The 52,638-nt window shown below is 67.3% G+C and carries 59 protein-coding genes and 1 pseudogene (1 of these 60 only partly in view); 23 read left to right on the forward strand and 37 right to left on the reverse strand.

Translation table 11 applies throughout. The features are described from left to right. From G7B69_RS08325 to G7B69_RS08340, 4 genes and pseudogenes are all read right to left on the reverse strand, one after another. Positions 1–310 (reverse strand): annotated as a pseudogene (locus tag G7B69_RS08325) (hypothetical protein); the annotation flags it as partial. Positions 311–367: 57 nt separating this feature from the next. Further along, entirely contained in the window at positions 368–1,450 is a 1,083-nt protein-coding gene (locus G7B69_RS08330; RefSeq protein WP_166178126.1) for an alpha/beta hydrolase, read from the reverse strand. Beyond that, complete coding sequence (locus G7B69_RS08335) at positions 1,450–2,694, reverse strand: FAD-dependent oxidoreductase (RefSeq protein ID WP_166178128.1); 1,245 nt, start codon at positions 2,692–2,694, stop codon at positions 1,450–1,452. Before G7B69_RS08335 ends, G7B69_RS08330 begins: the two co-directional genes overlap by 1 nt. Positions 2,695–2,751: 57 nt before the next feature. Next, the gene (locus G7B69_RS08340) at positions 2,752–3,234 is read right to left on the reverse strand and encodes a DUF4142 domain-containing protein (protein ID WP_166178130.1); all 483 of its coding nucleotides are present in this window, start codon (positions 3,232–3,234) and stop codon (positions 2,752–2,754) included. Positions 3,235–3,506: 272 nt separating this feature from the next. Between G7B69_RS08340 and G7B69_RS08345 the strand changes: the two genes are divergently transcribed. Continuing rightward, the gene (locus G7B69_RS08345; RefSeq protein ID WP_166178132.1) at positions 3,507–3,722 is read left to right on the forward strand and encodes a hypothetical protein; all 216 of its coding nucleotides are present in this window, start codon (positions 3,507–3,509) and stop codon (positions 3,720–3,722) included. Here the strand turns inward: G7B69_RS08345 and G7B69_RS08350 are convergent. Then, the gene (locus G7B69_RS08350; RefSeq protein WP_166178134.1) at positions 3,668–3,907 is read right to left on the reverse strand and encodes a hypothetical protein; all 240 of its coding nucleotides are present in this window, start codon (positions 3,905–3,907) and stop codon (positions 3,668–3,670) included. The genes G7B69_RS08345 and G7B69_RS08350 overlap by 55 nt on opposite strands. A 507-nt stretch (positions 3,908–4,414) precedes the next feature. Here G7B69_RS08350 and G7B69_RS08355 point away from each other — a divergent pair. Then, positions 4,415–4,609 (forward strand): hypothetical protein, encoded by a 195-nt coding sequence (locus tag G7B69_RS08355; RefSeq protein WP_166178136.1) that lies wholly within the window; start codon positions 4,415–4,417, stop codon positions 4,607–4,609. 12 nt (positions 4,610–4,621) lie between these two features. Here the strand turns inward: G7B69_RS08355 and G7B69_RS08360 are convergent, their stop codons facing one another. Together G7B69_RS08360 and G7B69_RS08365 are read right to left on the reverse strand one after the other, a co-directional pair. Then, entirely contained in the window at positions 4,622–5,044 is a 423-nt protein-coding gene (locus G7B69_RS08360; protein ID WP_166178138.1) for a nuclear transport factor 2 family protein, read from the reverse strand. A gap of 80 nt (positions 5,045–5,124) precedes the next feature. Continuing rightward, complete coding sequence (locus G7B69_RS08365; protein WP_166178140.1) at positions 5,125–5,418, reverse strand: hypothetical protein; 294 nt, start codon at positions 5,416–5,418, stop codon at positions 5,125–5,127. A 183-nt stretch (positions 5,419–5,601) separates the two neighbouring features. Here G7B69_RS08365 and G7B69_RS08370 point away from each other — a divergent pair, with 183 nt between their 5' ends. Together G7B69_RS08370 and G7B69_RS08375 are read left to right on the forward strand one after the other, a co-directional pair. Beyond that, positions 5,602–6,057, forward strand: a complete 456-nt coding sequence (locus G7B69_RS08370) for a hypothetical protein (RefSeq protein ID WP_166178142.1) — start codon at positions 5,602–5,604, stop codon at positions 6,055–6,057. 61 nt (positions 6,058–6,118) lie between these two features. After that, complete coding sequence (locus G7B69_RS08375) at positions 6,119–6,703, forward strand: thermonuclease family protein (protein WP_243415087.1); 585 nt, start codon at positions 6,119–6,121, stop codon at positions 6,701–6,703. Here the strand turns inward: G7B69_RS08375 and G7B69_RS08380 are convergent. The 3 genes from G7B69_RS08380 to G7B69_RS08390 form a co-directional block, all read right to left on the reverse strand. Beyond that, positions 6,700–7,011, reverse strand: a complete 312-nt coding sequence (locus tag G7B69_RS08380) for an excalibur calcium-binding domain-containing protein (RefSeq protein WP_166178144.1) — start codon at positions 7,009–7,011, stop codon at positions 6,700–6,702. The two genes, G7B69_RS08375 and G7B69_RS08380, sit on opposite strands and share 4 nt — an antisense overlap. Positions 7,012–7,198: 187 nt before the next feature. After that, complete coding sequence (locus tag G7B69_RS08385) at positions 7,199–7,441, reverse strand: DUF7662 domain-containing protein (protein WP_166178146.1); 243 nt, start codon at positions 7,439–7,441, stop codon at positions 7,199–7,201. 315 nt (positions 7,442–7,756) lie between these two features. Continuing rightward, a complete protein-coding gene (locus G7B69_RS08390; protein WP_166178149.1) occupies positions 7,757–8,827 on the reverse strand; it encodes a ribonucleotide-diphosphate reductase subunit beta in 1,071 nt (356 codons plus the stop codon). Between the two features lie 295 nt (positions 8,828–9,122). On the opposite strand from G7B69_RS08390, the gene G7B69_RS08395 reads away from it, so the two are divergent. Then, a complete protein-coding gene (locus tag G7B69_RS08395; RefSeq protein ID WP_166178151.1) occupies positions 9,123–9,359 on the forward strand; it encodes a hypothetical protein in 237 nt (78 codons plus the stop codon). A 2-nt stretch (positions 9,360–9,361) separates the two neighbouring features. Continuing rightward, positions 9,362–9,613: a hypothetical protein gene (locus G7B69_RS08400; RefSeq protein WP_166178153.1), complete on the forward strand. Its 252-nt coding sequence runs from the start codon at positions 9,362–9,364 to the stop codon at positions 9,611–9,613. 3 nt (positions 9,614–9,616) lie between these two features. On the opposite strand, the gene G7B69_RS08405 is transcribed toward G7B69_RS08400, so the two are convergent. The 3 genes from G7B69_RS08405 to G7B69_RS08415 all read right to left on the reverse strand — a co-directional run bounded on the left by G7B69_RS08405 (position 9,617) and on the right by G7B69_RS08415 (position 10,867). Next, positions 9,617–9,925 carry a hypothetical protein gene (locus G7B69_RS08405; protein ID WP_166178155.1) on the reverse strand — a complete coding sequence of 103 codons (309 nt, stop codon included), beginning with the start codon at positions 9,923–9,925 and terminating at the stop codon, positions 9,617–9,619. Positions 9,926–10,038: 113 nt separating this feature from the next. Next, complete coding sequence (locus tag G7B69_RS08410) at positions 10,039–10,548, reverse strand: hypothetical protein (protein WP_166178157.1); 510 nt, start codon at positions 10,546–10,548, stop codon at positions 10,039–10,041. A gap of 25 nt (positions 10,549–10,573) precedes the next feature. After that, positions 10,574–10,867: a hypothetical protein gene (locus G7B69_RS08415; RefSeq protein WP_166178159.1), complete on the reverse strand. Its 294-nt coding sequence runs from the start codon at positions 10,865–10,867 to the stop codon at positions 10,574–10,576. Between the two features lie 99 nt (positions 10,868–10,966). Between G7B69_RS08415 and G7B69_RS08420 the strand changes: the two genes are divergently transcribed. Then, positions 10,967–11,233 (forward strand): DUF2171 domain-containing protein, encoded by a 267-nt coding sequence (locus G7B69_RS08420; protein WP_166178161.1) that lies wholly within the window; start codon positions 10,967–10,969, stop codon positions 11,231–11,233. 15 nt (positions 11,234–11,248) lie between these two features. Here G7B69_RS08420 and G7B69_RS08425 read toward each other — a convergent pair whose 3' ends face one another. The 3 genes from G7B69_RS08425 to G7B69_RS08435 form a co-directional block, all read right to left on the reverse strand. Continuing rightward, positions 11,249–13,288 (reverse strand): ribonucleoside-diphosphate reductase subunit alpha, encoded by a 2,040-nt coding sequence (locus tag G7B69_RS08425; protein WP_166178163.1) that lies wholly within the window; start codon positions 13,286–13,288, stop codon positions 11,249–11,251. A gap of 511 nt (positions 13,289–13,799) precedes the next feature. Next, positions 13,800–14,483 (reverse strand): Fe2+-dependent dioxygenase, encoded by a 684-nt coding sequence (locus G7B69_RS08430; protein WP_166178165.1) that lies wholly within the window; start codon positions 14,481–14,483, stop codon positions 13,800–13,802. A gap of 8 nt (positions 14,484–14,491) precedes the next feature. After that, a complete protein-coding gene (locus G7B69_RS08435; RefSeq protein WP_166178167.1) occupies positions 14,492–16,765 on the reverse strand; it encodes a TonB-dependent receptor in 2,274 nt (757 codons plus the stop codon). Positions 16,766–16,896: 131 nt separating this feature from the next. Here G7B69_RS08435 and G7B69_RS08440 point away from each other — a divergent pair, with 131 nt between their 5' ends. Continuing rightward, the gene (locus G7B69_RS08440) at positions 16,897–17,514 is read left to right on the forward strand and encodes a LuxR C-terminal-related transcriptional regulator (RefSeq protein WP_166178169.1); all 618 of its coding nucleotides are present in this window, start codon (positions 16,897–16,899) and stop codon (positions 17,512–17,514) included. On the opposite strand, the gene G7B69_RS08445 is transcribed toward G7B69_RS08440, so the two are convergent. Continuing rightward, complete coding sequence (locus G7B69_RS08445; protein WP_166178171.1) at positions 17,511–18,206, reverse strand: VIT1/CCC1 transporter family protein; 696 nt, start codon at positions 18,204–18,206, stop codon at positions 17,511–17,513. The two genes, G7B69_RS08440 and G7B69_RS08445, sit on opposite strands and share 4 nt — an antisense overlap. A gap of 77 nt (positions 18,207–18,283) precedes the next feature. Beyond that, the gene (gene nadB / locus G7B69_RS08450; RefSeq protein WP_166178173.1) at positions 18,284–19,873 is read right to left on the reverse strand and encodes an L-aspartate oxidase; all 1,590 of its coding nucleotides are present in this window, start codon (positions 19,871–19,873) and stop codon (positions 18,284–18,286) included. A gap of 61 nt (positions 19,874–19,934) precedes the next feature. Between nadB and G7B69_RS08455 the strand changes: the two genes are divergently transcribed. Beyond that, complete coding sequence (locus tag G7B69_RS08455; protein ID WP_166178175.1) at positions 19,935–20,846, forward strand: CE1 family esterase; 912 nt, start codon at positions 19,935–19,937, stop codon at positions 20,844–20,846. 137 nt (positions 20,847–20,983) lie between these two features. Beyond that, a complete protein-coding gene (locus G7B69_RS08460; protein WP_166178177.1) occupies positions 20,984–21,721 on the forward strand; it encodes a Crp/Fnr family transcriptional regulator in 738 nt (245 codons plus the stop codon). Positions 21,722–21,725: 4 nt separating this feature from the next. Here the strand turns inward: G7B69_RS08460 and G7B69_RS08465 are convergent, their stop codons facing one another. After that, positions 21,726–22,676 carry an ABC transporter ATP-binding protein gene (locus G7B69_RS08465; protein WP_166178179.1) on the reverse strand — a complete coding sequence of 317 codons (951 nt, stop codon included), beginning with the start codon at positions 22,674–22,676 and terminating at the stop codon, positions 21,726–21,728. A gap of 125 nt (positions 22,677–22,801) precedes the next feature. Here G7B69_RS08465 and G7B69_RS08470 point away from each other — a divergent pair, with 125 nt between their 5' ends. The 5 genes from G7B69_RS08470 to G7B69_RS08490 all read left to right on the forward strand — a co-directional run bounded on the left by G7B69_RS08470 (position 22,802) and on the right by G7B69_RS08490 (position 25,178). Next, entirely contained in the window at positions 22,802–23,413 is a 612-nt protein-coding gene (locus tag G7B69_RS08470; protein ID WP_166178181.1) for a DUF4402 domain-containing protein, read from the forward strand. Between the two features lie 52 nt (positions 23,414–23,465). Continuing rightward, entirely contained in the window at positions 23,466–23,741 is a 276-nt protein-coding gene (locus G7B69_RS08475; RefSeq protein WP_166178183.1) for a zinc-finger domain-containing protein, read from the forward strand. Positions 23,742–23,808: 67 nt separating this feature from the next. Continuing rightward, the gene (locus G7B69_RS08480; RefSeq protein WP_166178185.1) at positions 23,809–24,213 is read left to right on the forward strand and encodes a hypothetical protein; all 405 of its coding nucleotides are present in this window, start codon (positions 23,809–23,811) and stop codon (positions 24,211–24,213) included. 1 nt (position 24,214) lies between these two features. Further along, positions 24,215–24,769 carry a DUF924 family protein gene (locus tag G7B69_RS08485; RefSeq protein ID WP_166178187.1) on the forward strand — a complete coding sequence of 185 codons (555 nt, stop codon included), beginning with the start codon at positions 24,215–24,217 and terminating at the stop codon, positions 24,767–24,769. 184 nt (positions 24,770–24,953) lie between these two features. Further along, positions 24,954–25,178: a hypothetical protein gene (locus G7B69_RS08490; protein WP_166178189.1), complete on the forward strand. Its 225-nt coding sequence runs from the start codon at positions 24,954–24,956 to the stop codon at positions 25,176–25,178. Positions 25,179–25,249: 71 nt separating this feature from the next. Here the strand turns inward: G7B69_RS08490 and G7B69_RS08495 are convergent, their stop codons facing one another. Genes G7B69_RS08495 through G7B69_RS08505 form a run of 3 tightly spaced genes read right to left on the reverse strand, consistent with a single transcriptional unit; the run spans position 25,250 to position 26,610 of the window. After that, positions 25,250–25,462, reverse strand: a complete 213-nt coding sequence (locus G7B69_RS08495; RefSeq protein ID WP_166178191.1) for a hypothetical protein — start codon at positions 25,460–25,462, stop codon at positions 25,250–25,252. Positions 25,463–25,473: 11 nt separating this feature from the next. Then, positions 25,474–26,088 carry a hypothetical protein gene (locus tag G7B69_RS08500; protein ID WP_166178193.1) on the reverse strand — a complete coding sequence of 205 codons (615 nt, stop codon included), beginning with the start codon at positions 26,086–26,088 and terminating at the stop codon, positions 25,474–25,476. Between the two features lie 60 nt (positions 26,089–26,148). Further along, positions 26,149–26,610 (reverse strand): GNAT family N-acetyltransferase, encoded by a 462-nt coding sequence (locus G7B69_RS08505; RefSeq protein WP_166178195.1) that lies wholly within the window; start codon positions 26,608–26,610, stop codon positions 26,149–26,151. 97 nt (positions 26,611–26,707) lie between these two features. On the opposite strand from G7B69_RS08505, the gene G7B69_RS08510 reads away from it, so the two are divergent. Continuing rightward, a complete protein-coding gene (locus tag G7B69_RS08510; RefSeq protein ID WP_166178197.1) occupies positions 26,708–27,748 on the forward strand; it encodes a DoxX family membrane protein in 1,041 nt (346 codons plus the stop codon). A 53-nt stretch (positions 27,749–27,801) separates the two neighbouring features. Here the strand turns inward: G7B69_RS08510 and G7B69_RS08515 are convergent, their stop codons facing one another. From G7B69_RS08515 to G7B69_RS08525, 3 genes are read right to left on the reverse strand one after another with little or no spacing between them, the layout of a single operon-like run. Then, the gene (locus G7B69_RS08515) at positions 27,802–29,337 is read right to left on the reverse strand and encodes a thioredoxin family protein (RefSeq protein ID WP_166178199.1); all 1,536 of its coding nucleotides are present in this window, start codon (positions 29,335–29,337) and stop codon (positions 27,802–27,804) included. Next, positions 29,334–30,908, reverse strand: coding sequence for a glutamine-hydrolyzing GMP synthase (guaA, locus tag G7B69_RS08520; protein WP_166178201.1), 1,575 nt, complete (start codon positions 30,906–30,908; stop codon positions 29,334–29,336). Before guaA ends, G7B69_RS08515 begins: the two co-directional genes overlap by 4 nt. Before the next feature lie 52 nt (positions 30,909–30,960). Then, positions 30,961–32,403: a sulfatase family protein gene (locus tag G7B69_RS08525; RefSeq protein WP_166178203.1), complete on the reverse strand. Its 1,443-nt coding sequence runs from the start codon at positions 32,401–32,403 to the stop codon at positions 30,961–30,963. A 151-nt stretch (positions 32,404–32,554) separates the two neighbouring features. Between G7B69_RS08525 and G7B69_RS08530 the strand changes: the two genes are divergently transcribed. After that, on the forward strand, positions 32,555–32,713 hold the full coding sequence (locus G7B69_RS08530) for a hypothetical protein (protein WP_166178205.1): 159 nt from the start codon (positions 32,555–32,557) through the stop codon (positions 32,711–32,713). A gap of 216 nt (positions 32,714–32,929) precedes the next feature. Here G7B69_RS08530 and G7B69_RS08535 read toward each other — a convergent pair whose 3' ends face one another. The 3 genes from G7B69_RS08535 to G7B69_RS08545 all read right to left on the reverse strand — a co-directional run bounded on the left by G7B69_RS08535 (position 32,930) and on the right by G7B69_RS08545 (position 35,485). After that, a complete protein-coding gene (locus G7B69_RS08535) occupies positions 32,930–33,421 on the reverse strand; it encodes a DUF421 domain-containing protein (RefSeq protein WP_166178207.1) in 492 nt (163 codons plus the stop codon). Continuing rightward, positions 33,421–33,927, reverse strand: a complete 507-nt coding sequence (locus G7B69_RS08540) for a hypothetical protein (protein ID WP_166178209.1) — start codon at positions 33,925–33,927, stop codon at positions 33,421–33,423. The genes G7B69_RS08535 and G7B69_RS08540 overlap by 1 nt, the downstream gene beginning before the upstream one ends. A gap of 136 nt (positions 33,928–34,063) precedes the next feature. Beyond that, positions 34,064–35,485, reverse strand: a complete 1,422-nt coding sequence (locus G7B69_RS08545; RefSeq protein ID WP_166178211.1) for a M20/M25/M40 family metallo-hydrolase — start codon at positions 35,483–35,485, stop codon at positions 34,064–34,066. Between the two features lie 104 nt (positions 35,486–35,589). Between G7B69_RS08545 and gyrB the strand changes: the two genes are divergently transcribed. Then, positions 35,590–38,094, forward strand: a complete 2,505-nt coding sequence (gyrB, locus tag G7B69_RS08550; RefSeq protein WP_166178213.1) for a DNA topoisomerase (ATP-hydrolyzing) subunit B — start codon at positions 35,590–35,592, stop codon at positions 38,092–38,094. Here gyrB and G7B69_RS08555 read toward each other — a convergent pair. The 4 genes from G7B69_RS08555 to G7B69_RS08570 all read right to left on the reverse strand — a co-directional run bounded on the left by G7B69_RS08555 (position 38,091) and on the right by G7B69_RS08570 (position 42,470). Then, positions 38,091–39,437 (reverse strand): MFS transporter, encoded by a 1,347-nt coding sequence (locus G7B69_RS08555; RefSeq protein WP_166178215.1) that lies wholly within the window; start codon positions 39,435–39,437, stop codon positions 38,091–38,093. The genes gyrB and G7B69_RS08555 overlap by 4 nt on opposite strands. Before the next feature lie 76 nt (positions 39,438–39,513). Beyond that, the gene (gene trxB / locus G7B69_RS08560; RefSeq protein ID WP_166178217.1) at positions 39,514–40,488 is read right to left on the reverse strand and encodes a thioredoxin-disulfide reductase; all 975 of its coding nucleotides are present in this window, start codon (positions 40,486–40,488) and stop codon (positions 39,514–39,516) included. An 18-nt stretch (positions 40,489–40,506) separates the two neighbouring features. Continuing rightward, a complete protein-coding gene (locus G7B69_RS17040) occupies positions 40,507–40,986 on the reverse strand; it encodes a barstar family protein (RefSeq protein WP_423717891.1) in 480 nt (159 codons plus the stop codon). Beyond that, a complete protein-coding gene (locus G7B69_RS08570) occupies positions 40,869–42,470 on the reverse strand; it encodes a carboxyl transferase domain-containing protein (protein WP_166178221.1) in 1,602 nt (533 codons plus the stop codon). Before G7B69_RS08570 ends, G7B69_RS17040 begins: the two co-directional genes overlap by 118 nt. A gap of 62 nt (positions 42,471–42,532) precedes the next feature. Here G7B69_RS08570 and G7B69_RS08575 point away from each other — a divergent pair, with 62 nt between their 5' ends. The 3 genes from G7B69_RS08575 to G7B69_RS08585 all read left to right on the forward strand — a co-directional run bounded on the left by G7B69_RS08575 (position 42,533) and on the right by G7B69_RS08585 (position 44,816). Then, positions 42,533–43,282, forward strand: coding sequence for a hypothetical protein (locus G7B69_RS08575; protein WP_166178223.1), 750 nt, complete (start codon positions 42,533–42,535; stop codon positions 43,280–43,282). Positions 43,283–43,356: 74 nt separating this feature from the next. After that, positions 43,357–43,989 (forward strand): DUF1326 domain-containing protein, encoded by a 633-nt coding sequence (locus G7B69_RS08580; RefSeq protein ID WP_166178225.1) that lies wholly within the window; start codon positions 43,357–43,359, stop codon positions 43,987–43,989. Beyond that, the gene (locus G7B69_RS08585; RefSeq protein WP_166178227.1) at positions 43,989–44,816 is read left to right on the forward strand and encodes a DUF2182 domain-containing protein; all 828 of its coding nucleotides are present in this window, start codon (positions 43,989–43,991) and stop codon (positions 44,814–44,816) included. Before G7B69_RS08580 ends, G7B69_RS08585 begins: the two co-directional genes overlap by 1 nt. A 3-nt stretch (positions 44,817–44,819) precedes the next feature. Here the strand turns inward: G7B69_RS08585 and G7B69_RS08590 are convergent, their stop codons facing one another. Continuing rightward, on the reverse strand, positions 44,820–45,887 hold the full coding sequence (locus G7B69_RS08590; protein ID WP_166178229.1) for an alpha/beta hydrolase: 1,068 nt from the start codon (positions 45,885–45,887) through the stop codon (positions 44,820–44,822). Between the two features lie 28 nt (positions 45,888–45,915). Further along, a complete protein-coding gene (locus G7B69_RS08595) occupies positions 45,916–47,076 on the reverse strand; it encodes an isovaleryl-CoA dehydrogenase (RefSeq protein WP_166178231.1) in 1,161 nt (386 codons plus the stop codon). A gap of 217 nt (positions 47,077–47,293) precedes the next feature. On the opposite strand from G7B69_RS08595, the gene G7B69_RS08600 reads away from it, so the two are divergent. Continuing rightward, the gene (locus tag G7B69_RS08600) at positions 47,294–48,721 is read left to right on the forward strand and encodes a sensor histidine kinase (RefSeq protein WP_166178233.1); all 1,428 of its coding nucleotides are present in this window, start codon (positions 47,294–47,296) and stop codon (positions 48,719–48,721) included. Between the two features lie 9 nt (positions 48,722–48,730). Here G7B69_RS08600 and G7B69_RS08605 read toward each other — a convergent pair whose 3' ends face one another. Genes G7B69_RS08605 through lgt form a run of 3 tightly spaced genes read right to left on the reverse strand, consistent with a single transcriptional unit; the run spans position 48,731 to position 51,988 of the window. Continuing rightward, on the reverse strand, positions 48,731–49,990 hold the full coding sequence (locus tag G7B69_RS08605; protein WP_243415088.1) for an MFS transporter: 1,260 nt from the start codon (positions 49,988–49,990) through the stop codon (positions 48,731–48,733). A gap of 1 nt (position 49,991) precedes the next feature. After that, positions 49,992–51,041, reverse strand: a complete 1,050-nt coding sequence (locus G7B69_RS08610; RefSeq protein WP_166178235.1) for a class I SAM-dependent methyltransferase — start codon at positions 51,039–51,041, stop codon at positions 49,992–49,994. Then, complete coding sequence (gene lgt / locus G7B69_RS08615; protein ID WP_166178237.1) at positions 51,038–51,988, reverse strand: prolipoprotein diacylglyceryl transferase; 951 nt, start codon at positions 51,986–51,988, stop codon at positions 51,038–51,040. Before lgt ends, G7B69_RS08610 begins: the two co-directional genes overlap by 4 nt. Positions 51,989–52,091: 103 nt before the next feature. Here lgt and G7B69_RS08620 point away from each other — a divergent pair, with 103 nt between their 5' ends. After that, on the forward strand, positions 52,092–52,638 hold the 5' end (the start) of the coding sequence (locus G7B69_RS08620) for a [protein-PII] uridylyltransferase (RefSeq protein ID WP_166178239.1). 2,210 nt of this gene lie beyond the right edge of the window; only the first 547 of its 2,757 coding nucleotides appear in the window; the start codon lies at positions 52,092–52,094; its stop codon lies off the right edge, out of view.

Genomic DNA, 52,638 nt, shown 5'->3' on the forward strand with positions numbered 1-52,638 from the left:
CTTCCTTGTAGAACTTCGGGTACGGCGGCCCGAACATGAACTTGGCAAACCCCTCGCGCAGATCGATGAACCACGTCCCCGTCACATCGAACGGCGCCTTGGGCCGCGGCTTGGCAATGTTCGCCGGGGCGAGCACGCCGAGCTGACCAGGATGCTTCGGGATCATCTTGTCAAATTGCGCGGGCGGGATCGGCGTCGCCGGGCGGTTGACCGCGGGCTGCGCCGGGAGGTCCCCTTCCGCGGGGTATGCGTCCTGGGCGGCCGCGGGAGCCGCGAGCAAGACGCCTAAGCCTATGAGAATCGAGCGCACCAACCTCTCCTCGGACCTATTTGATACTGTCAATTTGGCTCAATGGCGAGACTTTTCTTACAGGCCGAGCTCGAGCAGCCAGCCCTCGATCACCGCCGCCACCTCGTCGCTGTTGGATTCCAGCTGCAGCGCATGGCCGTTGCCGTGGACGCCCTTGCCCTCCAGCCGCAAGTGCTCGACCCGGCAGCCGGCCTGGGCAAGGAAATCGACCATCGCGTGGTTGTCGGCGGCCATCCAGCTGGCTTCGGCGGTGACGACGACGATCGGCACTTGCGCGAGATTGGGCAGACGCCGCGCCGGCTCCCTCTGCACCTTGCCGGCGACCAGCCCTTCGCCGGGTGATGGCCGCTCCTCCCATTCGAGCGTGTCGCCTTCGCCGAGCGGTGGGTCGTAAGTGAGCGGGGCGTTGGCGATTCCGTAAGGCAAGGGCCCGCTGAGCGCGGTGAACGGCGGGCCGAGCGGCTCGGCGGCGACCAGCGCCTTGACCAGCTCCGGTCGCGCGTCGGCGATCAGCCAGCCGGGCGGGCCGCCCGCGGAATGGGTCAGGACCACCGCCGGGCCGATCAGGTCGAGCAGCTCGGCGCCGGCGCGCTGGGCATCCTTCTGGCTTTGTACCGGGTCGGCAAGCGTCGGGCCGGTGCCGGCGAGGAAGTGGCGGAACGCCGGATCGTCCACCGTCCCGTCGCCCGGCCATTTGTCGTGCAGCGGGGCCTGCGGGTAGTTGTCGGCGAAGTCTTCGGGTCGGGTGAACATCTTCTCGAGGAACACAGTCGGCGGCACCCCGCCCATCTCGCCTTGCACCGCCGGATTGAAAGGCGAGCGGCCGTGCTGCGGGCGGTCGACCACGTAGACCGCCCAGCCGCGACGGACGAACCAGTGGACCCAGCCTTCGCGGCCGTCCGCCGTGCCGAGGAAATCGGTCCCCTGCCCGCCGCCGCCGTGGACCAGCACGAGCGGCCATTCGTGGCTGAGTTCGCGCGGGATCCAGTATTCGACGTATTGCTGCCCGCGCATCACCGGGCCGGCGCTCGGATGCTCGACAATCTCGCCGCCGGTCCACAAGAACCCCTGCGCGGCGAGCTCCAGCGGCCGCCCGGCGCCGGCGGCGTGGAGATCGGCGGGGCGGTAGCTGCGGGCCATCAGTGGATCTGCCCGCGGCGCGCGGCGATATGCGGAACGACCCGCGGGGTCGGATCGGCGTCCTTCCAGCGCGAGTTCGGCCGCAGAACGTCGCCGATGACCTTGTAAGCGAAGAGCATCAGCATCGCGCCCGAGTCCGGGTCCTCCGACAGCGCCTTGATGGCGGCGAGGTCCTTCTGCCGCTGCGCCGGATCGCGTTCCTGCAGCATGCGCTTGTTCTCGGTCGCCGCCGGGCTGACCACGTCCCAGAAGATCTTGCGCCGTTCGTCGGAGAAGCGGTCGAGGATGGACTCGTCTTCCTCGCCGCGCAGCACCGCGCCGAGCACGTCGGCGAGCACCATCCCGGTCCATACGCCCGAGGTCAGTCCGAGCCCGCCGCACGGATTGGTCGCGTGCGCGGCATCACCCGCAAGCAGCACGTGGCCCTTGTGCAGCGTCTCCGCCGCGCGCTGGTGCAGCATGTACGGGCTCGACGAGACGATCTGGTAGTCCTTGCTGCCGCGCATGAACCATTCGTAGCGCTGGTGGATGCGGTCCTCGTAAGCCTCCAGCGGGAGCGAGGAGTCCTCCATGTAAGTGCAGCGCCACAGGCCCTCGCGGTCGAGCTGGGCGATCACCGCCATGTTGACCGGGTCGCAGACGAAGTTCGCCTGCTGGTAGCCGAGCCGGGTGAAGTCGAACTTCACGTTGGTGGCGACGAAGCGCTCGGGCCAGGTGTGGCCCTCGAAAGCGATGCCGGCGAGCTTGCGCACCGTGCTGCGCGCGCCGTCGGCACCGATCAGCCACGTGGCGCGGAACTGCTGCTCGCCTTCCTCGCCGCGGGTGGTGATGGTCACGCCGCCGGGGCCATCCTCCAGCGCGACGACCTCGTGGTTGAACAGCACCTCGACCCCGAGCCTTATCGCATGCTCCATCGCCACCCGGGCGACGTCGTGCTGGCCGGCGTGGAGCTGGTAGTCGTAGGGGATGCCCTCGATCGGCTCCGTGGTGACGACCGAAGAGTAGTTGAACTCGGGCACGTGGGTGCCGAAGGTGCGGTTCTGGAAGCCGATCTCGTTGAGCTCGTCGAGCAGGCCGAGCTCCTCGAGGATGATCAGCGTCGAGGGGAAATAGACCGCGGCGCGCGGGGAATTGACGATCGCCGGCTCCTGCTCGAGCACCGTCACTTTCGCCCCGGTCTGGGCCAGCGCGAGCGCAGTGAGCATTCCCACCGGCCCGGCGCCGACCACGATCACATCCTTCATTTCGGCCCTCTCCTTATGCGGGCCGTCCTATCGGCTCTTTTGGGTCTCGCAAAGTGGTCAGCGCAGCGAGAGCGCCATGCGCAAGTGCTCGCTCAGGCGCGGCAGCGCGTCCTCGGCGAGCTGGCGGGTGAGCGGATCGCCGGTTCGCCGCTGCTCGGCGTACTTGATGAAGGCCTTGCGATGCTGCTTGATCATCGCGGTGAGGAAGGCCTCGTCGAACTCGGGCCCCGAGAGCCGCAGCAGCCGGCGGCGCAAGTGCTGGGCCTCGGCGGTCATCCCGCGCGGGATGCCGATCCGCGAGGCGCGCGCGGCGGCGATCGCCTGCACCCGCGCGGCCGAGTGATCGCGGACCAGCGTGGCCGCGAAGTCGCGCACCGCCGGCGAGACGGCGCGCTGGCTCGCCAGCGTGGCGTTCGCGATCTCGCCGTTGTCGCTCTTGATCGCGTCCATCACGAAGAACGAGGTCCGCTCGGCCAGCGCGGGGGAGGCCGCCGAGAGTGCGGCGGCGAGCGCCAGCGCGGCGGGCACGAGCTTGGGCATGGCGCGACTCCTGAAGGGGAACGGCCATCCAACCCTTTCGCCGCGGCCGCGTTCCGCCGCGGAACTTGCGCCATGTTAAAAGATTCCGCGAACCGAGGGAACCGAGCGGACAGCCCCGCGGTTACCGATTGACCGCGCGGCGACCCCTACCCCCTCCCCCGTCGCCGCGCGGCGACAATCGAAAGACGTCGGACGCGCGGAATTTCGTCACCGCGGCCCGGGGTGCCAAGCGAGCTCGGGGCCGCTCGCGCAACGAGTCGAGTGCCAGGGTGGTGACAAGGAAGCGTAAGGGCGATGCGGACGCCGCTCGCGAAGCGGTCTGCGAACTTCAGGAAAGCCTCGACAGCGCCAGGCGGCTGATCGGGCGAACCCGCTTCCTGCTCGCCGGCGACGCGCTGATCGCCGAGGAAGCGCTGATCACCGCCGCAGAGGCTCAGGCGACCTCGCCGGCCACTTCCGAAACGGTCCAGAACCCCTCCGGCGAATAGCTCAGGCTGGCGAGCGGCACGCCGTCTTCGAGCAAGGTGGCCGGGCGCCCGTCCTTGACGATGCGCTGCGCGGTGACGAACGCGCCTGCGCGGTCCGACGCCTCGAGCTCGACGCTGACCGCGCCGTTCCCGAACGCCAGCGCGTAGCGCCCGGCCAGTCGGCGATCCACCCGACCCATGCTCATGTCCCACTCCATCTTCGTCCCGGGTCGCCTCGGCAGGGCGACCGGTTCGAAGAGTCCTTTATACTCGCAACATGTCGCCCCCGTGAATCATCTCGGTGATCGGTTCCACGCCTCGGCCCGGATTCCGAACGGCTTGCCGCACCACCGCCGGGTGACACTTTTCGGACCCTGTCACCCATGTGTCGCCCGGCAAACCCGCGGAAGTCCTGGGTTTTTGCCCCGGGCGACGGGTGACACTTCTCCAACCCGAAACGCCGCCGAGCGCGCCATGCGCCGATCGGCAAGCGAGCGGCGCGAACGGCGATTCGCCAGCCTGGCCCGGGCCCGTCGACGAGAGTCGCGCGGGACTGTTCCAGACTCGCGGCGTGTAGGAAACGGTTCTTCCGCGCGCCGCGCATTTTGATGGAAAATCCGCCGCGCGGCGCGCCTCCGCATCGGCCCGATCCTGAGGGCAGGACGGCGAACGGCCGCTTGCCGCACCCGGGCGCGATGCGCCAGGGTGGCGCCATGCCCCGCCCCAGGTCCAACGTGATTCCCTTCCGCCCGCGTCCCCGGCGATGGACCAGGCCGGAGGACTACGGCGGCGGCGGGGGCCCGCCGCGCCCGCCCAAAGGCCCCAAGCGCGACTGGACCAGGCTCGCCGCCTGGGCGCTGATCGCGGCGTTGGTGGCGGGGACGGCGGCCTACAGCCTGTGGGGGTGAGCCGGGCGCGCCTCAGCGCTCGGCAAAGGCCTGCTTCGAAGCCGCCATGGCATCGAGCGCGGCGGAGCTGCGCAGCACGACCTGCCAGCCGTGCGGCCCGCCCTCGCGCCACAGGTCGCTGATCCAGTAGCGGCCGGAAAGGTCGTGCTCGCCCCTCTGCGCCACCTGCGTCCACACCGCGTCCATTGCCGCGACGCGCGGCGGGCCGGCGGAAATCTCCCGCACCAGCGGATCGGCGAAAGTGCACGATTGCGCGACGTAGCCGCCGATCGCCACCTCGAGCCAGGTCGCCCGCTCCATCGCCTGCCCGGCGAAGGCCGCGCCGACGAGCGCGTAGTCCGGCGCCATGAACGGCTCGAGCGCCGCGCGGTCCTGCGCGATCCACGCGTCCATCCATTGCTGCGCGAGGGCGGGGATCCGGGTGAGGTCGGCCATCGGCGGAGGGTGGACCGTGGCGGGGCGAAGTCAAGCGGGAGCGCGCGCCCCGGTTCAGGCGCCGCCGCGCCCGTCCGCCGCTACTTCGCGGCCGGAGAGGCCTTCGCCGCCGGCTTGGGGGTCGCCGGCACGTCGGTCATCGTGACGGTCGGCACCGTGACCTTGACGCCGGGTGCGTTGGGGTCGGTGACGATGAACGTGCCGCCGCTCTCGTCCTTGACGTCGACCTTGTCGACCATGCGGGTGTTCGGCGGCGGCGCCGGGGCGGCGAAGAAGCCCGTCGCCCACAAGACCGCCGCGGCGGTGGCCAGCACCACGACGATCACCACGAACAGGGTGCGCGGGTTGTAGGTTCCCCTCGGTTGATCGGCCATCTCGTCTCTCCCATCGGTGCCCGCACCGGCGGGCGTTGAGAAGGCCGATCTCGCCCCAAGAGGGGCGCCGGCGCCATGCGGGAATGTACGAAGGGCGGCGGGACTATTGGCGGTGACCGATCCGGCGGGTTAGAATGCCCCTGCCGCGGCGCGACGCGGGGGGAAAGCACGGAGGGGGGAGCCATGGCCGATGCCGACACGGGCGCGGAGCTCGATGCCCTGATCGCCGATTGCCGGGAAAAGGCCAAGCGCTCGCACGCGATGGGCCGGCGCTATTACTTCTGGGGCTATGCGATCATGCTCGCCTCGCTGGTCGGCAGCATCGGCGCGGGCGTGCTCGCGCTCGCCAGCGGGGTCGACCGCGCGGTGGTCGGGGTCGTCGCGCTGATCCCGGCATTCGCGGCGACCGTGGCCGGGCAATTGCGGCTGGTCGAGAAGTCGAACTGGTTCTACCGCCGCCGGCGCGAGCTGGAGGCGCTCACCCGCCGCGTGACGACCGCCCGCCTGCGCGCGGCGGACCTCGCCACGCTGGAGGCGTGCTACGGCGAGCTCTCCGCCATCGACAAGGCCATGGGCGACCAGTGGGAGGAGAAGCTGGCCTTCGACTTCACCGCGCAGGCGAAGGCGGAGCAAGCGTAAGGGGGGCTGGGCGCTCGCCCTTTAATCGTCTGGTGACCGGCCCGCGCGCACTATGCGCGGCATGGCCCGTCACCGCGGCAATGTCGTTCCCTTTCGCAGGCCGTTCAGGGCGGTGCCGCTGCGCGCGGTCGTCAACCGTCCGCGCCGACCGCGCGGGAAGTTCGGGATTACGGCGATCATGGTCGCGCTGCCGCTGGCGACGTTCACGGCGGTGTTCCTGTTCGGCATTCCCGGCGCAGGCGGGGTCACGCTGCCGGCCCCGCACCGCGCCGCCGCTCACGACAGCGAGACCGCCTATTTCGACCGCTGCAACGGACCGGTGCGAGTGAACTGCGTCGTCGACGGCGACACCTTCTGGTACGGCGGCGAGAAGATCCGCATCGCCGACATCAACGCCCCCGAGGTGAGCGAGCCCGACTGCGCCAGCGAGGCCGCGCTCGGCGCGCGGGCGACCGACCGCCTGCTCGCGCTGCTCAACCAGGGGCCCTTCACGCTCGCGGCCAACAACGACGGCAGCGGGCGCGCCTACGACAAGTATGGCCGCTCGTTGCGCGTCGTCACCCGCGCCGGCGCGAGCCTGGGCGAGACGCTGGTGGACGAAGGGCTGGCGGAGGAGTGGAAGGGGTATCGCGGGAGTTGGTGTTAGCGGCCGTGATAGGGCTCGCAGGCGATGCCGTCACCGTCACCATCGAGCTCGAAGCGATATCCGGGTTCTCCCTCCTCGATGGGCGCTGCGCCAGCCCGCCATGCGGCAGCGCAGTTGGGGTAATAGCTGCTCCGGGTTGCTGGCGACGCGACCGCGACATAGTCCTTCGACCACGGGTTGTCGGCGGACATATGCCGCTCCGGTGCGCCGGCCATCGCCAGGGCCGCCGCATCGCCGAGCAGCCCGAACCGGGCGAGCACCAACGCGCCAACCAGCAGGCCCGCACCGAATTTTAGCACGCGCAACATGCCCGCGATTGTCGCAGGTGAAGGTTAGGATGGAGTGAAGAGGTCTGATGCCAATTCGCCGTACGGATGAATTGGGCAGGATGTCCCGGAGTTCCGGCGCTGCTGCCTCGCCTCCGGCCGGTTTGACCTTTGGCCAGCGTTGCTTCCGACGGCGCGGAGCGGCGGGATTATAGGCGGTGAAAGAAGACTAGAACTTGCGTTGGAAGCGCACTCGCCGTGAGTCCTTCACGAGAAAGGTCTCATATGCTGTGTCGCGCATGGCGGAACGCACAGGACCGGTGCCGTCTACGACATTGGCCCAGTATTGGGGTTGAAGTGCGCTGGCGGGCAGCTTCGCCCCAATCAGGGCCTCGATCTTGTGGAACGACAGCTCGAACTCTCTCAGGGTTTGCTGACGGCAATAGTTGGCAAGGGGATCGAACTTGGCCATCTCGGCTCCACTCAATCCTGTGGGGTCGGCGCGCCAGCATCGCGGAGTGCGCGGGCAAGCTTCTTGTAGAGGTTTGGATGGTATCTTCGCGGACAAGTCGTCCGTCGATGAGGAAATATATGGCGTCTAGCCCACCGTCGCCGCCAGCGCCAACTAACCCCGACCCAAGCTCATCGTATGTGAGAGCCTCCTGCTTTAGGATGTTCTCAGCAGTAAAGAGCTCGAAATAGTTCGCGTCGTCGTAATCCGACGCCTGTTCGCTCTTTCGCTGCTCGATGATAGCATCAAGAAGAACGCGATTGTTGTCCGTGCCCGTCACTCCGCCGCCTGCGTCTCTCCCGCGCCGGCGTCATCTCCAAACAGCCCCGGCCCGTCCGCCTCGCCGACCTCGTTCGCGGCGCTGTCCTTGGCCTTGCGGCGCTGGTCGAAGCTCGACCAGACGTCCTGCCAGTTCCCGCGGGTCGCGGCCTTCGAGTATTCGGTGGCGCGGGTTTCGAAGAAGTTGGCGTGCTCGACGCCGTTGAGCAGCGGGGCAAGCCAGGGGAGCGGGTGGTCGTCGACCATGTAGATGCTCGGCAGGCCGAGCTGGCCCAGCCGCCAGTCGGCGATGTAGCGGATATACTTCTTGATCTCCTTGGCGCTCATCCCCGGGACCGGGCCCTGCTCGAAGGCGAGGTCGATGAAGGCATCCTCCAGCCGCACCGTCTTCTGGCACATGTCGATGATGTCTTCCTTGACCGCCTTGGTCAGGCAGCCGCGTTCCTTGCAGAAGGCGTGGAACAGCTTGGTGATGCCTTCGCAGTGCAGGCTTTCGTCGCGCACGCTCCAGCTGATGATCTGGCCCATGCCCTTCATCTTGTTGAAGCGCGGGAAGTTCATCAGCATGGCGAAGCTGGCGAACAGCTGCAGCCCTTCGGTGAAGCCGCCGAACATCGCCAGGGTGCGGGCGATATCCTCGTCGCTGTCGACGCCGAACTGCTCGAGGTAATCGTGCTTGGCCTTCATCTCCTCGTATTCGAGGAACATGCCGTATTCGCTTTCGGGCATGCCGATGGTGTCGAGCAGGTGGCTGTAGGCGGCGATGTGCACCGTCTCCATGTTGGAGAAGGCGGCGAGCATCATCTTGATCTCGGTCGGCTTGAACACCCGGCCGTACTGCTCGTGGTAGCAGTTCTGCACGTCGATGTCGGCCTGGGTGAAGAAGCGGAAGATCTGGGTGAGCAGGTTGCGCTCGTGGTCCGAAAGCTTCTGCGCCCAGTCGCGGCAATCCTCGCCCAGCGGCACTTCCTCGGGCATCCAGTGGATCTGCTGCTGGCGCTTCCAGAACTCGTAGGCCCACGGGTATTCGAAGGGCTTGTAGGTCTTGCGGGCTTCGAGCAGCGGCATCTGGTGTCTCCGGTCAGCGACAGCCCCTAGATATAGTGCCTAAGGGGCCGAATTCCTAGCAAATTGCGGGCGCCGGCGAGGCTTATTGTGGGGCGTTCGACCGGGCTTGGCTAGCCGAATCGCGCACCCCCAAAGCGCGGCGTCCGAACCTCGCACGCTATGCCCGCGAGGCCCCCGCGCGAAGGGGGGTGAGGGTTCGCGGTTGGGGAAAACCGCCGCCGCGGCGGGCGGCTCGTCGCAAGCGGCGGAACGGCGGCGCGCGGCGGCGGTTGATTCGGCGAAGGAGAACGCAGTGATGCCGCAGGAGATCCCCGAGGAGGCCACCGAAGACCGCGAGGCGCAGGATCACGAGCAGGCCGATATCGAGACCGGCGCCGCCCCGCAGCCCGGGCGCTATCCCGCCGACGACATCGAGAACCGCGAGGGCGACGTGACCCCCGACGCGCCCGACCCGCAGGTCGACTGGAACGAACGCGTCCAGCCCGAGCGGGCGGACGAGGAACCTCAGGAAGACATCGAGAAAGGAGCCTGATCATGGGCGAATACGAACCCGACGATTCGCGCGACGTCACCCTGAGCGATCACCAGGCCCCCGGCGAACCGCCGCGCACCGGCCCGCGCGAGGACGAGGCGCGGGCGATGGCTAGGCCGAAGGAAAAGCAGGGCGGCGCCGATCCCGAACCGCAGGACAAGCCGACCGCGCGCGACGCGCTCGGCAACAAGGCCCCGGGGTTTGCCAGCGATGAAGTGGAAGCCGACGAGGACTCGGTCCCCCTCGGCAAGTAGCGCTCAGCTGTTGCGCTTGTCGACCCAGGCGCGGTAGCGGCGCGACACGTCGAGCAGCAGCAGGATCGGCGTCGACCACAGCCAGGTGAACAGCGCGGTCTCGACGAAATGGCGGCTTTCGGGCAGCCGCGTCGAGCAGGCGAAGATGTCGACGATCGTGTGCGGGGTGCAGCTCGAGGGCCAGTAGGCGTTGCGCAGGAAATAAACCCCGAGCAGGAGCCAGCCGAGCTGCGTGGTGTACAGCGCGAAGTAGCGCGACAGGCCGTGATCGGCCACGCCGTGGTACTTGTTGCCTCGGATGATCGTACCCATGCGGGCTGGTCTATCCGGCAAATGGTTAAGAATTGCCCACCGCGACCCGCGGTTTGCGACGAGCCGTTTTGCGAAAAGCCGTTACGCTTGCGAGACTTGCGCCGCGCCGCGGCTTAGCGGGAGGCGATCTGGCTGCCGCAATGGGTGAGCTCGCGATAGGCCGCGCTGCTGCCGGAGAGGTCGTATCGCCCGACCGTCCGACCGCCGACGCGCACCACGACGTGACCCGCGCTGCCCACCGTCTTGGCCAGTTCGGCGGAGTGCTCGGCGCCCCAGTTGGCGATCACCGCGTCGCTGTCCGCGCCGGCGACGACCGCCGCGTGCTGGTCCTCCCAATCGGTGAGCGGGGCGTCGCCGTCGAAGGTGAGCGCGAGCGCGGCCGCCGGCCGCTCACCCACCCCGCTCGGGCGCGGCAGCGTGGCCATGAAGCCGAGCTCGCCGGTCTTCGGCGACCAGATCAGCCCGATCGACACGTCGTCCTCGAAAGTCGAGATCATCGTGCAGGTCTGCTGGTTCGGAACCACGTCCCAGCTGTTGACCGTGCGCGCGCCGGCCGGAACGGCCATCGCCAGCGTCGCCGCCGCCAGCGCGAAAGAGGTAGTGGTGGGGATCATGCTTGCCATGTGAACCTCCCGGTATGCCCAAACTTCAGGATCTGCCGTGCCGCTTCGAGCCGAACCACGACCCGCCGCCGAGCACCGTTATACCCACGAAATAACCGAAATCGTACCACCCGCCGTTGTTGGGCACCGCGTAGACGGCGATCTTGGGATCGAACAGCGAGCCGATCCATGCCCACGGAAACACGAAGCCGTGCCACAGCCCGAGCAGGAAGCCGGGCGTCTCGGGCGCATGGCTGACCGCGTCGGGTGCCTGCCGCGCGCAGGCGGCAAGCAACAACATCGCCAGAACGACAACGGTGCGCGACAGCCCACGATTCATGCGGCTCTCCTCTCCTCATGTCGTATATCTACTATGCGACATGCACCCATTCGCCGGCTTATGCGTTGCCCAGGCGAACCCTTGAACAGGAGACTACCGATGACTGACGCAAACGCAATCAAAGAGCACATGGAAGTGATCGGCGCCGACGGCGTGCACGTGGGCACGGTCGACCATGTCGACGGCGAGCGGATCAAGCTGACGAAGGCCGACTCGGCCGCGCAGATCGAAGGCGCCGAGGGCCAGCACGCCCAGCACCACCACTACATCTCCCTCGGCCTCGTCGCCGACATCGAAGGCAACCAGGTGCGACTCAGCGCTACCGGCGCCAACGCGGTGATGTTCGAGGAAGAAGAAGCGGGCTGAGCATTCTCGCCTGCCTCACTGGCAGGCGAGACACTCCTCGTAGTCGGTCTGGTCGCCGGCGCTGAGCTCGATCTTCGGCAAGTCGGAGGTGTTGTCGGCCTCGACCCCGCCGGCGAAACCGGCGCGCTGCACGCTCTTGCTGCGCAAGTAGTAGAGCGACTTGATGCCCTTCTCCCATGCCTGGAAGTGGAGCATCGCCAGGTCCCACTTGTCGACGTCGGCGGGGATGAACAGGTTGAGGCTCTGCGCCTGGTCGATGTACGGCGTGCGGTCGCCGGCGAATTCGAGCAGCCAGCGCTGGTCGATCTCGAAGCTCGTCTTGTAGACCGCCTTTTCCTCCGGGCTGAGGAAGTCGAGGTGCTGGACCGAACCGGCCTTCTCGAGGATCGAGTTCCACACCGCGGTCGAATCCTTGCTCTTCGAAGCGAGCAGCTTCTCGAGGTACGGGTTCTTGACCACGAAGCTGCCCGACAGCGTCTTGTGGGTATAGATGTTCGCCGGGATCGGCTCGATGCACGCGCTGGTGCCGCCGCAGATGATGCTGATCGAGGCGGTCGGGGCGATCGCCATCTTGCAGCTGAAGCGCTCCATCACGCCTTGCTCTTCGGCATCGGGGCACGCGCCGCGCTCTTGCGCCAGCACCATCGAGGCTTCGTTGGCCGCAGCGGCGATGTGCTTGAACATCTTCAGGTTCCAGACCTTGGCCATCGGGCTTTCGAAGCCGATGTTCTTGGCCTGAAGGAACGAGTGGAAGCCCATCACGCCCATGCCGACGCTGCGCTCGCGGCTGGCGGAGTACTTGGCGCGGGCCATCTCGTCGGGCGCGCGGTCGATGTAGTCCTGCAGCACGTTGTCGAGGAAGCGCATGACGTCCTCGATGAAGGTCTTGTCGCCGTTCCACTCGTCCCACGTCTCGAGGTTGAGCGATGACAGGCAGCAGACCGCGGTGCGATCGTTGCCGAGGTGGTCGCGGCCCGTCGGCAGGGTAATTTCCGAGCACAGGTTCGAGGTCGAGACCTTGAGCCCGAGGTCGCGGTGATGCTTGGGCATCATCCGGTTCACGGTGTCGGAGAAGACGATGTACGGCTCGCCGGTGGCGAGGCGGGTTTCGACCAGCTTCTGGAACAGGCTGCGCGCGTCGACCGTGGCGCGGACCGAGCCGTCCTTCGGGCTCAGCAGGTTCCATTCGGCGCCGGCGCGGACCGCTTCCATGAACGCGTCGGACACGAGCACGCCGTGGTGCAGGTTGAGCGCCTTGCGGTTGAAGTCTCCGCTGGGCTTGCGGATCTCGAGGAACTCCTCGATCTCCGGGTGGCTGATGTCGAGGTAGCAGGCGGCCGAGCCGCGCCGCAGCGAGCCCTGGCTGATCGCCAGCGTGAGCGAATCCATCACCCGCACGAACGGAATGATGCCGCTGGTCTTGCCGTTGAGGCCGACCGGCTCGCCGATGCCGCGCACGTTGCCCCAGTATGTGCCGATGCCGCCGCCGCGGCTGGCGAGCCAGACGTTCTCGTTCCAGGTGCCGACGATGCCTTCGAGGCTGTCGTCGACCGAGTTGAGGTAGCAGCTGATCGGCAGGCCGCGGCCGGTGCCGCCGTTCGACAGCACCGGGGTCGCCGGCATGAACCACAGGCGGCTGATGTAATCGTAGAGCCGCTGGGCGTGATCCTGGTCGTCGGCGTAGGCATCGGCGACGCGGGCGAACAGGTCCTGGTAGCTTTCGCCCGGCAGCAGGTAGCGGTCGGTCAGCGTGTCCTTGCCGAAATCGGTCAGCAACGCATCGCGCGATGGATCGGTCTCGATCTTGAAACGGCGCGCGTGGACCGATTTCGAATCGCTTTCCGGCTGGGCGGCCTTCAGGGCCGTGGCCATCGCTTCGGCGGCGGCCTGTTCGACCACCAGCCCGTCGGTGCCGTCTTTCCTGTCCATCGTCATTGCCGCCTGTTCGGTCTGCTTCGCCTTCGCGGAGGGCTTGGCCTTGGTGGCGCCGTCTGCGGTCGCCGTGTCTGAGAAGTCGAGGCCCATTGCCGCTTCGTCTCCGCTGCGAAATTCCATGATCGCCCTATCCCCCGATGTCTTCCTGGCGGCCTTCGCGAAAACGCGATGTTCCGCTTGTGTTCGAATCGCAGGATGAACGTGCACCCTAGCAATTCGCATGCCCGAGAAGGGAAAAACTTTTCCCCTCGTTGTCCCCAGCCGATGGTCCACAGGGCTTGTCCGCGACCCGGATTTCACTCTCGCGCGCATCCTTAAGCTCGCTTGAGATATCTAGGTCTTGTGGGTGTTCCCTGCAACTCGACCTAGCCATAGTGATTCAACCGGGATTCGGACGCAAGAGGGTTAAGTGCCGCTTAACGCCAATCGGGGCCGTCCAAGCCGGGTGCCCTAGCCCCCCAATACACCGCGACGCGTGGAGCAAACTCGGCTCGTGCGCAGCGCAAGAGTCAAAATGAGTTGTCCAAAATATTTTTTGTCCCCCGCCGGGTTTGAATCAATCGAATCCGGCGGTGGAATCATCCGTCGCAAATGGCGCGCCACCGGTAACGAATGGGTGTCCGGTAACGAATCAGGCCTCGGCCCAGCGCCTGACCAGGTTGTGATAGAGCGCGGTCAGCCGCAGCACTTCCCGGTCGGCCTTGCCGCGCTCGGCGGTCAGCGCCTGGACGCTCTGGTCGAGATCGTAGAGCATCTCGCGCGCGGCGTGGTCGGCGACCAGCGATTGCAGCCAGAAGAAGCAGCTGACGCGCTCGCCGCGCGTGATCGGGGTCACCCGGTGCAAACTGGTCGAAGGGTACAGCAGCATGTGCCCGGCGGGGAGCTTGTAGCTGAGCGTGCCGAAGCTGCCTTCGATCTCGAGCTCGCCGCCATCGTAGTCGACCGGGTCGGTAAGGAACAGCGTCGCCGAGAGGTCGGTGCGGATGCGCGCGCCGGTGGGCCCATGAAAGCGGATCGCGTTGTCGACGTGGAGGCCGAATTCCTCGCCCTCGCCGTAGCGGTTGAACAGCGGCGGGAACACCGAGTGCGGCAGCGCCGCCGAGAGGAAGGCGGCGTTGCCGGTCAGCGCGGCGGTGACCTCGGCCTGCGCGGCCTGGGTCGCCGCGCCCTGCTCGGGCAACTGACGGTTGCGCTTGACGCTGGCCGCGCCGGCCCCGCTGGTCGCGTTGCCGTCGACCCATTCGGCGGCGAGGATGCTTTCGCGCAAGCTCTGCGCGGCCTGGGGCGACAGCACCTCGGGAATGGTCAGCAGCATCGAAGCTCCTACAACGTCACCGCCACGCTCACGGTCGCCTGGCGGCCCGGCGCGACATAGCTGAACGGCGTGCCCGAGCGATAGATCGCGTCGTAGTAGCGCTTGTCGGTCAGGTTGGTCAGGTTGGCGCGCAGCTCGACGCGGTCGCTCACATGGTAGCGGCCGACGAGGTCGAATTTCCAGTAGCCGGGCAGGCTGTTGCCGTTGGCGTCGAGCGTGCCGCCGAAGATCCGGCTGCGGTACTGCGCCTGCGCGCCGAGCATCAGCTTTTCGGTCACCGCGTAATTGGCGAGCAGCGCGAAGCTGTGCTTCGGCACGTTGGCGAAGCGGCTGCCGATCTTCGTGGGATCGGCGCTGGCGACGATCTTGGCGTCGAGGAAGGTGTAGCCGCCGAACAGCGCGAGGCGGCTGGTCAGGTTGCCGCTGACGCCAAGCTCGAAACCCTGGCTGCGCAGCTTGCCGACGTCGACGTAGACCCCGCCGCCCTGGTTCTCGCGGGCGTCGCTCTTGTCGATGCGGAAGGCCGCCGCGGTCAGCAGAAGGTGGCCGCCGGCCGCCTCCCACTTGGCGCCGAGCTCGTAAGCCTTGTTGTGCTCCGGCTTGAGGTTCTCGGCGCCGATCACGCCGCCGTATTCGGGGCTGGTCGAATCAAGCTGCTCGCCGCTGGGGTTCGCGCTGGTGGCGAAGCTGGCGTAGAGACTCACCGCCTCGGCCGGCTTGTAGAGCAGGCTGGCCTGGTAATTGAGGAAGTCGACATCGGACTTCACGTCGTACGGCGTGCCGCGCGAAACGCCTTGGGCGCGAATGTCGAAAGTGTCGTAGCGCAACCCGAGCAGCAGCTGCCACTTCTCGCCGGACTTGAGCGTGTCGAGCGCGAACAGCGACCAGCTGTCGACGGTGGTCGTCGCCGGTGGCGTGTTCGGGTCGATCGCAACCGGAATCGTGTAGCCGAGCACCGGGTCGGGATCGAACAAGTCGCGGGTGAAGCCGCTCGGGGTGCCGATCGGGTTGCCGTTCTGGTCCTCGACGAAAGCCGGGAAGGCGTAACGGCGATTGGTCACGTCCTCGCTGCTGAGCTCGCCGCCAAGGACGATCGCGTGGCCGACGCCGCCGGTGGCGAGATCGAGATTGAGCGTGGTGATGTTGCCGAGGTACTCGGTCGTCGCGTTGCGCTGCGGACTGCCGGTGTCGACCACCAGCTGGCCGGGGACGAACCCGGCGGCGAGGTCGGCCGGGTTGTTGGTCACCGTGCGCGGGGCGCGCGGGACGCTGACGACGTAGCGATTCGACACTTCGCCGTAGCGCGTCTGGCTGCGCAGCTTGACCGCGTCGGACGGCGCCCACTCGAGCGCCACGGTGCCGATGTCGGCGGCGTTCTTGTTGAAGTCGCGGCCGACCGCGCCGTAGAAGTTGTCGGGATCGACCTTGTACGGCTCGTGCGTGGTCACGTCGAACGGGTGGCCGTAATCGCTCATCCCGTCGCTGCGGAAGTGGTAGTAGTCGGCATCGAGGCTGACCGTCGGCGAGAGCTTCCAGGCCAGCGCCGCCGAGCCGCCCCAGCGCTCGTTGTCGACGAAGTCGCGGCCCGGCGTGTCGCCGGTGTGGTAGAGCCCGTTGACGCGCAGCGCGGCGCCGCCGCCGAGGTCGTAGTTCGCATCGATGGTGCCGCGGACCATGTCCGACGTGCCGCCGGTCAGTTCGCCGACGACGAAATCGGTGCCGGTCTTGGCCTTCTTCGATTCGAGCCCGACCGAGCCGCCGGTGGTGCCGCGGCCCATGAATGCGCTCGACGGACCCTTGACGATCTCGACCTGCTCGACTGCGAAGATCTCGCGGCTGGAGACGCCGGGGTCGCGCTGCCCGTCGATGTAGACGTCGTTCCTCGCTTCGAACCCGCGGATGAAAATGCGATCGCCGAAAGCGTTGCCGCCCTCGCCGGTGCCGAGCGTCACGCCCGGGGTGGTGCGGGCGAGCTCGCGGAAACTGGTCGCGCCCTGGTCCTCGATCACTTCCTTGGGGATCACGGTGATCGACTTGGGCGTGTCGCGCAGCGCTTCCGTGAAGCGCCCGTCGGCCGACTTGTCGACCTTGTACGGCGCTTCCGCGTCGGCGTTGGGATTGCCGTCGGCGGCGTGCTCGCCGTTGACGACGATCTCCGGCCCCTCGGCGACGAGGTCCTCGGCCTGGGCGACGGCGGGGAGGAACGCGCATCCGAGAGCGGAGGCGAGCAGGGCGGTCCTGGCCGGCGCCGGACGCAAGCTGTAGGGGGTGGTTTTCCTCATGGCGGATGCGCTATTGCGAGCTATTCTCAGCAGGTCAACCGCTAATGAGAATACTTCTTACTTAGCTGGCGCGCGTTCCGCGAACGCACGCGGGTAGGGTAATTGCCGGCCGCTTGGGGTAGACCGGCCGCATGGCCAGGAACGGGCCGGGACGGCCGCCGCGCGACGATTTGCTCACCCCCGCCGAATGGGCGGTCGTCGAGTTCGTCCGCCACGGCCTGACCAACCGGCAGATCGCCGCGCGGCGCCGGGTCAGCCTCGACGCGGTCAAGTTCCACGTCGGCAACGCGCTCGGCAAGCTCGGCCTCGCCAGCCGCGCGGAGCTGCGCCGGTGGGACGGCGTGCGCCGCGACAGCGCGCTCAAGCGAAGGGAGGAAATCATGGACACTCAGCTTGGCCGCATCGGCCAGATCGCCCGCACGGTGTCGGACATTGCCGCCTCGGAAGTCTGGTATCGCGAAGTGCTCGGCCTGCCGCACCTGTTCACGTTCGGCGAGATGGCGTTCTTCGATTGCGGCGGTACGCGTCTGTACCTGCAGCAGGGCGCGGCGAAGCCCGAATCGATCCTCTATTTCGAGGTGCCCGACATCCACGCCGCGCATCGCACGCTGAACGACAAGGGCGCCGAGTTCGTCTCCGCCCCGCACATGATCCACCGCCACGCCGACGGCAGCGAGGAATGGATGGCATTCTTCAACGATCCCGACGGGAGGCCGCTGGCGCTGATGGCACGGACGGCCGGAGGCTAAACCACGGTCCCGAAGATCTTCCCGACACCGGCGGTCACGGCCATCGCCACGGCGCCCCAGAAAACGACGCGGCCCACGCCCCTGAGCATCGACGCGCCACCGACGCGAGCGCCCAGCGCGCCGAGCAGGGCGAGGAAGGCGAGCGAGGCGGCGACTACGCCGGCCACGAGCAGGCTCAGAGGCGCGATCCACGCGATGGCCAGCGGCAAAGCGGCCCCGACCGAAAAGGTCGCCGCCGAGGCCATGGCCGCCTGTAGCGGTCGCGCCGTAGTCAGCTCCGACAAGGCCAGCTCGTCGCGCGCATGGGCAGCAAGCGCGTCCTTCGCGGTCAGCTGCTTGGCAACCTCGCGCGCGAGGTCGGGCTCGAGACCCCGCCCGACATAGACCGCGGTCAACTCGTCGAGCTCGAATTCGGGCTGCTCCGCCAGTTCGCGGCGCTCGCGGGCGAGATCGGCGGCCTCGGTGTCGGCCTGCGAGCTGACCGAAACGTACTCGCCCGCAGCCATCGACAGCGCGCCGGCGGCAAGGCCGGCAAACCCCGCCAGCAGGATTTCCGGCTTGCCGACCGCGGCTGCCGCCACCCCGACCACAAGGCTCGAGGTCGAAACGATGCCGTCGTTGGCGCCGAGCACTGCGGCCCGCAGCCAGCCGACGCGGCCGATCTTGTGTGCTTCGACATGCAGCCGGCTCATCGACACCTCCGTTTCGGCCCGTGCTATCGAAGCTGCCAGGTTTCCCGCGCCATTAGCAATTGTCCGGATAGGGCCAGCTAGGGCACCAGCACCGTGTCGCGCGCAACAAGGTCGGTGTTTGGATAGTCGAGGATGAAGTGCAAGCCCCGGCTCTCGTGCCGCTTGAGCGCGCTTTGCACGATCAGGTCGGCGCATTGCAGCAGATTGCGCAATTCGATCAGGTCGGTGGTGACGCGAAAGTGGCCGTAGTAGTCCTCGATCTCGTCCGTGAGCATCCGGATGCGGTGCGCCGCGCGCTCGAGGCGCTTGGTGGTGCGGACGATGCCGACGTAGTTCCACATGAAGCGGCGGATCTCGGTCCAGTTCTGCTTGATGACCACTTCCTCGTCGGAATCGGTCACCCGGCTTTCGTCCCACTCGCGGATCGCCGGCGGATCGTAGAGCCGGTCCCAGCACTCAAGGATGTCGCGCCCCGCCGCCTCGCCGAAAACGAAGCATTCGAGCAGACTGTTCGAGGCGAGGCGGTTGGCGCCGTGGAGTCCGCTCTCGGTGCACTCGCCCGCCGCCCACAAGCCCGGCAAATCGGTGCGCGCGTCGAGGCCCACGAGGATCCCGCCGCAGGTGTAATGCTGCGCCGGGACCACCGGGATCGGTTCCTTCGTCATGTCGATGCCGAGACCGAGCAGCTTCTCGTGGATCGTCGGGAAATGCTCCTTCACGAACTCGGGCGGCATGTGGCTGATGTCGAGATGGACGTAGTCGAGCCCGAAGCGCTTGATCTGGTCGTCGATCGCGCGGGCAACCACGTCGCGCGGGGCGAGCTCGGCGCGCGGGTCGTAGTCGGGCATGAAGCGGTGGCCGGTGACCGGGTGCTTCAATTGCCCGCCCTCGCCGCGCACCGCCTCGGTGATCAGGAAGTTCTTGACCTCGAGATTGTACAGGCAGGTCGGGTGGAACTGCATCATCTCCATGTTGGAGACGCGGGCTCCGGCGCGCCAGGCCATGGCAATGCCGTCGCCGGTCGCTCCGCGCGGCGCGGTGCTGAACTGGTAAACGCGGCCCGCGCCGCCCGAGGCCATGATCGTCGCCCGCGCCCGGTAGACCTGGACCCGGCCGGTAGCGCCGTCGAGCGCGTAGGCGCCCCAGACCCGGCCCGAGCCCGAATAGCGTTCCTCGTTGCGGCCGGTGACGAGGTCGATGCAGCTGTGGTCGGGCAGAAGCGTGATGTTCGGGTTGGCCTCGCAGGCCTTGAGCAGCGCCGCCTGCACCGCCCAGCCGGTCGCGTCGTTGACGTGGACGATGCGCCGGTGGCTGTGCCCGCCCTCGCGCGTGAGGTGCAGGCTCGCGCCATCGGCGTTGAACGGCACACCGAGCTCGACCAGCCGCGCGATCGCCTTGGGCGCTCGCTCGATCACGAACTCCACCGTCTCGCGCCGGTTGAGCCCGGCACCGGCGACCCTCGTATCGCGGATGTGGTCCTCGAAGGTGTCGCCGGCATCGAGCACCGCGGCGATCCCGCCCTGCGCCCAGGCGGTCGAGCCCGAGGTCAGCGGGCCCTTGGCGAGCACCGTGACCGTGCGCTGCTGCGCCAGCGTGAGCGCCGCCGTTAGCCCGGCGGCGCCGGAGCCGATCACCAGGACGTCGGTCGAATGGCTCTGCCGGCTCATCATTTTGCTTGAACACGCAGGCAGCCCGGTGTGCAAGCGGGTTCGCAACGGAGACGGCGCCATGGAAACGAAGAATCTCGCTCGCCTGGGGGCGGTGCTTGTGGCGCTGTTCGCTTTGGCGGCGGCCGGGCCCGCGACCGCCGCCTGTCGCGTCGGCAAGCCTGGCGCGACGCAGGATGTCCTGGTCGGAAACACCGGCCGGACCCTGCTGCTTCATGTGCCGGCGGGGTCAGCGGACGAGCGCCTGCCGCTCGTCCTGCTGTTTCACGGCAGCGGAGGAAGCGCGCGCGCAATCCTCAAGACCTCGGGGCTCGAGCCCGCCGCGGACCGCCACGGCTTCATCCTTGCGGCGGCCGATGCCGGAATACGCGCCGAGGACGGATTCGCCTGGAACATTCCCGGCGTGCCGACGGTGACCGGCCACCTGCCGACAAAGAACGATCCCGACGACGTGGCCTTCGCGCTGGCGACGATCGACTGGCTGGCGGCCCAGGGCTGCGCCGACCCGGCGCGGGTCTATGCCACCGGCCTTTCCGGCGGCGGGCGGATGACATCCTGGCTGGGTTGCGTGGCCGCCGATCGCTTCGCCGCGATCGCCCCGGTCGTGGGGCTGCGCGCGGGCAACCCGCTGGCCGGCGACCCCCGACGGCCCGATCCGGCGACCTGCCAACCGTCGCGCCCGGTGCCGGTGCTCGCCTTTGCCGGCGACAAGGACCAGACCAATCCGATCGAGGGTGGCGGTGCACCGTATTGGCAATATCCGATGTCCGCAGCGCTCGCCCGATGGGCGGCGCTCGACGGATGCACGAAGGGTCCCGTGGCGGTGGCCGTCGCGCCGGGGCGGAACGAGCAACGCTATGGCGCTTGCCGCGAGGGAACCGAGGTCGTCGGCGACGTCCTGTCGGGCGCGGGCCACGTATGGACGGCCGACAACGACGCGCTGTGGGCGTTCTTTGCCCGGCACAGGCGCTGAACCCTCCGCCGGCAGGAAACGCGGCACTACAGGGGATTCGCCTTGCATCTTTGACGCTGTTAAAGAGGCGATTGCAGAGACTTGCGTGAGGCCGGGGGTGGGGCGCGCGCATCACAAGCGGGAATGGGCAGCAAGCGATGGTCGTCACACCGCAAAAGGCGCTGAGCCTGTTCGTCGAACGCGTGTCGCTACGCTCGGCGCTGAGCCCCGAGGAGCGCGAGGCGGTCATGGCCCTGCCGGGACGGGTCGCCCACGTCGGGCCTTGCCACGACATCATCCTGCCGGGGCAGCGCACCGATCATTCGTGCATGATCGTGAGCGGCTTGGGCGGCCGCTTCGATATGATGGCCGACGGGCGCCGCCAGATCGTCGCGTTCTACATCCCTGGCGACATGTGCGACCTGAACTCGGTTCCGGCCCCGACCAGCGGCTGGGGCCTCGAAGCGTTGAGCCGCGCCACCTTGCTGTTCATCCCGCATGCCGCCTTGCGCCGGCTGGTGCTCGACCCTTCGCTGGCGATGGCCTTCTGGCGCGACACGGTCACCGACGGGTCGGTCCTCGCCAAATGGGCCGCCAACCTCGGGCGAAAGCAGGCCATCCCGCGTCTGGCTCACCTGTTCTGCGAGATGGGCATGCGGATGGAACAGGTGGGGCTCGGAACCCGAAACGACTACACCCTGCCATTGACCCAGTCACAGATGGCCGACGCCGTCGGGCTCACCGCAGTCCATCTCAACCGGACGCTCAAGTCGCTGCGCGAGGAAGGCGTCACGTTCAATCGCGGGCACGTTCGGATCGCCAGCTGGAGCAGTCTGGCGGCCCTCGCCGAATTCGATCCGGCTTACCTGCTGCTGCCCGGCCGCCCCGCTCGCTAGACGGTCAGGCGGTCGCGGCCGCGCCGCTGGTCAGCTGGACGAAGACGTCCTCGAGATCGGCTTCGCGGGTAGTCACGTCCTCGATCACAAAGCCCTGGTCGCGCACCAGGCCGAGCACCTGGCCGGCGGTGACCCGGCTCTTGTCGTAAGTCACCTCGATCGTCCGCTCACCGGTCTTCTCGCTCTTGAGGAAGCTCTCGCTGACGGGCGGTGCGGTGACGTCGCGCTCGACGGTGATGGCGACGATCTTCTCGCCCATCATCCCGACCAGCTCGCGCGTCGGCTTGTTGGCGATCAGCTCGCCGTGGTTGATGATCGCGATGCGATCGCACAGCTGCTCGGCTTCCTCGAGGTAGTGCGTGGTCAGCACCACGGTCACGCCTTCGGAATTGAGGTCGCCGACCAGTTCCCACAGCTGCCGGCGCAGCTCGACGTCGACGCCGGCGGTCGGCTCGTCGAGCACCAGGATCGGCGGCGAATGGACCATCGCCTTGGCGATCAGCAGGCGCCGCTTCATGCCCCCCGAGAGGGTGCGCGAATAGGCATCGCGCTTGTCGGACAGGTGCACCGCGCGCAGCAGCTCTTCCGAACGGCGCAAGTGCTTGGCGATGCCGTACATCCCGCCCTGGTTCTCGAGCACCTCGAAGGGCGTGAAGAACGGGTCGAACACGATCTCCTGCGGGACGATGCCGATGTTGAGCTTGGCGTTGCGCATATCGCGGTCGATGTCGTGGCCCCAGATCTCGATTCCACCGCTGGTCTTCATCACCAGCCCGGCCATGATGTTGATCAGCGTCGACTTGCCGGCGCCGTTGGGGCCGAGCAGGCCGAAGATGCCGCCTTGCGGCACGTCGAAGCTGATCCCCTTGAGCGCCAGCTTGGGGGGCGCCTCGCCTTGCCCGGCATATTCCTTGACCAGGTCGCGGATCGAGATGGCGGCGCCGTTATCGCTCATGGCGAGCGCCTTTAGGGCGCTGCGCCAAGGGGGGCAATGGTAGTGAAGGACAGGTGAAACTTACCAGCGCGTTTACCATGCGTGGCAACCATCCGCTCGCGCCTGATAGGCTAGACACCGGTTCGATGGGACCTGGAATCATCCGCTTGCCGCGCCTTGGCGCGTGCAGCGCGCCTTGGCTGCAGGCCGGCGCGTGCGCCCTACTGGCAGCGTTCCTTTTCGTCCCCTCCCACGCTTTCGCGCAACAGGTCGACGGCGACACGGCGACGGCCCGGACCCAGGTCGCCATACTGACGCCCGGCTCGGTGGCCAAGATCTCGGACATGGATTTCGGCTCGATCGCCCAGGCGAATACCGGCGGCACGATCGTGCTCACGCCGCAGAACACCGCCACTTGCACGGCCACCGGGGTGTTGATCCGCACCGGGGCCTGCAAAGCCGCCGCCTTCAGCATCTACGGCAAGAAGAACAAGCGCGTCTTCATCCGCGAGAACAACGGCGGCCAGATCACGCTGAACGGACCGGCGGGCGCGACGATGCAGCTGACGAACCTGACGGTCGGCGTCCTCGGCATGAGCGCAAAGCAGGGCGCGGCCGGTTGGGACTTCGGAAGCTGGCGGGTCGATACCCCCACCGGCATCGCCGAATTCTACGTCGGCGGGACCCTTAACGTTGCCGCCGCGCAGACGCCGGGCGTGTACAACGGCACATTGCTGATCCAGATCCAGTTCAACTAGACCGGGCGAGCCGATATTGCGCATCGCCGCGGGCCGCGATAACGCGGCTGGGATGACCGCAACCACAGACCCCTTCGTTCCCGAGATCACCCCCGTCGATACGCGCTACGTCTGGTGCGACGGCGCGGGCGACATTCGCGGCGGCGAGAACTATCGGCCAGCCGCGCTGGGCCACCCGCGCGTTTACATGGAAATCGACGAGAAGGGTTACGTCGATTGCGGCTATTGCGACCGGCGTTTCGTGCTCAACGGCCCGGCCGGCGAGCATGGCAACCGCGAGATCGGTCCCGGCGACCTGCCGGCACCGGCGGACGGCAGCGTCAACTGACCCTGGCCTTGCCGGGTCAGGCCCGGTTCACTAGCTTTCCCGTACGTCTCGGACAGGAGGTACGACCATGAAAGCTCTTGCGACAATTCTCTCGGGCGCTGCGCTGGCGCTGGCCGCAACTGCGGCGGCCGCCGCCGGCTCGGGCCACAACGACACCGGCGAAGCTCGCCTCGCGCGCATGCTCGAAGGCCGCAGCGCCGGCGCGCCGGTGAGCTGCATCACCACCACGCGCAGCAACAAGATGGAAGTCATCGATGGCGTCGCGGTGGTCTATGACGCGGGCAAGACGATTTACGTGGCCCGCCCGACCGATCCGCGCATGCTCGGCCGCAACGACGCGCTGGTGCTCAGCCGCTTCAGCCCGAGCCGCCTCTGCGTGCAGGAATCGATGAAGACGGTCGACCGCTACGACGGCTTCCAAACCGGCGTGGTGTTCCTCAAGGACTTCGTTCCCTACACCAAGGCCGGCTGAATTGGCCGCTGCCCGGCGCCGCTGGGCGGCGGAGCTGCTGCATTACTGGTTCCACGCCCTGCGCCCCGGCGACTGGTTTCGCGTCAGCGAGAGCGTCGATGAGGAGCTGCGCCGCCGCTTCGCCGCGGATCTTGCGATGCTGCGCACAAGGCCGGCGCACGAATTCCTCGGCGATCCCCAGACGGCCTTCGCGGCGGTGGTGCTGTTTGACCAGGTGCCGCGCAACATCTACCGCGGCAGCGCCGAGGCCTTTGCCGGCGACCGGCTGGCGCGGGCGATCGCTCGCGGCATCGAGCGGCGAGGATGGGATCGCCGCCTGCGCAAGGTCGAGCGCCAGTTCGTCGCCATGCCGCTGATGCATAGCGAGGCGATCGCCGACCAGCTGCGCAGCCTTGCCGCGTTCGCGCGACTCGGACAGCGCTACGGCTTGCCCTACGCGCGCAGCCATTATCGGATGATCGCGCGTTTCGGCCGCTTCCCGCACCGCAACGCGGCGCTCGGCCGGACCTCCACCGCTGCCGAGGGGCGGGCCATCGCCCAGGGATTCCTGTGGTAAAATTGCCGCGCCAGTTTCGCTAATCCGCTTGGCGGGGCGTCACGCTTGACGACGCGGGGCAAATCGCTCACTCATAAGTGCATATAAGGGCACAAAATTTCTCCCCAATGTTGGGGAACTTTCCGGCTCGAACGCGGTTTTTTTCGTTCGTGTCCTCACGTCGATATTTGGCAGGGAGATATCAATGAGAATTGCCAAGACCACGCTCGCTTCGGCAGCAGCGCTCGGATTGATCGCCGCACCGATTTCGGCGCAAGCGGCCCCGGTTCGCGCGTCCACCCCGGTCGACCAGAACGAAGAGATCGCCGGTGGCGGGACCATCCTCTACGTCGCGCTCGCCGCAGCCGCGATCGCGTTGATCATCCTCGTCGCGAGCGACGACGAGAACCAGCTGCCCACCAGCCCGTAGTACTGGTTCCCGCACAACTACAGACGGGGCCGCCGCAAGCGGCCCCGTTTGCGTTTCTGGCGCCTTCGTTGTCATTGTTCGTAGAGGCGGAATTCCAGCGAAACGCGAGTGGTGTCGGGATTGTGATTCCGGCCGAGCCCGTGAATGAGATGTGACGAGAAGACGATCATCTCGCTTTCCGCGGGGCACAAGGTGCTCAGGGCCGTCTGCCCGTTCCAGCTCTTGATGCAGTTCACCGAGTACCGCTGCCCTTCCATCACCGTTCCGGCGCGCGTGCGCAGCACGGCACTTTCCTTCAAGAGATGAGAGCCCGGCGCCACCGGGAGACCGGTTCCCTCGCCGACGCCGCAGATCGGGATCCAGACGTTGACCATCCGCGGGATGCTGCCGAGCTGGTCGAGAGAGCGCCGTGAGCGTCCTTGTGGGCCGGGTTGAAACCGACCGACCCCGGCGGATTGATGCGGGCGATGATCCACTGGTCGGAACTCTCCAGCGGATTGCGATAACCGAGCTTCACCCCCAGCAGCTCGCTCAGTTCGCCGACGATCCTGGCTTCGTCGAAGCCGAAATCCTTCGGAAACAGGCGCCTGGTCTTGCGGATGACCCGGGCATGTAGCGCGTCGTCGACGTACTTGTGGTAATCGCCCAGCCGGAACGCCGACAAATCGGCGTCCGGCGCCAGTTCGGCGATCGAACGCCTGACGACCCGCTCGACATCCTCGCGAACTTCCGCGGAATCGAAGAACCGCGTCGAATCAATGATCGCGTAACCGTCGCGGTACCAGTCCTCCGCCGCCACGAGGTCGTCGAAGCGTTCGGCCAGGCAAACGTCCTCGCCCGCGAAGAACGCCGTCTCCGGGTCGCACTCGACCGAGAACTCCCGGCCATCGATGGTGTAGCTCAACCGCATGATCGAAAATCCCGCGCCGCGTGGTTCATAGCGTCACGCAGCCCGCTTGGCATCCTCACATCAGCGACCGTCTGCTGCCGGCTCGCGCGCGAGACGCACGCTGGTCCGCTCATAACCGAGCCGCTCGTAGAAGCGGTGTGCATCGGTTCGCGCGAGGTTGCTGGTGACTTCGACCAGTTGGCATCCGGCCGCGACAAGCGCTTCCTCCGCCGCGCGCACGAGCCCGGCACCGATGCCGCGGCCGCGCAGCGCGGTGTCGACCACCATCATCGAAATGCGCCCCACTGGTGCCGGGCGATGCAGCACCCGCATCATCGAAGTGCTGAGGCAGCCGACCACTTCGCCGTCAAGCTCGGCGACAAGGACCAGGCGGCCATCCTGCTCCATCTCCGCCAGGCGCCGGGTGATGTCGGCCTCGGCGGCGTCGTAGCCGAGTTGGCCGATCAGGCGTTCGAGCGCGCGGCAATCGGCCGCGCGGGCGCTTCGCACCACGAGTCCTGCCATGCCATCGCTCGCTGCCATCCCCCCTGCGAACAGCATTTACTTTGTTCGCGCAAGGGGCGTAGTCTTTGCCCAAAGAGAGGGTCCGCACGAACGGACGGCCAAGGGGGAGAGCGCCATGAAGTACGCCATCTGGTTCGTGCGGCTAATCTTTGCCGCGTGGATGATCCCGGCGGGGCTCAATCACTTCGTTCCGCTGTTTCCCCAGCCGATGGGCAACCAGCCGCTCAGCACGGAGCTGATCACCGCGCTGCTGGACAGCCACATGTTCGACATGACCAAGGCGGTCGAGTTGCTCGCCGGGCTCGCCGTGCTGACCGGCTTCTACGCCCCGCTGATGGTGGTCGTGTGCATGCCGGTGTCGTTCTGCGTGTGGTACTGGGACGTGCCGCTGCAGGGCTGGAGCTCGGGTTCGGCGATCTACGGCTGGGCCGTGCTGGTGTGCAACCTGGTGCTGTGCCTGTCCTACGTCGAAAGCTACCGCGCCATGCTGGCGCCGCGCACGGCCGCGAAGGGCGCCAACTCAGCTTTCCTCGGCGCCCGGATCGTCTTCGGCGCATGGATGCTGGCGAGCGGAGCGAACATGCTGTTCGGGCCGTTCTACCCGGTTCCGGCCGGCCACGAGCCGCTCGCGGTGCAACTGATGGCCGCGCTCACCCACAGCAAGCTGCTTTACGTGGCCGCGGGGATCGAGCTTGTCACCGGCGCGCTGATCCTCGCCGGGGTGTTCGTCCCCCTGGCCCTGTGCGTGCTGATGCCGGTAACGGTCTGCGCGGCGTTCTGGGCGGTGATTCTCGAGCATGCGCCGCTCGGCATGATCCTCGCGCTCGCAGCGGTCGCGCTCAACGCCTGGCTGATGCTCGGCTATCTCGGCACCTACAAGGGCATGCTGCGGCGCCGCGCGCTGACCCTAGGCGAAAGCCCCACGCCGGGGGCCAACTTCGACACCGCCTACGCAATACCGGTCGGCCCGGTTTCACCATCGCAGTTCGCGGTGGCGCTGGTCCCGCTGCTTGCCGCCGCGGCGTTCTATTACATCTGGGTGTTCGGCGACACCGGCCGCTACGCGCTGCTGATCCTCGCCTATCCGGCGGTCGTGCTGGTGGCGCGGCTGCTGCAAGGCATGGGGCGCGGTCCGATCGCTCCGGAGCCGGCATGACTTAGTTCCGACTCGCCGCCCCTTTGGACAAAATGGCGCGCTGCGTGCGGCGATCAGGCAGTCCATTGGCGGCATGCCGCCGCTTGCGTTCCCTGTTCTCCGCACACCTCGTCCATGCGCGAGCGAAGCCCGGCAAGGACCTGCCCGCCGTTGTGCGCCGCGCTCCACGAGCGGAGCTTGTCGCCCCAGTCGGCGACCTTGACCCGGGTGCGCTGGTAATAGCTGTCCGGGCTCTTGCCGAGCTCGTCGATCACCGCGTTGGCGGCCTTCGTCACCGCCGCCTTGTCGTCCGGCGCGTTGCGCAGCACGGTCCTGGAATAGAGGATCGCCCATTGCACCCGCGTCGCCGGGCCTTGCGAGGCCTCGTAAGCCTTGCGCGCCCATTCGATCGCGCCGGCCTTGTCGCCGTCCTGCTCGGCGAAGTCCGACAGGCTGCTCATGTAGTAATACGGCTGCTCCGAACGTTTGAGCTCGGCCAGCTCGAGTTTCCTCGCGGCGGTGTGATCGCCCGCGTTGAACAGCAGGTAGGCGGCATCGTCGATCACGCCCTGGCGCGTCATCTTGTCCCTGGCGTTGGCGTCGGCCCAGGCGACGCTGTCGCGCACTTTCGCCAGCACGCCCGCCGGAACCTTGCCGCTCGCCCGCGCCAGCTTGACGTCGGCATTGGTCGCATTGAGCCGGTCGGCGATCGACGCGCTCGGATCGGCATATAGCGAATCCGCCGCGGCAATCAGCGCGCGGCTCAGTCCCTCACGGCGTTTGCCGTCGGACAGGGCGGCGACCATCGGCGCGACATCGTAGCTCAGCTCCTGCCGGTTGGCCTTCACTTCGGCCGCATCGGCGAGGATCGGCGGCAGGATCTCGAGCAGCCGCGCCTGCTGCGCCGCCGTCAGCCTGGCCTTGCCGTCCTCCCCCTGCTCGGCGCCGACGACCAGCGCGAGCAGCGCGAACCGCCGCTGCAGCGACGGTTGCGGTGCGGCCGCCGCCAGGCGCTCGAGCAGCGGCACCGCGCTGGCCGGGTCCTTGAAGTGCTTGGGATCGTTACGCCAGTCGAAGTCGGAGAGGATGCGCCAGTCGTCCGTCGCCAGCCTGGCCGGGTCGGCCTTGGCCCTGGCGAGCAGGTCCTCGATCGAAGTCGTGCGCCCGGCGGCGGTGCGCAGCAGGGCGGGCAGCTGCGAGGCCATCGTGGCGCTGGAGACGCGGGTGATCTCGGAACCGTCGGGTCGCAGCACGATCACCGTGGGATACCCGCTGATTCCGAACTGCTCGCCCCAGCGCTGCGCGCCCTTGCTGTCGCCGTCGAGATAGACCGGAACGAAGGCCTGGGTTTCGGCGATGAAGGCTGGGTCCTTGAACAGGGTGGACTTCATCTGGTTGCACGGCGGGCACCACACCGCGCCCCAGTAGAGCAGCGCCGGCTTGCCGCTTTCCTTCGCCTCCGCCAGCGCGTCGGCAACGTCGCCTTCGCGCCAGGCGATCTCTTTCCCGGCAGCCGTCGCGGCGGGTCGTTCGGCTGCGGGCTTGCACCCCGTGGTCGCGAAGGCGAGTGCGAGGGCCATCGCCAGCGTCGCGGGAAGGGTACGGGTCATTCCCACTCGATAGTCCCGGGCGGCTTCGAGGTATAGTCGTAGACCACCCGGTTGATGCCCTTGACCTCGTTGACGATCCGCGTCGCCACGCGGCCGAGAAAGGCGGCGTCGAAGGGGTAGACGTCGGCGGTCATGCCGTCGGTGCTGGTCACCGCGCGCAGGGCGCAGACGCTGTCGTAAGTGCGATAGTCGCCCATCACGCCGACGGTTTTGACCGGGAGCAGCACCGCGAAGGCCTGCCAGATCGCGTCGTAGAGACCGGCGGCCCGAATTTCCTCGAGATAGATCGCGTCGGCCTTGCGCAGAATGTCGCACTTCTCGCGGGTGACCTCGCCGGGAATGCGGATCGCCAGGCCGGGACCGGGGAACGGGTGGCGGCCGACGAAGGCCTCGGGCAGCCCCAGCTCGCGTCCCAGCTCGCGCACTTCGTCCTTGAACAGCTCGCGCAGCGGCTCGACCAGCGCCATGTTCATCCGCTCCGGCAACCCGCCGACGTTGTGGTGGCTCTTGATCGTCACCGACGGGCCGCCGGTGAAGCTGACGCTTTCAATCACGTCGGGATAGAGCGTGCCCTGGGCGAGGAAATCGGCCCCGCCGACCTTGCGCGCCTCTTCCTCGAACACGTCGATGAAGGTCTTGCCGATGAACTTGCGCTTGGCCTCGGGCTCGTCGAGCCCGGCGAGGCCGGAAAGGAACAGGTCCTCGGCGTTCACGTGGACCAGCGGGATGTTGTAGTGGTCGCGGAACAGGCTGACGACCTGCTCGGCCTCGTTGAGGCGCATCAGCCCGTGGTCGACGAACACGCAAGTCAGCTGGCTGCCGATCGCCTCGTGGATCAGCACCGCGGCAACCGCGCTGTCGACCCCGCCCGAGAGTCCGCAGATCACCCGCCCGCTGCCGACTTGGGCGCGGATTTCGTCGATCTTGGTCTTGCGGAACTCGGCCATCGTCCAGTCGCCCGCCAGGCCGCAGACGTGACGGACGAAGTTGGCGATCAGCTTGGCGCCGTCGGGCGTGTGATAGACCTCTGGGTGGAACTGCGTGCCGTAGTACTTGCGCTCGTCGTCGGCGATCAGCGCGAAGGGGGCACCGTCGCTGGTGGCGACGATGCGGAAGCCCGGGGCGAAGCGGGTGACCTTGTCGCCGTGGCTCATCCACACCTGGTGGCGCTCGCCGACCTGCCACAGCCCTTCGAACAGCATGCATGGCTCGGTCACGGTCAGGAACGCACGGCCGAACTCCCCGCCCTCGCCGGTTTCGTGGCCCGGTCGGACCTCACCGCCGAGCTGGTGCGACATGACTTGCTGGCCGTAACAGATGCCGAGGATCGGCAAGCCGCTGTCGAACAGGACTTGCGGCGCGCGCGGCGATCCCTCTTCGGGCACTCCGGCAGGCGAGCCAGAGAGGATGATCCCCTTCGGCCTGAGCCGCCGAAACGCCTCTTCGGCCAGCGTGAACGGGGCGATCTCCGAATAGACCCCCGCCTCGCGCACGCGGCGGGCGATCAGCTGGGTCACCTGGCTGCCGAAATCGACGATCAGGATGGAATCGGGGAGGTGCTGGGGGTCCATGGCGGCGCGATAGTGAGCGGGCGGCGGGCTGTAAAGCGAGCCGCCGGCAGGCCTATGGCCAAGGCCCTCCGTCATCCACCGCCTTGGTGTCGACCTCCGTCAGATTGATGCGATCGGCCCATTCGTCGGCAGCGTTGTCGTAGGTGAAGCTTTGCGGCGACTCGGGCAGCATTCCCGCGTTCCATGCCATCCAGGCGGCGGTCAATTGCCGGTAGACTTCGGGCATCCGGTTCTTGAGATTCGCCCGCTCCATCGGATCGTCGACAACGTTGAACAGGTACGTGTTGCCGCCGATCTTGAGCGCCTTGTAATCGCCCATGCGCACCGCCCGCTGGGCATTGGCCTTGTAGCGCCAGTAGAGCGTGCGCGGCGCCGGCTTCGCCGCGCCGGCCAGCACGGGCAGGAGGTTCAGCCCGTCGCTCGGGAAGCGTGGGTCGGGGCGCGTTCCCGCGACGGCGGTCAGTGTCGGCAGCCAGTCGAGATGAATCGTCGGCTGCTCGCTCACCAGGCCCTGGGGAATCCGCCCGGGCCAGCGCACCACCGAAGGGATGCGGATTCCGCCTTCGAGCAGCTCGGACTTGCGGCCGTTGAACGGCCAGGTGGTCGAGAACCGCTCCCCGCCGTTGTCGCTGGTAAAGACGATCAGGGTGTTTTCCGCCTGCCCGGTCTGCGCCAGCGCCTCGAGCAAGCGGCCCACTTGCCGATCCATTTCCTCCACCATGCGGTTGTAGGTGGCGAGGGTCCCGGATTCGGTGATCCGCTGCCCGTAAGTGAGCCGGGCCGAGGCCTGCTCGTCGTCCGGGGTCTCCCACGGCCAGTGCGGCGCATTGAAATGCAGGCTCATGAACAGCGGCGCCTTGCGGTCTTTTTGCGCGCGGATCACTTCGACGGCGCGCTGGCCGAGCAGCTCGGTAAGGTAGCCGTGGCGCTCGATCGGAACGTCGCCGTCCCACAGGTCGGGCTGCAGCTTGCCCGAGCGGTCGACACCATGCTTGAAGTAATCGAGTGCACCGCCGCGAAAGCCGAAGAAGTGGTCGTAGCCGCTCTGCAAGGGGCCGAACTTCGGCAGCGAGCCGAGATGCCACTTGCCGATCAGCCAGGTTTCGTACCCGGCGGCCTTGAGAATGGAGGGCAGCACCGGCTGCGTGGGCGGCAGGCCGACGTCGTTGCCGGCGAGCGGTTCTTCGAGCCCGATCGGCAAGCGATACTGATAGCGTCCGGTGATGATTCCTACCCGCGACGCCGTGCAAACCGCCGAGGCGGCATAGGCCTGGGTGAAGCGGGCGCCCTCGGCGGCGATCCGGTCTATCGCCGGGGTCCTGATCTGCGGCGCGCCATAGCAGGAAAGGTCGGCTACCCCCATGTCGTCGGCGAGAATGAAGATAATGTTCGGCCGCTCCGGGTCGCCGCCCGGCGCCGCACGCCCGGCGACCGCAGCCGCCGCGGCCAGGCCCGGAGCGAACGCCAGCAGATTCCTCCGTGACAGGGATTTCATGCGCCCTCCGTCCCCGCAGGCCGTCGTTGCCCGCCTGCGCGGTCTAACTCATCCCGGCGGCGTCGGCCAATCGCAAGTGCGAGGCTGCCCCCGACCACCGTCGCCGGCACCCCTGGCAGACGCCGCCGTCCAATAGACCTAGTCCAATTGGATGAGATTCGGCATTTTCGCCAAGGCCCGCTTCTTCAACAGCGGTTTTTCGATCCATCCTGTCACCGGAGACCAGGTGCTGAACGGCGAAACCACCCGTGGGGCGACCGATTCGACGTTCGGCCTAACGGCGGGAGTGCAGATGGAATCCTGGTGGTGAGACCGGGCGAGGGGGTTTCGGCCGAGTAAGGACTCCGAACCGTGGGCTGGTTCCGGCCCCCGGAGAGGTTGCGCAAAACGCAATAGCTTTGGCGGTTTTCTCATTTGTGATGCGCGACATGCAACCCTATCTGCCCGCTTGAGCCGGCTGGCGGACACCTCTCCCCCCACCCCCGTCCCCAGCCGGCACACCCCCTCCATCGCCTCCCACCAGGGATCATGCAGGCCCCTTGTCGGGCTCGTTCGCGGTTCGCTCGGCGCTGCCGCCGGGGTCCTTGCCGATGAAGCTGATCTTGCCGTCGGTTTCGAGGATTCCCCAGGCCACGTCGTCGAGGCGGGCGATCCCGGCGTGGCGCATCTCGCTTTCGACCTCGCTCCGGGTCAGCCGGTTGCGGCGCATCATCTTGGCCAGCAATTCGCCGCCGCGAACGACCACCTGGGGCTCGCCGTCGAGCAGGCGCTCGGCGCGCGGCCAGGTATAGGTCACCCAGTTCAGCACCAGGCTCCAGAAGCCGAAGGTGGCGACGGCGAGAGTTGCGCCGGTGACGCTGTAATCGCTCTGCGTGGCGCCTTGCTGGATGAGGTCGCCCATCACCACCAGCAGGACGACCTCGAACGGGGTCATCTCCGCGATCTCGCGCTTGCCGAGCAGTCGCAGCAGCACGAAAATGACCGCGAACATGAAGGTGGCGCGCAGGACGATGTCCATCAGGGAAGCACCCGCAAGCGCACCGGCCGCACGGCCAGCACCGCATTGTCGTCGAGGATAGCCACCTGTCCGTCGTTTTCACCGACCAGCGACGGATTGACTTGCCCGTCCAGCTTCACCTGCAGCCGCTCGCCGGCCTTCAGCGCGCCGTAGTTCAGCATGACCGTTCCGTTGTCGAACTTCGCCTCGCTCGGGTCGGGAATGATCGAATTGAACGAAAGGTTGCGCAAATAGCTGCCGGAAATCGCGACCACCGGCCTGGCGATCGGGCGTTCGGCATCGACGACGATATCGATTTCCAGGATCATGCCGCTGCGAAGCGTCCGCGGAGCTTCGACGGTCAGCCTGGCGCCGTTGCTTTCGGCAGTGACTTGCGGATCCGCCGTGCCGCCGAAGGCGCCGAGCAACGCGGCCAGCAGCAGAGCGCCGAGAATGGCGATCGGGAGGAAGCCGCGCAGAGCCCCGCCCGAGCCGTCGAAATGGCGGGCGGTGATGCCGTCGGGCAAGCCTGGCTGAACCGCTGGTTTCTGCTTCCCCAATGCCTCCTCGCTTCCCGAGCCCGGTCGCTCGAAGTGCTGTTGAGTCAGCTAGGAAACAGCTCCGATGCCGCCCCGTTCCGCCACGGATTGCGGAGCGGCAGCGCTATTTGGTGTAGAGCTTGACCAGGTCCGTCAGGTAATCGCGCCCGATGAACAGCGAGCGCGCCTCGATCCGTTCGTTGAGGCCGTGCACGCCATTGCCGTCGGGATCGCCCCACGAACCCGGCACGCCGTAAGTCGGGATGCCCACGGCCGACATGTACAGCCCGTCGGTGGCGCCGGTCGACATCGCCGGAATGACGGGGACGCCGGGGAAGTACTTGGCGCTCAGCTTCTCCATCGGGCCGATCACCGCCGGATCGAGCGGCGGCGCCTTGGCGATCGGCTTGTCCTTGCGCGCCAGGTCAATCGTGATCTTCGGATCGGCGATCACCCGCTCCAACTCGGTCTTGATCTCACCCGGCGTGTGGCCGGGGAAGATGCGGCAATTGACGTTGGCCTCGACCCGCTGGGGCAGGGCGTTGACCGCGTGGCCGCCGCTGATCATCGTCCCGACGCAGGTTGTGCGCAGCATCGAATGGAACCACTTGTCGGTGTTGACGACCTTTTCGGCCTCGGCGTCGTTCGGGTTGGCGGCGAGCCGCGCCATCGCCGGGCCGAGCTCGTCCTTCCGCATCGCGCCGGCCTTGGCGAAGAACACACGAGTGGTGTCGTTGAACTCGGTCGGGAACTCGTGGTCGCGGATCTTGAGCAGCGCCTCGGCCATTTCGTACATCGCGTTGTCGCGCACCGGGCCCGAGCTGTGGCCGCCCGGGTTGGTCGAAACGAGCTTGTAGTCCTGGTAGAGCTTCTCGCCGACCTGGATCGACTGGTCGACGATCGTCCCCTTGCCGTCGGTGTCGCCGCCGCCGCCTTCGTTGAGCGCGAACGCAGCGTCGATCAGCTCGCGGCGGTTGTTGGCGAGCCACTGCGCGCCGTTGAACGCGGTGTCGGTCTCCTCGCCGCAAGTCAGCGCCATCTTGATCGTCCGTGCGGGCCTGTATCCTTCGCGAGCGAAGCGGACGAGCATGTCGGCCCAGGTCGCGGCCATCGCCTTGTCGTCCGCCACGCCGCGGCCGTAGAGGTAGCCGCCTTCCTCGATCAGCGTGTAGGGATCGCGCACCCAGTCTTCGCGCTTGGCCGCGACGACGTCGATGTGGGCGAGCAGCAGGATCGGCTTGAGGGTCTTCGAAGTGCCCGGATAGACCGCCACCAGGCCGCCCTCCTTGGGATGGTCGGGCACGGTGAACACCGTCACGTTCTCGCCCGCAATTCCGGCGGCCCTTAGCCTCGCGGAGAGCTGATTGGCAGCTGTGGTGCAGTTGCCGGTCGTGATGCTCGTGTCGGTCTCGACCAGCTCCTGGTACAACTCGCGGAATTGCTGCTGATCGGGCCGCAGCGGGCCCATCGTGCCGGTCGGCACTTGTGCGGCGATGGGCGCGCTCGCGAGCGAAAGGGCGGCTAAGGCCCAGAACCTCTTTGTCATGAATTCCCCCCGGATTGGATGCCTTGAGTTGAGCAGGATTCGGCTGTGGATGGAAGGGGCCTCGAAGGGTTCCGGAATGCCCCCTCAATCCCTATATGATGGTCATGGACGAGACCCCCCCGCAGACCCCCAACGCCAACGCCTACGATGCCGAGAGCATCAAGGTCCTCAAGGGCCTCGACGCCGTTCGCAAGCGGCCCGGCATGTACATCGGCGACACCGACGACGGATCGGGCCTGCACCACATGGTGTTCGAGGTTTCCGACAATGCGATCGACGAGGCGCTCGCCGGGCATTGCGACCTGGTGCTGATCGAACTCAATCCTGACGGCTCGGTCTCTGTCGAGGACAACGGCCGCGGCATCCCGGTCGACATCCACGCCGAGGAAGGTGTTTCCGCGGCCGAGGTCATCATGACCCAGCTCCACGCCGGCGGAAAGTTCGAGAACACCAGCGACGACAACGCCTACAAGGTCTCGGGAGGCCTCCACGGCGTCGGCGTCTCGGTGGTCAACGCGCTGTCCGAATGGCTCGAGCTGACCATCTGGCGCAACGGCCAGGAGCACTGGATGCGCTTCGAGCATGGGGACGCGGTCTCGCCGCTCGAGATCAAGGGCGACGCCGGGCGTGAACGGACCGGCACGCGCGTCACCTTCATGCCCTCGACCGACACTTTCAAGAACGTCACCGAATTCGATTTCGAGAAGCTCGAGCACCGTTACCGCGAGCTCGCCTTCCTCAATTCGGGCGTGCACATCCAGCTGCACGACAAGCGCCATGCCGACGTCGTGTCGCACGACCTCTACTACGAGGGCGGCATCGCCGCCTTCGTGAAGTACCTCGACCGCAACAAGGTGCCGCTGGTGCCCGAGCCGATCTCGGTTTCGGCCGAGCGCGACGGCATCGGCATCGACGTCGCCCTCGAGTGGAACGATTCGTACTACGAGAACGTGCTGTGCTTCACCAACAACATCCCCCAGCGTGACGGTGGCACTCATCTGGCCGCGTTCCGCGCCGCGCTGACCCGCACGCTCAACAACTACGCCGAACGCTCGGGCCTGCTGAAGAAGGAAAAGGTCACCCTGACCGGGGAGGACATGCGCGAAGGGCTGACCGCGATCGTCAGCGTCAAGCTGCCCGATCCCAAGTTCAGCTCGCAGACCAAGGACAAACTGGTCAGCTCGGAAGTCCGCCAACCGCTCGAAAGCCTGATGGGCGACAAGATGAACGAGTGGCTGGAAGAAAACCCGGCCGACGCCAAGTCGATCATCCAGAAGGTGATTGACGCCGCGGCCGCGCGCGAAGCCGCGCGCAAGGCGCGGGAGCTGACCCGCCGCAAGGGCGCGCTCGACATCGCCAGCCTGCCCGGCAAGCTCAGCGACTGCCGCGAGCGCGACCCGGCGCTGTGCGAGCTGTTCCTGGTCGAGGGCGATTCCGCCGGCGGTTCGGCCAAGAGCGGCCGCGACAGCCAGTACCAGGCGATCCTTCCCTTGCGCGGCAAGATCCTCAACGTCGAGCGCGCACGGTTCGACAGGATCATCTCGAGCAAGGAAGTCGGCACGCTGATCCAGGCGATGGGCACCGGCCTGCGCGACGAGTTCAACCTCGAAAAGCTGCGCTACCACAAAATCGTTATCATGACCGACGCCGACGTCGACGGCGCGCACATCCGCACACTGCTGCTGACGTTCTTCCAGCGGCAGATGCCCGACATCATCAAGGCCGGGCACCTGTTCATCGCCCAGCCGCCGCTGTTCAAGGTCAGCAAAGGGCGCAGCGAAGTCTATCTCAAGGACCAGGCGGCGCTCGACCGTTACCTCGTCGAGGCCGGCCTGCAGGGCCGCGTGCTCGAGGCCGCGGGCGGAGCGCGCAGCGGGCCCGATCTCGCCAAGCTGGTCGAGCATGCGCTGCGCCTGCGCAACCTGATCGCCTTCGTTCCGCGGCGTTACGATGCGGCGCTGATCGAGCAGATGGCCATCGCCGGCGCGCTCGACCCGGCGCTCGACCGCAATGGCCGCGAAGCGGCGCTGCAACGCGCTGCCGAACGGCTGGCGATGGGCGACCAGGAGGCGACATGGTCGGCCTCGCTCTCACCCGAAGGAACGATCCGCTTCGACCGCGTGTGGCGCGGGGTCACCGACGCGCACCTGATCGACGCCAACTTCGTCACCAGCGCCGAGGCGCGCAAGCTGCACACGCTCGCCAAGACCCACGCCGAGGTGTTCGTCGCGCCCGCGCGGCTGGTGCGGGCCGCCGCGGCCGAGCCGGAACCCGAGCCGGTCGCCGAAAGCGACGAGGACGGTGAAGCGCAGGCGGCGCCGATCGCGCGAGAGGGCGCAATCACCCGCCCGACCGAACTGCTGGACACGGTGCTCGCCGCCGGCCGCAAGGGCCTCGCCATCGCCCGCTACAAGGGCCTCGGCGAGATGAATGCCGAGCAGCTGTGGGAGACCACGCTCGATCCGGAGAACCGCATCCTCCTGCAGGTCAAGGTCGAGGACGCCGACGTGACCGACGAGATCTTCACCCGGCTGATGGGCGACGTGGTCGAACCGCGCCGCGAGTTCATCCAGGACAACGCCCTCAACGTCGCCAATCTCGATATCTAGGCGGATCGCTCCACGGCGATGACTCGTCCCACGCGCTCCTTGTAAGGCGCGAGGCAGACGAACTTGAGCCACAGCCCGAGACCGCCGAAGATCACCGTCACCACGACCAGAGAATAGCGCAGCATCGCTTCGTCGTGGAACGCGTAGTCGGTGAACAGGCCGACGGCGACCGGGCCGAGCCCACCGCCGATCACGCCGATGGTGAACAGGTAGAGCGCGCTGATCTGGCCGCGGAATTCGTTCGGCGTGACGTTCTGCAGCGCGGCGACCGCGCCCGGCGCGGACACGCCGATGCCGACCGTCGACAGACACGACAGCACGAACGCCGTCCACGGATCGGGCGCCAGAAGCATGGCCAGCGTCACCGGCAGGCTGAGGCACGACCCCAGGATGGAAAGCTTCACCATCGCGCCGGTGTCGCCGCGCCGCTCCCAACTCTGCCCGAGCCAGGCGCCGAGCCCCAGGCCGATGGGCGTCAGGATCAGCGTCGCGGTGCCCGAGAGGGGGCCGAAGAAGGCGGGGCTCCAGCCGAAGGTGCGGCTGAAGAACGGGAAGCGCCACTGCAGCACGCCGTAAGCCTCGATCTGCAACAAGGCCGAGCCGATGATGAAAGGAAAGAAGATCGGCCGTTCGCGCCAGAGGAAGCGGAACACGTCGAGGATCGGCAGGCGCATGGTCGTCGCGCGGCCGCGACGGGGCGGTTCGCGCACGGTCAGCAGGAAGATCAGGCCCAGCACCACGCCCGGCGTGCCGATGATCAGGAAGACCATCTGCCAATCGTGTAGGGCCACGCCGAAAACGTTGAACACCTTGCCGCCGAGCCAGCCGAGCAGCATGCCGACGATAATGCTGGTGAAGCCCGAGCCGACCGAGACCCCGCCGTTGTAGATCGCCATCGCCGTCGGCAGCTTGTGCCGCGGGACCTGGTCGGAGATCATCGATAGGCCGTTGGGGCCCTTGAGCGAGACCGCCGAGCCGGTGACGCCGCGCAGGGCGAACAGCGCCCAGAAGCCCTGCACGAAGGCGATCGCGCTGGTCGCCAGGCTCCAGATCATCATCACGCTGCCGATGATGCGCTTGCGGTTCGAGGTGTCCGCCAGGCGCGAGAGAGGCAGGCCGATAAGACCGTAGAACAGAGAGAACGAAAAGCCGGTCAACAGGCTGACCTCGGTATCGCTGAGGTGCAGGTCGCGCTTGATCGGCTCGATCAGCAGCGAGATCCCGCCGCGGTCGACGGCGTCGAGCGCGTTGGCCAGCGCGATCATCCATACGGCATACCAGGCCGCGGTTTTCGCCGGGAACGGCTCAACCACCCGCTTCTGGCCGATCGCCTCGCCCGCCATTGCCGATCCTCCCCCCGCGTGCGGTTTGACCGCATCGGGCGGAAAGGTCGGCGATCAGGTTCCGGTTGGCAAGCGCTTACTCCGCCGCTTCGGCCTCGTGCTTGGCGAACTCCAGCGTCGCCAGGAAACGCTCGGCATCGAGCGCCGCCATGCATCCCGTCCCGGCGGCGGTGACCGCCTGGCGGTAGATGTGGTCCGACACGTCGCCGCAGGCGAAGACTCCGGGAACATTGGTCTTGGGCGTGCCCGGCTCGACGATCAGGTAGCCGTTCGCGTCCATCTCGAGCTTGCCCTTGAACAGCTCGGTCGCCGGGGCGTGACCGATGGCGACGAACGCGCCCTCGCAGTCGAACTCGCTCTCCGCGCCGGTCAGGCTGTCGACCAGCTTGAGCCCGGTGAGCCCGCCGTCGAGCGGGTCGCCGAGGAATTCCTCGACCCGCTTGTTCCAGATCACGCTGATCTTCGGGTGGGCGAACAGCCGGTCCTGCAGGATCTTCTCGGCGCGCAGCTCGTCGCGGCGGTGGATCAGGGTCACGTCGTCGGAATGGTTGGTGAGGTAGAGCGCCTCCTCGACCGCAGTGTTGCCGCCGCCGATCACCGCGACCTTCTTGCCGCGGTAGAAGAACCCGTCGCACGTCGCGCAGGCGGAGACGCCCTTGCCTGAAAGCCGCTCCTCGCCCGGCGCGCCGAGCCACTTAGCCTGCGCCCCGGTGGCGATCACCAGCACGTCGCCGACGTATTCGTCGCCGCTGTCGCCCTTGGCGCGGAACGGCGTGCCGCCGGCGATGTCGACTTCCGTGATCGTATCCCACATCATCCGCGTGCCGACATGGACCGCCTGCGCCTCCATCTCCTGCATCAGCCATGGGCCCTGGATCACGTCGCGGAAGCCGGGATAGTTCTCGACGTCGGTGGTGATCGTCAGTTGCCCGCCCGGCTGCAAGCCCTGGACCACGATCGGCTGCATCCCGGCGCGCGCGCCGTAAATGGCGGCTGAGAGTCCGGCCGGGCCGGAGCCGATGATGAGCATGCGGGTGGTGTGGGTGGTCATGGGGCCTCGGGAGAATCGTTACCCGCTAGGTAAGGTTGACCCGGAACAAGGGCAAGCGAGGGTCCAAAGTCCTCCCCGACTTGGGCCGATGCGCGGCCACGCTTCCATCTCAAAGCGGAATGACGATCCCAATTTGTCCTCGGCATCGCGAAAGACGGATACAATTCGATCGAAGCGATCTCCTAAGGCAGCGCGACATGCATTTTCATTGAGCCAATGTACCTCAACCGGTTGGGGAAGAATCGCTGTCACTACATCCCACAAAGCGTCGAGATTGCGACCGTAACCTTCAAAGCCCGCTGCGCGAGCCGAACCCTCGATCAAGTCGTGAAAATCGGCTTCACTGCGGATAAATCTTCCGTCCAAGATGACGTTAGTTGTCACATCCGGAACACCCCAAACCTCACCTGCTCCGGTATCGGCGCCTCCAAGCACACGCCCAGCGCCAGCCCCAGCACGTCGCGCGTCTGCACCGGGTCGATCACGCCGTCGTCCCACAGGCGGGCGGTGGCGTAGTAGGGGTTGCCTTCGCGTTCGTAAGTCTCGCGGATCGGGGCCTTGAAGACTTCGGCCTCGCGCTCGTCCCACTTGTCGGCGTCGCGGTGGACGGTCGCCAGCACGCTCGCCGCCTGCTCGCCGCCCATCACGCTGATGCGGGCATTCGGCCAGGTGAACAGGAAGCGCGGGGAATAGGCGCGGCCGCACATGCCGTAGTTGCCGGCGCCGAAGCTGCCACCAATGACCACGGTGATCTTCGGCACTTGCGCGGTGGCGACCGCGGTCACCAGCTTGGCGCCGTGCTTGGCGATGCCCTCGGCCTCGTATCGGCCGCCGACCATGAACCCCGAGATGTTCTGCAGGAACAGCAGCGGGATGCCGCGCTGGCAGGCGAGTTCGATGAAATGCGCGCCCTTCAGCGCGCTTTCGGAAAACAGCACGCCGTTGTTGGCAAGGATCGCCACGGGCATGCCCCAGATATGCGCGAAGCCGCAGACCAGCGTGGAGCCGTAAAGCGCCTTGAACTCGTGGAACTCGCTGCCGTCGACCAGTCGGGCGATGACCTCGTGGACATCGTAGGGGGCGCGGACGTCCTCGGGGACGATGGCGTAGAGGTCCTCGGCGTCGAACTTCGGCGGGCGCGGGTCCTTGAGGTCGAGCGTGGCGCCTTCGTTCGCACCGAGATGGCTGACGATGTCGCGCAGGATTGTCAGCGCATGCTCGTCGTTCTCGGCGAGGTGGTCGACCACGCCCGATTTCCTCGCGTGCAGGTCGCCGCCGCCCAAATCCTCGGCGCTGATCTCCTCGCCCGTGGCGGCTTTCACCAGCGGCGGGCCGGCGAGGAAGATCGTGCCCTGATCGCGCACGATCACGCTCTCGTCGCTCATCGCCGGGACATAAGCGCCGCCGGCGGTGCACGAGCCCATCACGCAGGCGATCTGCGGGATGCGCGCCGCGCTCATCTGCGCCTGGTTGTAGAAGATCCGCCCGAAGTGATCGCGGTCGGGAAAGACCTCGGCCTGGTGGGGCAGGTTGGCCCCGCCGCTGTCGACCAGGTACAGGCACGGCAAGCGGTTCTCGCGGGCGATCTCCTGCGCCCGCAAGTGCTTCTTGACCGTCAGCGGGTAGTAGGTGCCGCCCTTCACCGTCGCGTCGTTGGCGACGATCATGCACTGCCGGCCCGAGACGCGCCCCACCCCCGCGATCATCCCCGCGCCGGGAATGTCGTCGTCATAGACGCCGTTGGCGGCGAGCTGGCCGATTTCGAGAAACGGCGAGCCCGGATCGAGCAGCCGCTCGACCCGCTCGCGCGGGAGCAGCTTGCCGCGCTCGGTGTGGCGCTCACGGCTTTTCTCCGGCCCGCCGAGCGCCGCGGCGGCGACCTTGGCGCGCAGGTCTTCCGCCAGCGCACGGTTGTGCGCCGCGCGGGCTTTCGCCTCGGCGCTTTCGAGATCGAGCTTGCTGGTTAGCGTTGGCGCCGTCATTCTTTGCCGGTCGTAGCGGCGAAGCCGCACCGCGCCAAGCGGGCGATAAGGGGGAGGACTCGATGCGCGTGCTTTTGACTGCCGTGTTCGGGCTGGCTCTGTCGGCGTTCGCCTTCCCGGCTGCTGCCGACGTGGCGGGACGCTACGAAACCAAGGACAAGAACGCGTTCTTCACGATGGAAATGACCATCGAGACGAACGATGCGGGTGACGTGCGCATGCAAATGGCGGGGCAAGCGAACTACTTTCTGTTGAAGTCAGGCGTCGTCTACACGGTGGGCCGGGGTGAAGCCGGCCCGGTCGTCGAGCGCGTGGCCGACATGTTGGCCGTCCAGGCCGACACGCTGCGTCGAATCGGCCTATCTGACCGACTGGCAGATGCCGCAGGCAAAGCACCGCAAACGGAATTCGCTAAAATCGGCCCCGAGAGCGTCGGCCCATGGAAGGGCACCGCCTTCGGCTTCAAGTCAGACACCGGCAAGCCCGGCCCTTATGCTGCATTCGTGATGAGCGATGACCCCCGCATAGCGCCGTTGGGGAAAGGGATCGCCGCCATGAACGCCGACATGATGGGCGCCATGGGAAACATGTTCCCCGGATTCGGGCAGTTCGGTCAGGATTTCCTGCGATTCCTGGCGACTGGCACCCCGATAAGGATGATCAACGTCGAGTTGACCGATGTCTCGTGTGATCGGATTGATCCCGAACGCTTTGCCCTTCCCGCCGCGCCGCTGGCGCTCGAACAATTGAAGGCACAAGCTCAGCCCTTCCCCGAGCCGCCCACCCTGCCGCCCCGCACAAGCAGTGAATAAGGGCTGTTTGCGTCGGACTCCCACACGCCTGACGAATTTGCTACGTTGCCCACACGAAGCACAGGGAGGCACGCATGACCTACTGGATGCTCAAGGGCCGCGAGATGGCCAACTGTAACTGCGAATACGGCTGCAACTGCCAGTTCGGCGGCTTGCCCGACAAGGGCGGGTGCCAGGCGGTGTTCGCGATGGACATCGAGCAAGGCTATCACGGCGAGACCGACCTCTCGGGGCTGAAGATCGCCGGGGCGTTCCGCTGGCCGGGACCGATCCACGAAGGGCATGGCGAAGCCGCCGCGTTCGTCGACGAACGGGCGACCGAGGAGCAGCGCAAGGCCCTGCTGACGATCATGACGGGGGGCGACACCGATCCCTTCGCCACGGTGTTCGCGGTCTTCTCGGCGATGGTCGAGACCTTCCACGAGCCGCAGTTCGTGCCGATCGAGTTCGACGTCGACGTCGAGGAGCGCACGGGCCGGCTGCGGATCGACGGCAAGGTCGAGATGGACGGCGTGCCAATCAAGAGCATTGTCAGCGGCGAGCCCATCCGGGCGCAGATTCGGCTGGAGGGCGGGTTCGAATACGAAGTGGCCGAAGTGGGCTCGGGCGTCAGCCGGTCGATCTCGCCCGTACCGTTTGCCCACAACGACAGTTACGCCCAGTTCGCCCATCTGCACCTCGACAGTCACGGGATCGTCCAGGCCTGATGGCGGCGCCGATCGAGGCTACGCTGCGCCGCCAGCGAAGCCTCACCATCGCTGCTCTCGCAGTATTGACGCTGCTCGCGTGGGGGTGGCTGTTCGCCGGAGCCGGAATGGGCATGGGCGCACAGGCGTGGCTTCCGTTCGCGCCCCGTGCGCCGGGACCCGACGCGATGACCGGAATGGAGGGCATGGCGGGCGTTGCGACGTCCGAACCTGCCGGCTGGGGCGCCGGACAGCTGCTCATCGCGGTATCGATGTGGTGGGTGATGATGGTGGCGATGATGCTGCCCGCCGCCGCGCCAGTGATCCTGCTTTATGCCCGGGCAGCACCGGCACAGGCGGTCGCGGTACGTCCGGCGCCGGGGCATTTCCTCGCCGGTTATCTCGCCGTCTGGGGGTTGTTCTCTCTGGCGGCGGCGGGCTTGCAGGACGCCCTGCAGCGCTCGGGCGTGATCGCGCCGATGACGATGGACGCAACGGCGAAGTGGCTCGCGGCGGCGCTTCTCGCCGGTGCCGGGCTCTATCAATTGAGCCCGCTCAAGGAAGCCTGCCTCTCGCATTGCCGAAGCCCGGCGGCGTTTCTCTCGCGTCATTTCCGCCCCGGGCGCCTCGGCGCCTTGCGCATGGGCGGGATCCATGGCGCCTGGTGCCTCGGCTGCTGCTGGCTGCTGATGGCGCTGCTGTTCGTCGGCGGGGTGATGAATCTCGCGTGGATCGCGCTGCTCAGCCTGCTCGTCGCCGGCGAGAAGCTGCTGCCGGGCGGCCGCCGCCTGGGGCAGGCGGCCGGCCTGGGCTTTATCGCCTGGGGCGCGTGGGTGGCCTTCGCCTGAGCGCTACTTCTTCGCCAGGTGCTGGGCGAAGAACGGCAGCACGACCTGGTCGAAGCGCTGGGCGATCTTGTCGACGTGGGTGCCTTCGTACGTCGCCCACTGGTTGGCGATCCCCTGCTTGTCGAGCATCTCGTGGATCGCCGTGTCGTCCTTGATCAACCCGTCCTTGGTGCCGACGTCGGAGCCGATCGCGTCGTAGCTTCTCAGTGCCCACACGTGGCTCGGGATCATCGCCAGCGGCGAGTTGTTGGCCCATTCGGCGATCACCAGCGGATCGACCGTCGGCTTGCCGTCCTTGTCCTTGGTCAGCGGGAAGTCGGCGAAGTAGGGCGGGTTCTTGGGATTGGGCGACCAGGCGACCATCGAGGCGAGGCCGGCGCGCATGCCGAAGCCTGCCTTGTCGACGTCGGCTATCGGCACGGCGGCCATCTTGGTGGCGGAATCGACCGTCTCGGTGCGCGGCAAGCCGCAGCAGGCGCTCTGGGCATAGAGGCCGCCGAACACGCCCGGGTGGGTCATGCCGATCGTCCACACGCCGTAGCCGCCCATCGAATGCCCGGCCAGCCCGCGGCCCTTGCGCGTGGCGATCGTGCGGTAGTGGCTGTCGATGTACTTGACGAGGTCGTCGGCGACGAACCGCTGAAAGTCGCCGGTGGTGACCGAGCTCGAATACATGCTGCCGCCCATCTTGGTCAGCGTATCCGGCACCACCACGATGAACTCGCGCCCGGCCATCGCATTATGCGCAACGGCCTCGGGGACGTGCATGAAGTTGTAGAAGTTCCTCCCGTCGATCGCGAACCCATGCAGGTAATAGACCACCGGGTAACGGCGCTTGGGGTTCTTGGCATAGCTCGCCGGGAGCACGACCATGGCGTTGCGGTCGGCGCTGTCGCCTTCGAGATTGCCTTCGAGCGCCTTGCTGTGAACGGTGACCGAATCGACCTTGATCCCGGCCGGGACCGGCGGCGGCGGCGCGGTGATGTTCCCACCCGGCAATGGCTGGGCCGAGGCCGGAACCGCGACAAATGCCAACAGCCCCGCGGCGCCGGCGAGCAATCCCTTGAGCATGTGACCCTCTCTCCCTTTATCGTGTCGATCAGACGCCGATCAGCTCTCTTCCGATCAGCATGCGCCTAATCTCATTGGTCCCGGCGCCGATGTCGAGCAATTTTGCATCCCGCAAATAGCGCTCGACCGGCCAGTCGGTGGTGTAGCCCGCGCCGCCGAGCGCCTGCACCGCTTCGCCTGCGACGCGAAAGGCGTTCTCGCTGGCCAGCAGGATCGCCCCGGCGGCGTCGAAGCGCGTCGTCTTGCCGGCGCTGCACGCCTTCGCCACGGCGTAAGTGTAGGCCCGCGCCGATTGCAGCGCGACGTACATGTCGGCGACCTTGGCCTGCATCAGCTGGAACGCGCCGATCGGCTTGCCGAACTGGGTCCGCTCGCGGACGTAAGGGATGACCGTGTCGAGGCACGCCTGCATGATCCCGAGCTGGACCCCGGCGAGAACCGCCCGCTCGTAGTCGAGTCCGCTCATCAGCACTTTCGTGCCCTGCCCCACCGCGCCGAGCACGTTGTCCTCGGGAACCGCGCAATCCTCGAACACCAGCTCGCTCGTCGGGCTGCCCCGCATGCCGAGCTTGCCGATCTTCTGGCCCGGTGCGAAGCCCTCGAAACCGTTCTCGATGATGAACGCCGTGATGCCCTTGCTGCCGGCCGCGGGATCCGTCTTGGCATAGACCACCAGCACTTCGGCCTGATGGCCGTTGGTGATCCAGAACTTGGTGCCGTTGAGCACGAAGCCGCCCTGCACCGCGTCGGCCTTGAGCTTCATCGAGACGACGTCGGAGCCTGCACCGGGCTCGCTCATCGCCAGTGCGCCGACATGTTCGCCGCTGATGAGCTTTGGCAGGTACTTGGCCTTCTGCTCGGCGGTGCCCCAGCGGGCGATCTGGTTGATGCACAAGTTTGAATGCGCGCCGTAGCTGAGGCCGACCGAGGCGCTCGCCCGGCTCACCTCCTCGATCGCGATCGCGTGCTCGAGGTAGCCGAGGCCAAGCCCGCCGTCGGCTTCCGCCACGGTGATCCCGTGCAGGCCGAGCTCACCCATCTCGCTCCACAGCTCGCGCGGGAAGCGGTCCTCGCGGTCGACCGCTTCGGCGAGCGGGGCGATGCGCTCGTCGGCGAAGCGGGCGACGGTGTCGCGGATCATCTCGGCTTCGTCGGACAGGCCGAAGTCGAATTCTGGAGTGGCGCGCATTTGGGTTCCTCTCGCTGGGCCGCCTTAGCAAGACCCTTTGCGGCCGCAAACCGGTTACAGATGCAATTGCCTACCCGCACCCGCTCCACATAAGTTGTTTTGTGGGACTTGGTTTGGGGCTACTGCCGAGCCGACGGGTTACATGATCGACGACGAATCCTCTCGGGGGCCTCGCGAGCCGCGGTCTTCGCCTGCTGTTGGCGAACGCGGGGAGCATTTGCGGATTCTCGCCAGCTACGCCCCCGATGCCCTCGAAGGCGACGCCGATCTCGCCGCAATCGTCCACTTTGCGGCGCGCCTGTGCGAGGTGCGCGTTGCCGCCGTCACGCTGGCCGGCGAGGAGAGCGAACGTTTCCTCGTCCAGCAGGGCTCGGCTCTCGGCGAGATCCCGCGCGAAATCGCCTTCTGCGGGCATGTCATCGAAAACGGGCAAATGGTGGAAGTGCGCGATGCCACCACCGATCCCCGCTTCGCCGAAAATCCGCACGTCCTTGGCCCGCGGCACCTCCGGTTCTACGCCGGCCATCCGCTCATCTCGAGCGAAGGCGCGGCGATCGGCACGCTGTCGGTCATCGATACCGTGCCGCGGCCCGACGGCCTGACCGACCTGCAGAAGGAGGGACTCGCGGTTCTGGCGCAAGCCGTGATGCTCAGGCTGAGCGCTCACCGCAAGAAACTGGAGGTCGAACGCGAAGTCGAGGCGCGCGAAGAGATGTTCCGCAATCTGGCGGATTCGATCCCCGCGATTGCCTGGTCGGCGACTCCCGAGGGTCACTTCGATTACTTCAACCAGCGAATGGTCGATTTTACCGGCTTGCCCGACGATCAGCGAGGAACCGCCTTTCACCCGGAGGACTGGAAGAAGGCCAGCGCCTTGTGGCAGCGGGCGTTGCAAACCGGCGAGGTCTACGAGGTCGAGCACCGCTTGTGCCGTCACGACGGCGAGTACCGCTGGATGATCTCGCGCGCCGTGCCGGTGCGGGATTCGACGGGCAAGATCATCCGCTGGTTCGGCACCGCTGTCGACATTCACGACATCTACGAGGCCTCCGAAAGCCGCGAGCTGCTGGCCAAGGAGCTGAGCCACCGGATCAAGAACATCTTCGCGGTGATCGCCGGGCTGGTTTCGTTGTCGGCGCGCCAGCACCCCGAGGCGAAAGAGCTCGCCGATGACCTCACGGCCACGATCCGCTCGCTCGGCCGCGCGCACGAGTTCGTGCGTCCGGTCGACGGCGCCAGGCGCGACAACCTGCAGAGCCTGCTGGAAGAGCTGTTCGCCCCTTACGGCAGCGGCGACGGGGCCCGGGTGAAGGTGAGCGGCGACGACCTCGCGATCAATTCGCGCACCGCCACGCCGCTGGCGCTGGTTTTCCACGAGCTGGCGACGAACTCGGCCAAGTACGGCGCGCTGGCGACCGGCGAGGGCACCGTCACGCTTAGGATCGCCGACAAAGGCGAGACGGTGAAACTGCTGTGGCGCGAAACCGGCGGCAAGGCACCCAAGAAATCGCCAAAGGAAGGCTTCGGCTCGCGACTCGTCGAGATGAGCGTCAGCGGCCAGCTCGGGGGCAAGTGGGAACGGCGCTTCGAAGACGATGGCCTGGTCGTCGAGCTGGCCTTGCCCAAGGCGACGATCGCCGCCTGACGGCGCGTTCTAGCGCAGCCGGGGTGCCGTCTCGCGCATCATTGCGAACACCGGCAGCGCGGCCACGGCGACCAGGGCGATCATGATCCCGGGCATCAGGGGCGATCCGGTCGCTTCAACCAGCCGCTGCGCCACATAAGGCGTAAGCCCGCCGAAGATCGCCGTCGCCACGGTGTAGCCGAGGCCGAGCCCACTCGCGCGGCTCTCGTGGCTGAATTGCTCGCCGGTGGCGATCGCGCCCACCGCGCTGACGCCCCCGGCGACCAGGGCCAAAACGACCGCGCCGAGCAGCGCACGCGCGGTCGAGCCGCCGGTCATCTGCGAGAACATCGCAATCGGCAGGGCCGCGCTGAGCAGGGCAAGCACGAGCAGCGCGGGCCTGCGGCCGAACCGGTCCGAGAGCACGCCGACAAGCGGCGTGACGAGGATCACCGCCACCGCCGCGATCGTCGACAGCGACAGTGCCGCGGCCTCGCCGATCGAGCCCGCCGAGGCGAGGAACGCCGGCACATAGGTGATACCGACGTAGTACGTGATCGAACCCAGCGAAGAGATGGCGAAGGCGCGCAGCACACCGCCCCATTGCCGCGAAACGGCATGCGCGAGCGGGTTCGCCTTGAGCTCGCCGTCGGCGCGAAGCTGCTCCCAATCGGGCGATTCCTCGAGTCCGCGCCGCGCCAGCCAGACGGTCCCGGCGAGCGCCGCGCCGACGAAGAAAGGTATCCGCCAGCCCCACGCCTGCAGGTCCGCTTCGGAGAGCGCCGCCACGGTCACCGCCGAAACTCCGACCGCCAGCAACGCGCCGATCTCGCTCGCCGCCGCCGCCAGCGAGGCGATCAGTCCGCGCCGCGCAGGGTTCGCCCCTTCGAGCAGGTAGGTGATCACGCCGGTGTATTCGCCGCCGACCGAAAAGCCCATCACGCAGCGCAAGGCGAACAGCAGCCAGGCGGCCGCCGGCCCAATCTGGGCGTATGTCGGCAGCAGCGCCGTCAGCAGCATCGCCATTGACATGAGCGCCATCGACAGGAGCAACATCGGCCGGCGCCCGTGACGGTCGGCGATATGGCCGAACGCCACCGCGCCGAACGGCCGCATCAGGTAGGCCAGGGCAAAGCCGCCGAGCGCCGTCGTCAGCGCGGCGCTTCCACCGCCGAAGAACACCCGCGCAACGACCGTCGCGAAGTAGAGATAAAGGGTGAAATCGTACCATTCGACCACCGTCGACAGCGCCGCGACGGCCAGCGAGCGGTGGGAAACGCGGTGTGCCACGCTAGAATCCCACCGCGTCGGGCCAGTGCGGTGCGGCGAGGCCCATGACCTTGAACAGCTCGCCCATCTGGTCCCCGTCGATCAGCCGGTGCATCGCCGAGTGGAGGGCAGCGCGGTGCTGCGGGGCGAACTCGCTGAGCGCCTCGGCGCGCCCCTCGATGCCGAGCGCGCGCAGCCATTCGCCCTGGCTCACCGTGCCGAGCCAGCGCGCACCGCGCGATTGCGCGACTTGGGCGAGCATGGCGAAATCGACGTGGGCGGTGAGATCGGCCTCGCCCGGCGCTTCGAAGGGATCGACCTTCTGGTGCCGGCGGACCGCCTGGAACGTCGAACCGGTGCGTTCCTCGGCATGGCCGTAATCGACGAACAGCGCCGCGCCGCCTTGCTGGGCGAGGCGCCCGGCGACCTCGTAGATCACCGCCGCCGCCGCGGGGCAGGTCTCGATCAGCGTGCCCTCGGGTTCGCCGCGGCGGCTTTCGGGCAGCGCCGCGTCCATCGGCCGCGCGCCGGGGACGGCGACGAAGCGGTCGCCTTCGGTCGCCACCATGGCTTCGCGCCAGCCGTCGGCGGTGCGGATCAGCTGGCGCAGCGGCAGAGCGTCGAGGAACTCGTTGGCGACCAGCAGGATCGGGCCTTCGAACGGCACGTTCGACAAGTCGGGATGGAACTGCGCCTCCGGCACAGCGTGTAGCTGCAGTTCCTTGAGCGCGATCGAGGTCTCGACGAAGTGCACCCGCGGCTCGAGACCGTAGCGCTTCATGGCCCGCAGGGCGTCGCGCGCCAGCGTTCCGCGGCCCGGCCCGAGCTCGACATAAAGGGCCGGCTCCTCGCGTCCCGCGCGGATCCACATGTCGGCCAGCCACAGCCCTATCAGCTCGCCGAACATCTGGCTGATCTCGGGCGCGGTCACGAAATCGCCGCCGGCTCCGAACGGATCGGCCTTGGCGTAATAGCGCGCGTTGGCCTCGGCCATGTAATGCGTCAGGCTGATCGGCCCGGTCGTTGCGATCAGGCGGCGGAAAATGTCCGCAAGGCTGCGCTCGGCCGTCATTCCCCGGCGGGCTTGGCCTCGATCGCCGGGGCTTCGGCGTCCTTGACCCGCGGGGGGTTGGCACCACCGGCGAGCGATGGGCGGAGAAGCGCGAAAATCACCAGGAACACACCGACGAGGCTGAGCGGAATCGACAGCCACTGCCCCATGCTGAGGCCCGTCTGCTGGGCGAACTGCTGGAGCTGCGCATCGGGTTCGCGGAAGAACTCCACGAAGAACCGCGCCCAGGCGATGCCTGCGGTGAACACGCCGACCAGCAACCCCGGGCGGAAGCGGGCGCGGGTCTTCCAGAACAGCGGCAGCATGATCGCCATCAGCAGCGCGCCTTCCAGCAACGCCTCGTAGAGCTGGCTCGGATGGCGCGGCAGGCCCAGCGGATCGCCGGGGAAGACCATCGCCCATGGCACGCCGTCACCCGCCGGCCGGCCCCACAGCTCGCCGTTGATGAAGTTGGCGATGCGGCCGAAGAACATCCCGAACGGAACGTTCACCGCGATGTAGTCGCACACGCGAAGGAAGGAGAGGCCGTTGCGCCACGTCACCCAGCCGATCGCGACGAGCACGCCGATCACGCCGCCATGGAAGCTCATCCCGCCGTCCCACAGCCGCAGCAGGTCCCAGCTGACCGTCTGGTCGGGCGTGAAATGCGTGAACAGGCTCGGCTTGCCGGTGTCTCCGCCGGTGTAGAACAGCGCGTAGCCGAGCCGGCCGCCGATTATCACGCCGAGCGTGCAGTAGAAGAACAGGTCGTCGACATGGCGCTGCGCCATCGGCGCGCCCGGCGCCTTGATCATCCTGGAAACCTGCCAATAGGCGAGCAGGATGCCGGCGAGGTAAGCCAGCGAGTAGAATCGCAGGGTGAAAAATCCGAGGTCGATTCCCGGCCTCAGCCCAAGGTCCGCCCAGTGGATCGGCTGACTGGCGGCAACGGAAAGCAGATCGAGCATGCGTGGCGGTCCCTCGGGCTGGCGGCCACGCTTTGGCACAGCGCGCCGCGGCGCGAAACCCACCGCATTGCAAGGCGGCCGCTTATCTCTATGTCGATAGGCGATGAGCGTGAACAACGTCCCCAATCAGCGCGCGGTGATCGACCGCCGCGCCCTCGCCGAGGCGATTGCCGCGGCGGTGGCGGAATGTGGCGCGCAGAAGGCGCGGCCGAAGGTGGTCGAGCTGCTGCGCGGCGCGCTCGACGCCGGCCGCGCCGAACTGGCCCGCCGGCTCGCCGAGCAGACGAGTGCCGGATATCAGTGCGTTCACGGTCAGGCGTTCCTGATCGACCAGCTGATCCGGGTGATGCACGACCACGCGATCGCCGACATCTTCCCGGCGCCGAACCGCACCGCGGGCCAGCGGCTCACCCTGATCGCGGTCGGCGGTTACGGGCGCGGCGAGATGGCGCCGCATTCCGACGTCGACATCGCCTTCATCACCCCGGCCAAGAGCACTCCCTGGTGCGAACAGGTCATCGAGGCGATCCTCTATTACCTGTGGGACCTGGGTCTCAAGGTCGGCCATTCGAGCCGCTCGCTCGACGAGATGGTGCGGATGGCGAAGCAGGACCTGACGATCCGCACCGCCATCCTCGAGGGCCGCTACC

The organism is Croceibacterium segetis (assembly GCF_011320115.1).
Lineage (GTDB): Bacteria > Pseudomonadota > Alphaproteobacteria > Sphingomonadales > Sphingomonadaceae > Croceibacterium_B > Croceibacterium_B segetis.

What these genes read in the sequence shown, in the direction of transcription:
- G7B69_RS08330 (WP_166178126.1), bottom strand. Translation starts at nt 1,450, where the DNA reads ATGGCCCGCAGCTACCGCCCCGCCGATCTCCACGCCGCCGGCGCCGGG.
- G7B69_RS08335 (WP_166178128.1), bottom strand. Translation starts at nt 2,694, where the DNA reads ATGAAGGATGTGATCGTGGTCGGCGCCGGGCCGGTGGGAATGCTCACT.
- G7B69_RS08340 (WP_166178130.1), bottom strand. Translation starts at nt 3,234, where the DNA reads ATGCCCAAGCTCGTGCCCGCCGCGCTGGCGCTCGCCGCCGCACTCTCG.
- G7B69_RS08350 (WP_166178134.1), bottom strand. Translation starts at nt 3,907, where the DNA reads ATGAGCATGGGTCGGGTGGATCGCCGACTGGCCGGGCGCTACGCGCTG.
- G7B69_RS08355 (WP_166178136.1), top strand. Translation starts at nt 4,415, where the DNA reads ATGCCCCGCCCCAGGTCCAACGTGATTCCCTTCCGCCCGCGTCCCCGG.
- G7B69_RS08360 (WP_166178138.1), bottom strand. Translation starts at nt 5,044, where the DNA reads ATGGCCGACCTCACCCGGATCCCCGCCCTCGCGCAGCAATGGATGGAC.
- G7B69_RS08365 (WP_166178140.1), bottom strand. Translation starts at nt 5,418, where the DNA reads ATGGCCGATCAACCGAGGGGAACCTACAACCCGCGCACCCTGTTCGTG.
- G7B69_RS08370 (WP_166178142.1), top strand. Translation starts at nt 5,602, where the DNA reads ATGGCCGATGCCGACACGGGCGCGGAGCTCGATGCCCTGATCGCCGAT.
- G7B69_RS08375 (WP_243415087.1), top strand. Translation starts at nt 6,119, where the DNA reads ATGGCCCGTCACCGCGGCAATGTCGTTCCCTTTCGCAGGCCGTTCAGG.
- G7B69_RS08380 (WP_166178144.1), bottom strand. Translation starts at nt 7,011, where the DNA reads ATGTTGCGCGTGCTAAAATTCGGTGCGGGCCTGCTGGTTGGCGCGTTG.
- G7B69_RS08385 (WP_166178146.1), bottom strand. Translation starts at nt 7,441, where the DNA reads ATGGCCAAGTTCGATCCCCTTGCCAACTATTGCCGTCAGCAAACCCTG.
- G7B69_RS08390 (WP_166178149.1), bottom strand. Translation starts at nt 8,827, where the DNA reads ATGCCGCTGCTCGAAGCCCGCAAGACCTACAAGCCCTTCGAATACCCG.
- G7B69_RS08395 (WP_166178151.1), top strand. Translation starts at nt 9,123, where the DNA reads ATGCCGCAGGAGATCCCCGAGGAGGCCACCGAAGACCGCGAGGCGCAG.
- G7B69_RS08400 (WP_166178153.1), top strand. Translation starts at nt 9,362, where the DNA reads ATGGGCGAATACGAACCCGACGATTCGCGCGACGTCACCCTGAGCGAT.
- G7B69_RS08405 (WP_166178155.1), bottom strand. Translation starts at nt 9,925, where the DNA reads ATGGGTACGATCATCCGAGGCAACAAGTACCACGGCGTGGCCGATCAC.
- G7B69_RS08410 (WP_166178157.1), bottom strand. Translation starts at nt 10,548, where the DNA reads ATGGCAAGCATGATCCCCACCACTACCTCTTTCGCGCTGGCGGCGGCG.
- G7B69_RS08415 (WP_166178159.1), bottom strand. Translation starts at nt 10,867, where the DNA reads ATGAATCGTGGGCTGTCGCGCACCGTTGTCGTTCTGGCGATGTTGTTG.
- G7B69_RS08420 (WP_166178161.1), top strand. Translation starts at nt 10,967, where the DNA reads ATGACTGACGCAAACGCAATCAAAGAGCACATGGAAGTGATCGGCGCC.
- G7B69_RS08425 (WP_166178163.1), bottom strand. Translation starts at nt 13,288, where the DNA reads ATGGAATTTCGCAGCGGAGACGAAGCGGCAATGGGCCTCGACTTCTCA.
- G7B69_RS08430 (WP_166178165.1), bottom strand. Translation starts at nt 14,483, where the DNA reads ATGCTGCTGACCATTCCCGAGGTGCTGTCGCCCCAGGCCGCGCAGAGC.
- G7B69_RS08435 (WP_166178167.1), bottom strand. Translation starts at nt 16,765, where the DNA reads ATGAGGAAAACCACCCCCTACAGCTTGCGTCCGGCGCCGGCCAGGACC.
- G7B69_RS08440 (WP_166178169.1), top strand. Translation starts at nt 16,897, where the DNA reads ATGGCCAGGAACGGGCCGGGACGGCCGCCGCGCGACGATTTGCTCACC.
- G7B69_RS08445 (WP_166178171.1), bottom strand. Translation starts at nt 18,206, where the DNA reads ATGAGCCGGCTGCATGTCGAAGCACACAAGATCGGCCGCGTCGGCTGG.
- nadB (WP_166178173.1), bottom strand. Translation starts at nt 19,873, where the DNA reads ATGAGCCGGCAGAGCCATTCGACCGACGTCCTGGTGATCGGCTCCGGC.
- G7B69_RS08455 (WP_166178175.1), top strand. Translation starts at nt 19,935, where the DNA reads ATGGAAACGAAGAATCTCGCTCGCCTGGGGGCGGTGCTTGTGGCGCTG.
- G7B69_RS08460 (WP_166178177.1), top strand. Translation starts at nt 20,984, where the DNA reads ATGGTCGTCACACCGCAAAAGGCGCTGAGCCTGTTCGTCGAACGCGTG.
- G7B69_RS08465 (WP_166178179.1), bottom strand. Translation starts at nt 22,676, where the DNA reads ATGAGCGATAACGGCGCCGCCATCTCGATCCGCGACCTGGTCAAGGAA.
- G7B69_RS08470 (WP_166178181.1), top strand. Translation starts at nt 22,802, where the DNA reads ATGGGACCTGGAATCATCCGCTTGCCGCGCCTTGGCGCGTGCAGCGCG.
- G7B69_RS08475 (WP_166178183.1), top strand. Translation starts at nt 23,466, where the DNA reads ATGACCGCAACCACAGACCCCTTCGTTCCCGAGATCACCCCCGTCGAT.
- G7B69_RS08480 (WP_166178185.1), top strand. Translation starts at nt 23,809, where the DNA reads ATGAAAGCTCTTGCGACAATTCTCTCGGGCGCTGCGCTGGCGCTGGCC.
- G7B69_RS08490 (WP_166178189.1), top strand. Translation starts at nt 24,954, where the DNA reads ATGAGAATTGCCAAGACCACGCTCGCTTCGGCAGCAGCGCTCGGATTG.
- G7B69_RS08500 (WP_166178193.1), bottom strand. Translation starts at nt 26,088, where the DNA reads ATGCGGTTGAGCTACACCATCGATGGCCGGGAGTTCTCGGTCGAGTGC.
- G7B69_RS08505 (WP_166178195.1), bottom strand. Translation starts at nt 26,610, where the DNA reads ATGGCAGCGAGCGATGGCATGGCAGGACTCGTGGTGCGAAGCGCCCGC.
- G7B69_RS08510 (WP_166178197.1), top strand. Translation starts at nt 26,708, where the DNA reads ATGAAGTACGCCATCTGGTTCGTGCGGCTAATCTTTGCCGCGTGGATG.
- G7B69_RS08515 (WP_166178199.1), bottom strand. Translation starts at nt 29,337, where the DNA reads ATGACCCGTACCCTTCCCGCGACGCTGGCGATGGCCCTCGCACTCGCC.
- guaA (WP_166178201.1), bottom strand. Translation starts at nt 30,908, where the DNA reads ATGGACCCCCAGCACCTCCCCGATTCCATCCTGATCGTCGATTTCGGC.
- G7B69_RS08525 (WP_166178203.1), bottom strand. Translation starts at nt 32,403, where the DNA reads ATGAAATCCCTGTCACGGAGGAATCTGCTGGCGTTCGCTCCGGGCCTG.
- G7B69_RS08530 (WP_166178205.1), top strand. Translation starts at nt 32,555, where the DNA reads ATGAGATTCGGCATTTTCGCCAAGGCCCGCTTCTTCAACAGCGGTTTT.
- G7B69_RS08535 (WP_166178207.1), bottom strand. Translation starts at nt 33,421, where the DNA reads ATGGACATCGTCCTGCGCGCCACCTTCATGTTCGCGGTCATTTTCGTG.
- G7B69_RS08545 (WP_166178211.1), bottom strand. Translation starts at nt 35,485, where the DNA reads ATGACAAAGAGGTTCTGGGCCTTAGCCGCCCTTTCGCTCGCGAGCGCG.
- gyrB (WP_166178213.1), top strand. Translation starts at nt 35,590, where the DNA reads ATGGACGAGACCCCCCCGCAGACCCCCAACGCCAACGCCTACGATGCC.
- G7B69_RS08555 (WP_166178215.1), bottom strand. Translation starts at nt 39,437, where the DNA reads ATGGCGGGCGAGGCGATCGGCCAGAAGCGGGTGGTTGAGCCGTTCCCG.
- trxB (WP_166178217.1), bottom strand. Translation starts at nt 40,488, where the DNA reads ATGACCACCCACACCACCCGCATGCTCATCATCGGCTCCGGCCCGGCC.
- G7B69_RS08570 (WP_166178221.1), bottom strand. Translation starts at nt 42,470, where the DNA reads ATGACGGCGCCAACGCTAACCAGCAAGCTCGATCTCGAAAGCGCCGAG.
- G7B69_RS08575 (WP_166178223.1), top strand. Translation starts at nt 42,533, where the DNA reads ATGCGCGTGCTTTTGACTGCCGTGTTCGGGCTGGCTCTGTCGGCGTTC.
- G7B69_RS08580 (WP_166178225.1), top strand. Translation starts at nt 43,357, where the DNA reads ATGACCTACTGGATGCTCAAGGGCCGCGAGATGGCCAACTGTAACTGC.
- G7B69_RS08585 (WP_166178227.1), top strand. Translation starts at nt 43,989, where the DNA reads ATGGCGGCGCCGATCGAGGCTACGCTGCGCCGCCAGCGAAGCCTCACC.
- G7B69_RS08590 (WP_166178229.1), bottom strand. Translation starts at nt 45,887, where the DNA reads ATGCTCAAGGGATTGCTCGCCGGCGCCGCGGGGCTGTTGGCATTTGTC.
- G7B69_RS08595 (WP_166178231.1), bottom strand. Translation starts at nt 47,076, where the DNA reads ATGCGCGCCACTCCAGAATTCGACTTCGGCCTGTCCGACGAAGCCGAG.
- G7B69_RS08610 (WP_166178235.1), bottom strand. Translation starts at nt 51,041, where the DNA reads ATGACGGCCGAGCGCAGCCTTGCGGACATTTTCCGCCGCCTGATCGCA.
- lgt (WP_166178237.1), bottom strand. Translation starts at nt 51,988, where the DNA reads ATGCTCGATCTGCTTTCCGTTGCCGCCAGTCAGCCGATCCACTGGGCG.